The following is a 57,671-nucleotide window of genomic DNA, read 5'->3' on the forward strand; positions in this document are numbered from 1 at the left end:
ATTCGTCACGAACCTTCCAACCTTACTGACGAACGCCAAGCCATTCATCACAAATCTCGTCATCTTCTCAGCAAAAACACTCCCCTACCTGTATTGATACTGCCGAAATAACTCGTATCCTCCCCGCATCAACCGTTTCGGATACCCCCCACTTTCCTCAATCAATCGCTCAATCTCCTCCGACGTAAACTGAATCGGCAATCCCCGCAACTTTCTCGCCAAAAATTCCCCCATCTCCCTATCTCCCCATTTCCCCACTCTCTCCTCCAAACAAATTCCCGCCAACGGCGAAGTCATCCCATCCTGCCCATCTGAAAACAACCGATCCAGCGAACGCCCTGCCGCTAAAACCAACCGCAACGGCGCATCCGCTCCCTCCGCTAATCCCCGCAACTGCGATCGCAGTCCATGCGTAAAGCCCTGCCACGTCATCTTCTCCACCTCATCTAGCAGCAAGACCAGCCGCTTAGCAGAAAGCGATCGCTTCAACCGCGCCCCCTGACAAGTCGCCACCCCTGCTTGATGACACAACTCCTCATAAAAATCCTCATCACTCTCGATCGAATTCAAATCTAGATAAATCGGCACGCGCCCCAACCGTGTCTGACAATCGCGATAAACCGCCCGCAGCAAAGACGATTTGCCAATTTCTCGATCGCCAATCACCGCCACACTATTGCGACTTTCCAACAATTCAAAAATTCGCTGCAATTCACGATCGCGTCCGAAAAACTGCATCGGATCATCGACCCTGCCACTCAACGGCTCAAACGGATTTTTCAGCGATCGCACTGCTTTTCGTGCCTGAATCTGCTGAACAACTGCCCGAATTCCAGTCACGACATTCAAAAACGCCTCATCCTGATTGTCCCAGGTCGTCACAGGCTTAAAATTCTTCGGCAATCCTTGAATCTCAGCAAACGGTAGTCCTGTACAATCCGCAGGACGAAGCGCAATCGGAATCACGATCGCTTCCTTTGCCTTATGCCGCTCGATCGCCCGCTTCATTTCCAACTCAAAACAATAGTCCGACGCAATAAAGTCAGAGCTAATCAGCAACAGAATAATTTCTGCCGACTCCAAATTTTCATCAATCTTTCCCGCCCATTGCTCACCCGGCAAAATCTTACGATCGTGCCACTGCTGAATCAAATTCTGTCGCTTCAGCGTTGCAAGATGCGTTTCAAGTCGATCGCGCAAATCCTCATCCTGATGAGAATAGGAATAAAACAATGAAAGAGGTGAAGTCATCGGGGCAGTTCATCGTCTGGGGCAAACGTCGAGTGGAATCCACCTGCTTATTATCCACGAGAAATTTAGCGATCGTGTCAAATTGCACTCATCGTTATCAATACTAAAATTAGTATTCTGGCGAACGTGCGATCAGGCATTCTCTCCGAAGCTGCCGACAAAGAAAATACTAAAATAGCTATAGAAAATTACCAAAAATAGTATGTCTGCTTTCGCAGGAGATCATCATGAATCAGGTTATGAAGCAGCCCTCGTCCTGGCTATTCGATGGAATTAAATTGAATCCGAGCGATCGCTTCCGTCCTTTCTATTTCACTGATGAACTTCAGGCACGGTTAGAGTTTTTGCTTGAAGGACGGAAACAGCGAACGCTTTCAGAAGAAGAAGAAGCCGAAATGATGGGATTATTAGAACTCAATCGCATTTTTAGCTTTGTGAATACCAAACTGGCTTCCGAATTGTGGCAATCAACGACTTCACTCGACAATCTGTCCGGCGACGAGCCAAATTCCTCTGCGAATATTGCCACTCCCTAGAACGCACCAGCGCGACCCCATTCACGATCGATCATTTAATTCCTCAGTCTCTAGGCGGTTCTGATGCGATCGAGAACCTCGCCTATGCCTGTCAACGCTGTAACTTCCATCGCTACAACTTCATCACGGGCATTGATCCAGAAACCAATCAAGAAGTGCCTCTGTTTAATCCCAGAACTCAGGATTGGGAGAAGCATTTTATTTGGACTGCCGATGGGTTGAGAATCTTAGGAGTCACTCCAATAGGTCGAGCAACCTGTAAAAGGCTTGATCTAAATGATGATGACCACAATCAGGGCTTTATTCAAAATTCTCGACAATCTTGGGTAGAAGTTGGATGGCATCCACCGAAAGACGATCCAAAGTTATTGTCTTGAATTCCTCTTTCGTCTAGGGTTTAGAGTCTGCAACTCTGGGAACACTAACGGCGTTGTTTGCTAGCCCCGTTATGACTCAGCCCTTTATCTCGGTTGTCATTCCCACGTATGGGCGTGAAGAACCTCTGCGCGACACAATCATTGATGTTCTAAAACAAGATTATCCTCATTACGAAGTGCTAGTCGTCGATCAAACTCCTGTACATGAACCCGATGTGCAAAAGTTCCTCGAAGACCTAGCAGAAGTGGGGAAAATCCAGTGGTTTAAGCTTGATTGGGCAAGCTTACCAGGGGCGAGAAACTATGCAGTACGGCGATCGCAAGGTGAGATCCTTCTCTTCATTGATGACGATGTGCAGTTAGAACCGGGATATCTAGCCGCACACGCGAAGAACTATCAGCGCTCAGAGATTGGCGCAGTGGCAGGCAGAGTCTTCGATCGTATGAAACTCGCTGATTTTGCACCAGGGCTAGAGATTCAAGACTTGCCACCCGAAGCACACGATCCTGGAATCGCTTGGTATCACTTAAATCTAGTCCATACTGTGAAACCGCAGCAGGTTTTGAGCGCGCGCGGGTGCAATATGTCTTATCGCCGCGAAGTATTTGAGAAACATAATATTTGGTTTGATGAGCGGTTTCGGGGAAGTGCAGTTCGGGAAGAGTCTGACTTCTGTTTGAAATTGCGGAAGACGGGCTTGATGATTTGGTATGACCCAGAAGCTTCATTAGTGCATTTGGGTGAGGAAACGGGCGGCTGTCACGATATCAGTACGAAGTCGCTGAAATATCAGATGACGTTCTATCACAACCATTTTTTGATGGGATTGAACAATCTCACAGTCTCGCAAGCCGCACGTTTCTTTTTCCGATTGTTTGACTGCCATGTGTTGGGTCGTCCGCCTTGTCACAAAAGTGGTTCACCGCTCAAAATCATCACGAGATTTTGCTTTTATTCATTGGGATTTCTTAGCGCGATCGTGACACTCATTCGATCGCTCTGGGATGACGGACAAATTTATAGCCGACGAGATGAGGTGAAACGATGAAAATTCTAGTTGCGAGTCATTCTTATATCGTCGATCTCAATTGTGAAAAGCTCCGAGCTTTAGCGAATTTAGAACCTAGTATTGAAGTCACGATCGTCGTTCCCAAACGTTGGAAACCGGGTGGCGTGATGAAAGATACAATCGAAACTCGCTATCGCGAAGAAGGATCGTTTCGAGTTGTTCCTATTTCTAATTTCAGTCAAAATAATCAGGGCTTACTCACATTTGGAGCCGATTTAATTTCGCTACTGAAGTCGTTTCGACCCGATATTATTCAAGTTGAGCAAGGGTCTAAGTCTTTTGCATATGCACAGTTTATTACTGCGAATCGACTCTTAAATTTGAAAGCCAAGAATCTCTTTTTTACCTGGTGGAATTTGCCTTATACGTTGCAGTTTCCGGTGTCATTACTTGAGACATACAATCTCAAAAATACAGACGGAATCGTGGTTGGAAATCAGGACGGAGCTAAGATTTTACGCGATCGCGGTTACACAAAAAAAATGAGCATCATGCCGCAGCTTGGTGTTGATGAATCTCTCTTTTGCCCTCAGTCTCAGCCGGAACTTTCTGCACAATTCGGGATTCAGCCGGACGACTTTGTCGTGGGATTTGTTGGGCGATTTGTGCCTGAGAAAGGGATTTTGACGTTAGTGAAAGCATTGGAGAATCTTCGCGATCGCAATTGGAAACTTCTTCTACTCGGACGAGGTGAACTCAAAGCAGAAATCCAACAACAAGCTGAAAAATTCGGATTTAGCGACCGCTTGATTTGGATTGAAAGTGTTCCTCATGCCGAGGTTTATCGCTATATCAATTTGATGAATACCTTAGTCTTACCTTCTGAAACCACATATCAGTTTAAAACATTAACTTCAGTCGGTTGGAAGGAACAATTCGGACATGTTTTGATCGAAGCAATGGCTTGTCAGGTTCCAGTGATTGGCTCGGATTCAGGCGAGATTCCGAATGTCATTGCAGATTCAGGCTTGGTGTTTCCAGAGGGAAATGTCGAGGAATTGAGCGATCGACTAGCACGATTAATGGACGATCGTGATTTTGCTACGGATTTGGGACAGCGAGGATATCAAAGAGCGATCGCAAAATATACGAATCGGGCGTTAGCGAAGGAGTTGTTGGAGTTTTATCGATCGCTTTGAAAAATAGGATCGGTAGAATGAATCCCATAGATGACCAAGTTTGAGCATATGAAGAACTTAGAAGAAATCGAACTGGCTGTGCGTCAATTGTCTGCCGAAGAACTCGCTGCTTTTCGGATCTGGTTTGCTGAATTTGATGCAGAACTGTGGGATCGGCAATTTGAAGAAGATGTAGCAGCCGGAAAGCTCAATCACTTAGCTGAACGAGCGCGACAACATTTACGAGAAGAGAACTGTACTGACCTGTGAGATATCGCGCGACCCCTGATTTCTGGTACTACTATCGACAACTGCCCGAAGAAATTCAGGAACTTGCCGATCGCTGTTACGAATTACTCAAGCAGGATTCTCGCTATCCATTATTGCACTTCAAAAAAGTCGGGCAATTCTGGTCAGTCAGAATCGGGCTACACTATCGCGCACTAGCACTTGAAGAAGGTGACGACATTGCATGGTTTTGGATTGGAACCCATGCGGAATATGACCAACTCCTGCGGGGTTAAAAATCACATGAAAATCTTACAAATCGTTCCATCAATCTCTTTAGTTTATGGCGGGCCTAGTCAAATGGTGCTGGGGCTTTCAAGCGCATTGGCAAAAGCTGGTGTCGAGATTACAATCGCGACAACCAACTCTAACGGCGATGTCGGACAAGCCCCACTGGATGTCCCTTTAGGTGTTCCCGTTGCTCAAAACGGCTATGAAATTTACTACTTTCGATGCTCCCCATTTCGACGGTATAAATTCTCGATCGAGCTTCTCCAATGGCTTCACAAAAACTCCAAAGCTTACGATCTTGCACACATTCACGCACTCTTCTCTCCTGTGAGTTCGTGCTCGGCCGCCATTGCGCGATCGCAGCAGCTACCTTACATTCTTCGACCTCTCGGAACCCTCGATCCGGCTGACTTACAGAAAAAACGCCAGCTCAAGCGTCTTTATGCAGCAGTGCTAGAACGTCCCAACTTAGCCGGAGCCGCAGCAATTCATTTCACCAGCGAGCAAGAAGCGAAAACTTCAGAGCGATTCAATACAGTGACTCGCGATGTCGTGTTGCCATTAGGAGTCAGCTTGCCGCCTTCTGCATCGAGTTCAATTCATGAAAAATATGGAATCCCCAAGAACAAGCCAATTCTGCTTTTCATGTCTCGAATCGATCCCAAAAAAGGATTAGATCTCTTACTCCCTGTGCTGGAAAATCTCGGCTCAGACTTTCACTTTGTCCTAGCTGGCGGCAACCCTCAAGATCCAAGCTACGAAGCAACGATCCGCGATCGCATTCAATACTCTCAACTCAAAGACAAAACCTCGATCGTCGGCTTCGTCACAGGCGGTGAGAAAACGGCACTGCTCGAAGCAGCAGATTTGTTTGTCTTACCGTCTTACTACGAAAATTTTGGAATCGCAGTCGCAGAAGCAATGAGTGTTGGAACGCCTGTTGTGATTTCAGATCAGGTTCATATCTGGCAAGACATTGAGCGATCGCGCTCTGGTTGGATCGCTCAATGCAATGTGGAGAGCCTAACGCAAGCTTTAAAAGAAGCACTAGCAAATCGCGTAGAACAAATCCAACGCGGTAAAAACGCCCAAATTTTTGCACAACAAAATTACAGTTGGGATGCGATCGCCCAACAAGTGATCAAAACCTACCAAGACTTGATATGAATTCGCGCGGTCAAAGGCGCGAATTATCTTGCAAACAGCAAATCCGCAAACCCGTACAAGCTCACTCCTAACAGCAAAGTCGCCATTACCTGCGTTGGACGCGGACGTACTGCTGGAATCAACGCCTCGCGCACCAAAATCGACGCACAAGCTCCCACCGTAAACACTAATCCCAACAACAAATACGCCAATTCTGAATTAAAAATCCAGACACTAAACAGCAGCATCGATAACGCCAACATCAACGTTTCAACTAATTGAGGCGGATTATCCTGACTCATAAACTCGATCGTGTGCCAAAAACTGCGCCACTGCCGCATCTGTCTCCCTCGCGTCAAAGAGTTAGTCATCACTAACTTTTATCAGCTTTGCAAAGTTCTTTTCAAGTCCGCGATCGCACTTTCCATCTCCACCTGCGGAAACGATCGATAAAATCGACTCACACTTAAAAACGGTTCCGGGGTTGCCAGTACTAAAACGCGATCGCAAATCCCTTCAAGTTGGCGGATCATCACTTGCGGCGCAACTGGCGCACAGATCCAAATCTCTTTTGGCTCTTGTTTTCGTAGCGATTTCGCTGCGACTGAAATCGTCATTCCTGTCGCAATCCCGTCATCGACGAGCAGCGCAATTTTTCCCGTTGCCGTGACATTCGGACGATCGCGAAATTGCTCAAACTGACCTTTTGCTTTCGCCAAAGCGCGATTTAACGCATCCTCCCACCCTGGAATTCTTGAATGAACCGACCTTAAGACTTGTCCATCGGCGGTCACTGCCCCGATCGCTAATTCTGGATTTTCAGGTCGCGTAATCTTCTTCGCCACCAAAATATCCAGTGGACAATGTAAAACCTGCGCGATCGCTGCTCCAATTTCCACCCCGCCCCGTGGCAAAGCATAGACGATAAATGACCCCTCGACCGACTGTGCTTGTTCTAACACTAACTGTGCCAGTCGTTCCCCTGCATCTTTGCGATCGTCAAATAAAACTGTATCCGAAGACAATTGAGAAGAAAACATGCGTTCCTCCTGCCTGAAGGATATCTTCAGCATAGATCTAGAATTTCAACTCTGTCTTCTTTCTTTCGATTGCCGCAATCCGATCGCAATTCCCTTTAGAATTTATGGGTTAATAAATTTCTGCGCGATCCGATTCATGGCGAACGACGAACAAATTAGCCTGTTTGATATCCCTGCGGCTGAACCCTCTGCTCCACCCAGTTTTGACCCGGAGTTGATTCCGACGAGTGCCAAGATTCCGATTCCAACAGGGACGTATCAAACGATGGAAGCGATGGGCGCACATTGTAATCGCTGTCATCGCTGCGACTTGGGTGCGTCTCGAACTCATGCAGTGATTGGACGCGGCAATTTGAAAGCGCCGATTATGATTGTTGGGGAAGGGCCTGGACAGACTGAGGATGAGACGGGAATGCCCTTTGTCGGAAAATCGGGGCAGTTGCTCGATCGCATTCTGGCTTCAGTGAATCTCACGACCGAAGAAGATGTCTTTATCTGTAACGTCGTCAAATGTCGTCCCCCTGAAAATCGCACGCCAACGACGGATGAGGCAGCGGCTTGCAGTGGCTACTTGGCCGAACAAATTCGCATGGTCGATCCGAAAATTATTCTCTTAACTGGGGCAACAGCGATGAAAGCCCTAGTCGGAATCAAACAGGGAATCACTAAAGTTCGGGGACAGTGGATCGAAAAAGACGATCGCTTTTACATGCCAATCTTCCACCCGGCTTATCTGCTCAGAAACCAATCTCGCGAGAAAGGTCAACCGAAATGGCTGATGTGGCAAGATATTCAGGCAGTGCGAGCAAAACTTGATGAACTCAGAAGCGCAGATTAGTTTCGTCTCAATCTCCGCGCTTCATCGTCGAGCCGACTTCGAGTTTCTAAATTTGCCAGACCCGTAACTCTCAATCCGTAACGGGCTTGGAATTGTCGGATCGCGGCTTGGGTGGCTGAATCGTAATATTGTGCGATCGCAAAATCACTCCGCAAAATCGTTTTCAAATTATTCCGCAGATTTCGCATCACGCTCGAAAGCTTTTCTTCAGTGGCACGATTGACCAATCCCGTTTCAGAAAGCCCATAAATTTGCTGAAGCTCTCGAATAGCTCGCCGAGTTGGGGCATCAGTTAACGGAGCTTTCTGATTGATGTCATAGCCAAACCCCGCCAGGATGGCTTTAATTTGTGCATCAGTATAAATGCTCAGCGCTGGAGATTGGAGTGCAGGTTGAGAAGGTGGCGAGTTTTGGGATTCTGTTCTTGGAACTGCATCATTGAGCAGGTCATTCAATCGCCGTCGAGTTTCAAGATTGGCAATTCCAGTCGCAGGTAAGCGATTTTGCTGCTGAAACTTTTTCACCGCTTCTTCGGTTTGCTTACCGTAAAACTGGCTCCCCGGAAGCTCGGGATTGGGACGAACTGTCCGATTTAAGCCAAGTTGTAGCGTGCGCACAATATCTGCTGCTTTGTCTTGAGTGGGAATGTTCAACGTTTCATCAACTGGGAGTTGAAACTGAAACTGAAACTCACGAATGCCTTGCCGAACTCTCGGATCGTCGATTGGCGCATTCAGTGGAACCGCATACCCTAATCCATTGAGAACTGAGAGAAATTGTGCCACGGTGTAGTCTTGCGATCGCGCAGCATTGACTGCGGGACATAGAATCATTCCTGACACCAAGCTCCCCATCACCCATCCAGAAATCCGTCTCACGTTTTACATTCCCTTACGTTTTATCTGAAGAAATTATCGCTTGTTCTGCTAGTGTCTCATTGTATTTACCGTCAGGGATTAATGAAGAAATTGTGATATTTCGCGGTTCATGACGTATTCAATTCGGATTGCTGACCTACCAGAGAGTGAACGCCCTCGCGAACGCCTGATCGCTCAAGGTGCAAAAACACTTGCAACGGCTGAACTTCTAGCAATTTTGCTGAGTACAGGGTCAGGGAAACTGTCCGCTGTGGGGCTAGGGCAATATATTTTGCAAACCCTGAGTCAGCATCAGCGCGATCCGTTGAGTGCATTGCGAGAAGTGACAATTTCAGAACTGACGAAAGTTCCCGGCGTTGGAACTGCGAAAGCGACAACGATTTTAGCTGCGATCGAACTTGGCAAACGAGTCTATCAATCTCGACCTCCCGAAAAAACAGTCATTGATGATCCGAATGTAGCTGCTGCTGCTTTGAGTCATGAATTGATGTGGCAGGCTCAAGAGCGATTTGCCGTGCTGATTCTCGATGTGAAGCATCGCTTAATTGCAACTCAAGTGATTACGATCGGGACTGCAACCGAGACGTTAGCACATCCGCGTGAGATTTTTCGAGAAATTATTCGACAAGGCGGAACCCGAGCCATCATTGCTCATAACCACCCATCAGGAAATGTCGAACCGAGTGCAGAAGATATCAATTTGACGCGCCAATTGCTCGAAGGTGCTCGATTTTTGGGAATTCCATTGCTCGATCATCTCATTCTCGGAAATGGCAATCATCTGAGTTTGAGACAGACCACATCGTTGTGGGATGAAGTCGCACAAGAGGTTTGATTTTTGATGTGAATGATTGTCTTTCTTCACGCCATTGGCTCGATTTGGCGCAACTATCTACAATCTTTGTTTGAAACGGAAAGGCTCACTCTAAGGGGAGATTTGTAAAGAAGCGCACCTCGGATTTAATAAAGTACGCCGTTTACGCCTACGGATGACTCTTTATGAAGCGCGATGCTACCGGTAAGTTTGTTCAAAATTGGGATGCAGAAACCAAACAACGCATTAGCATTTCTCTTACCCGTACAGCTTGGCGATCGCTCGATAAAGAAGCACAAAAACGGGGAATGTCTCGCTCTGAAGTCATTGAACACTTTGCTCGCAGTCTAGAAGCAGAGCATTCTAACGAATCTACCTATGCAAACGCTCCAACGGCGTTGCTTCCAGCTCAAATTTTTGAGCAACAGCAGGAAATTGCTGCTCTGAAATGTCAGAAGCAGGAGTTAGAGGCACGCTTAGAAGGCTTGCTCAATACAAGTGCCCAAACCAATGAACGCAAGGTAGAAACCATTCTAGAAAGTATTGCCGATGCTTTCGTTGCCTTCGATCGAGACTGGCGCTACACCTATGTCAATCGGGCAGCGGCTCGAATTCTGCACCGATTACCCGAAGAATTGCTGGGTAAACATGTTTGGAATGAAGTTTTTCCTGAACTCATTGGCGGAATCGCCTATCGAGCAATGCATCAAGCCGTAGCAGAACAAGTCGCACTGACCTGGGAAGAGTTTGGCGAACCCGTTCAATCCTGGCTAGAAGTCAATGCTTATCCCTCGCAAGAAGGACTCGCCGTTTATTTTCGGGATGTGACAGAACGCAAGCAAGCAGAGGCAGAACGGGAACGATTACTCCAAGCGTTGGAAACGGAAAGGGCGCAATTTGAAGCAGTTCTGCACCAGATGCCTGCGGGAGTTTTCATCGCGGATGCTGCTACTGGTAAGTTGGTGCTTGCAAACGAACAAGCCAAACAAATTGTCAAATATGACTTTGAACAGTCCCATGAGCTAGAGGACTATGTTCCCGTGACTCCATTTGCAGCATTTCGCCCGAATGGACAAATTTATGCACCAGATGAGTATCCTTTGGTGCGATCGCTCAAAACCGGGGAAGTCATTACGCAAGAGAAAATGGAGCTACGCCAGGAAGATGGTAGCTATAGCATTATTTCAGTCAGTTCCAGTCCAATCTTAGATAAGCAGCAACGAATCCTGGCAGCCGTTGCGGTCTTTCAAGATGTCACTCACCTCAAACAGGTTGAAGCAAACCTGCGGCAGACAGAAGAACGCTTACAGCTTGCCCTCGTATCCGCTGCCATGATTGCTTGGGATATCGATTTGGAGACCAATCAAGTGGTGTGTTCTCCAAATGCGCTGGAGATTTTTGGGATGCATGTGGGCACCGCAGAAGCATTTCGTGCGGTAATTCATCCCGACGATCGACAACTTGTCAGGCAAACGATGGAACAGGCGATCGCGAGTGACCACTCCTTTTCTCAGGAATACCGAGTGATCAGTCCCGATGGTGCAATTCGCTGGCTCAAAAGTCAGGGGCGCGTCTATCTCAATGATGCGGGACATGCGATTCGGATGCTAGGGGTCTCGCTCAACATTACCGAACGCAAGCAAATCGAAGCTGAACGCGATCGACTTCTCAAACAAGAGCAGGCTAGCCGTCGATTAGCTGAAAATGAACGTCAGCGACTGCGAGACATTCTGATGCAAGTGCCTGCTATGTTTGCCGTGTTGTCGGGTTCTGATCACGTCTTTGAACTGGCAAACTCTAAGTTTCTGGCTGTCTCCGGACGTTCCGAAGACATTTTGGGGAAGAGAGCACACGAAGTATTTCCTGAAATGGCAGCTCAGGGATATTCTGAGATTTACGATCGGGTCTATCAGACTGGGGAAATTATTCAAGGAGATGAGTCTCTGTCCCGCTGGGAGCCGAATGGGGACGGCAATGTCGTCGAAGGATTTTTCAATTTCGTGTTTCTGCCGCTAAGAGACATTGATGGTTGTATCGATAGTATCTTGATTCATGGAATCGAAGTTACGGCTCAAGTACAAGCCCGTCAGCAGGCAGAAGCCTTACTGGTAGAACTTCAGCGCAAAGAAAGACAACAGCAGTTCTTGATCGAATTGAATGATGCAATTCGTGCCCTGCAAGACTCTGAAGAAATTATGTGGCAGGTGGTTAGCTCCACTGGGCATCATTTCAATGTCACTCGCTGTACTTATGGTGAAATTGATCCAACCCAGGAATATGTTCTTGTCGATCGCGACTACTGCAATGAAGTCAGGAGCGTCGTTGGTAGACTGCCGATGAGTTTGTTTGGGTCTGAGATTATTGCTGAATTGCAGCAAGGCAAAACGATTGTGATTGATGATGTCGATCGCGATTTTCGAACTGCTGGAGCAAGAGCCGCTGCTTTTGCTGAAATACAAACCAAATCGTTGCTGTGCGTCCCCTTCGTGAAGGCAGGACGGTTCCTCGCATTGTTGATGTTGCACCATGCTACTCCTCGGCAGTGGACATCAGAAGACGGGAAATTACTGGAACGTATCGCTGAAAAAACCTGGCTAGCTGTAGAGCGATCGCGAGCAGAAGCAGAATTGCGAGAGCGTGAAGCTCACCTACAACTTGCGCTGAAAGTGGGACGGATGGGCACTTGGCACTGGGATTTGCAAGCAGATACGCTCCTCTGGTCATCAGGACATTTCACGATTCTGGGGCTACAGCCTGATGAGGATAAGCCTAGCTACGAACTTTGGGCAAGTCGCGTGCATCCGGATGACTTGGGAGAAACAGAGACAAAGTGGCAGCAAGCGATCGCGGAACGAACAGAGTACCATCACGAATATCGCCTGCGCTTGCCAGACGGCTTGATTCACTGGGTCGATGTGAGAGGACAGTTCTCCTATGATGCGCAAGGACAACCGAAGCACTCGATTGGCGTTGTGATTGACATTACAGAGCGCAAGCAAGCGGAAGAGACCTTGCATCAAACGCTACAAAAGCTCAATTTCCACGTCGAAAATACGCCGATGGCAGTTGTGGAATGGGACGATAACTTTCGAGTCCTTCGGTGGTCTGCTGGTGCAGAACGCATTTTGGGCTGGAAAGCTGAGGAAATACTGGGTAAACATTTAATGGAGATTCCGTTTGTCTTTGAAGAAGACCTGGAATCGGTTGCTGATGTCTGTCAGCGATTAGTTTATGGTGAGGAACCGCATATTCTCTCGTACAACCGCAATTACACGAAAGATCGCAACGTGGTGCATTGCGAGTGGTATAACTCCAGCCTCAGAGATAAATCGGGACGGATGCTGTCGGTATTGTCGCTGGTGTTGGATGTCACGCAGCGCAAGCAAGCCGAGCAGGAACGGGAACAACTGTTAGAGCGCGAACGCCTTGCTCGCGCCCAATCCGAAGCGGCACAGCAGCAATTGGCGACTATCTTTGAAACCTCTCCGATTGGCTTAGCTTTACTGGATGCCGAGCAACGATATGTTGCCATCAATGAATCCTTAGCTGAAATTAACGGATTAACCCGTGAGCAACATTTAGGCAATTCAATTTCGACGCTGTTTGGTCAAACCGACCCCAGATTAGTGGAAATCTTTGAGCGAATTTACACGACGGGAGATCCCTTCATTTCACCCAACTTTGCCGTAAATCCTCCGGGGCGCAACGATCGTCGTCCCGGTTACTACAACGTTTACTATCTACCGACTGTCAACGCGAGTCACCAGGTGGAAAGCGTCTTGATCTATGTGGTCGATGTCACGGAACGCGTTAGGTTAGAACGTGCCCAACAGTTTCTCTCCGAAACTAGTGCAGTGCTAGCGTCTTCCCTAGATTATCAAACGACGTTGGAGCGAGTCGCACAGCTAACCGTCCCGGAATTAGCCGACTGGTGTACGGTTCACATCGTTGAGGAGGATGGCACCATTGACCAGATTGCCGTTGCTCACATCAATCCTACCAAACTGGAATGGGCACATCAGCTGCAAGAAAAGTATCCACTCGACCCGAATGCGGCTCGTGGTGCAGCCTTAACCCTGCGAACTGGAGAGCCTGATTTTGTGCCAGAGATCCTAGATGAAATGCTCGTTCAGGCTGCTCGTAATCCAGAGCATTTAGAGATTCTACGGCAGGTCGGGTTTAGTTCTGTGATGGCTGTGCCGCTCCGAACTCAGGCGAGAATTATTGGGGTCATCTCTTTTATCTCGGCTGAGTCTGGACGACGCTACACGATGACAGATTTGCAATTAGCTGAGGAATTGGCGCGTCGTGCCTCGCTCGCGATCGACAATGCCCAACTCTATCAAGCTGCCCAACGCGATCGCACCAAAGCAGAATCGGCGAACCGGATCAAGGATGAATTCCTTGCGGTGTTGTCGCATGAATTGCGATCGCCCCTCAATCCCATTCTCGGTTGGACAAAAATGCTGCGGTGCAAACGGTTAGATGCCACGAAAACGAACCAAGCTTTGGAAACGATCGAACGCAATGCGAAACTGCAAGCGCAATTAATCGAAGACTTGCTCGATGTCTCCCGCATTTTGCAAGGAAAAATGACGTTAAACATTGCGCCTGTCAATCTGGCGACGACGATTGAGGCGGCTTTAGAAACCGTCCACCTAGCGGCTGAAGCGAAACAGATTCACATTCAAACCCTGATCAATCCGATTTCAGGAGCCGTTTTAGGCGACACAAACCGTCTCCAACAGATCGTTTGGAATCTCTTGTCGAATGCTGTGAAGTTCACGCCATCAGGCGGGCAAGTCGAGGTGCGCTTAGAGCAGGTTGGCGCTCATGTGCACATTCAAGTTCAAGATACGGGCAGAGGCATTCATCCAGAGTTTCTCCCTTATGTATTTGATTACTTCCGCCAAGAAGATGGCAGCACGACTCGAAAATTTGGGGGATTGGGGTTGGGGCTGGCGATCGTGCGTCAGCTGGTTGAATTGCATGGTGGAAGCGTTTGGGCAGAGAGTCCCGGATCTAATCTAGGCGCGACTTTCGTTGTTCGTCTGCCGCTCAACCACATCGAGCACACCCCTTCTGAGATCGAGAATGTAGAAGCTGCGGCAGATTTAACCGGGATTTGCATCTTGGTGGTAGATGATGATGCAGACATGCGAGAGTTGGCATCATTTGTCTTGATCCAAGCAGGCGCAAAAGTGACAGTCGCAGCTTCGGCAGCAGAGGCACTGTGTTTCATGAGCCAATCGATTCCTGATCTCTTGTTATGCGATATTGGGATGCCAGAAATGAATGGCTATTCTCTGATTCAGCAAATTAGAAAGCAGTCACCAGAGCAAGGAGGGACGATTAAAGCGATCGCGCTAACGGCTTACGCTGGCGAGGTCAATCAGCAGCAAGCCTTAGCCGTAGGGTTTCAAATGCACCTCTCAAAGCCAACGGAACCGGATGTATTGGTCAAAGCCGTCTCATCCCTGATCGCGGCTCCTGCGGCTTGAGAGGAAAACTAGCGCCTTTAGCAAGCTTGGGCAACCAAAGTCCGATGGCGCGGAGTGTTGCAGGTCAAAGTCGGTTTAGAGAAACCTGCTTCAACGATTTCTTTCTCCAAATCCAACCCAAAATACTGATCCAAATAGGGTTCTGTACTCTTGAGTAATGTCAAAATGTAAGGCGGCATCTTGGCATAAATTTCAGAGTTGGGATTCATATCCATGATGGCAAGATGTCCACCCGGACGAAGTAATCTTCTGGCTTCTTTGAGAATGTCGATCGCTGCGCTTTTCGGCAACTCATGAAACAACAAGCAAGCCGAAACTAAGTCATACGAGCCAGAGGGTAAACCTGTTGCTGCGGCATCGGCATGTACCCAGTTAATGTTTTCCCGTTCTCCGACTCGATGCTTCGCAACGGCTAAGAAATAAGGGGAAAGATCAACTCCGGTGAGCGTTGCACCTGGGAAAGCGTCTTGTAGCGCAACGGTGCTCATTCCCACGCTGCATCCGAGATCCACGATCGCTTTTGGAGATTCAGAAATTTCAGCTTGCAAAACGTTGTGATAGCTCTGACGCAATCGGGGATCGCCATCTTTTCCCGAATCACTCCAAATCCTTGCATGAACCGCATAGGCAGCCACTTCTACTTCAGTAGCAGGCTCCCACCCTAAATTCCCTTCTTCGTAGGCGTGAAAAGAACGCACATAATACTCTGGATATTTCAAATCAGGATTATTGACTTGATTAAATTCCGTTGACCAATCGCGAGCTTGCAAATCAGCCACAATCTTCGTCCAGGGAACCCCGATCGATTCTGCCCGTTTGATCATCATCGTTCGAGCACGATATCTCGCCAAATCAAACACAGGTTTGATCGATAAAATTCCATTCACAAGCCGAGAAGCGAGTCTGAGCTTGGGTTCACTGGTTACGGTCATATCAAAAACTAAGTTTATGAACAGTCTTAATTTTACCGTTAGCGATCGCTCGACGAATCAATCTATGAAATCTCTGTCGCATCAGTGGGGAGTGGGGAATTGTTTCCTAATTAGCTCCCTACTCCCTACTCCCCACTCTTTTGAACATTCACCACTCAGACCCGATCGCAATTAACCTCTAAGTTTGCGAGTGTTCTCTACTAAACTCTGAGCAAATGCATCAAACCGCTGCGAAAGGTCTTCATCGAGTAACTTGCCATCTTCCCCAAATGCCTGCCAAGCTTGCCCGATTGCAATCTGCTCGGGAATTGTCCAGGCATGAATTGCCCGCAAAATCACTCGCAAATCATTGAGCGAATTACTATTCGACTGCCCGCCCAAGACACTAATCGCACCCGTTACCTTGCCCGTAAACTCGACAAACCCCATCAGATCCAGCGCATTCTTGAGCACGCCACTAATACTGCCGTGGTATTCAGGGGTCGCTAAAATAATCGCATCCGCTTCGCTGACGACCTGCTTCATTTTTGCCACATCAGGATAGTCCGAATAGTCCTTCCCACCATCACAGAACGGTAAATTCAGCGATCGTAAATCCAAAATTTCTACCTCTGCTCCCAAAGCGGCAACCCGTTGAATCGCAACTTTCAGAGCGAGTTGACTGTAAGAACCCGGTCTTAAACTTCCAGCAATGCCAACAACTTTGACCATCAGATGAAATTCCTTGAATAACCTCCCTATCATAACCAAGTTGAATTCATTATGACTACGCTTTAAGAGAGGTATCTCTGTGAAATGTTTAAAAGCATTATGAAAAAGCCAAGAATTCGAGCTATCCGTGGGATAATTCCCGAAATAGTCCACTGGTAAAGGGTTCTACCCTAGGTGAGGAGTTTAATACGATGAAATTAAATCTTTGGCAGCATTCGGTTTCCGCCCTAACAATTGCTGGACTGACAGCCCCTTTCATCATGCCTGCTGCTCAAGCACAACTCGTCGGTCAAGTTCGGTGTGCAAAGCAGTCTACTGCTATTTTCGCAGAGCGTTCTGCTGCTAGTCCTGTTGTTCGCGCTGTCCCTGAAAACCAAAGAATGACGATCGCGGAAAATACAGCTGAAAATGGTTTCCTGGCTGTGAGCGCTCCCTCTAAAGGCTTTGTGCAAACGGTAACGCTGAGACTCTGCCCTGGTGGTAATCCAAATCCGAACCCGAATCCGAATCCTTCCCCATCGACCTGCCGCCGTGTCACACAAACGCAAGGTTTAATCGTGCGTCAAGGACCCGATGTGTCAACTGCGGTTGTAGGGAGTGTTGCGTTCAATTCTCAAGTCAATGTCTCAACCACGCCAACGACATCCAAGACAGATGCAAGTGGACGGGTATGGGTGCAGATTGCAAAACCCGTTTCAGGTTGGGTTTCTAACGGATTTGTGAATGTTCCTGGCAGTAATCTTCTGAATTGTCAGTAAACGTCCGGTCATTTCTCGAATGTTTCAAATCTGCGGCTTGAGCGAGTGATTAGACTCGTTCAAGCCATTTTTATCTGAGCTAATTCAAACTCTAATCTCTGGCTCAAGTCCCTTCATGAAACTTAGGGAGTTGCCGTCTCAGAATGCAAATCTCGCCAAAGCCAAATTCCATCCGTTCCCGCTGCCACGATCGCTTGTCCCTTCAAGGCAAACTCCACAAACAAACTACTAAAGGACGTTGCATACAACGATCCCAACGATTGTTCTGTAAATAGATGCCACAGATGCACCGATCCCCCCGATGAAGTTGCTAAAGTCTGTCCATCCGGGCTGAGTACCATATCCGAAGCTCCCGCATCAAACTCATGCAGCAGGTTGCCATTCCGCAAATCCCAGAGTTTGAGCTTACTACTTCCTGTAATCAATGTTTGTCCATCTTGGCAGAAGACCAGCCCTGTCACCTCGCCTGAATTCAGAGTTTGCAGTCGTTCGCCATCTCGAACCTGCCAGAGTTCTGTTTTCATCCGATCTCCTGCCGCTAACAGATGCCCATCTGGACTAAACGCGATCGCGCGGACTGGCTGAGTCCCCAAACCATACACCCGTTGCCGCGACGCAATGTCCCACATCTGCACCCCCAGTGGACTAAATACCCCATCTGCCCAACGATGCACTCCACTCGAACTCGCTAACATGCGCCCATCCGGGCTAAACGCTAAATTAGAAGCCCGTCCCGCATTCAGGGTCGAAACTAAACGATGATGGGGTAAATCCCAGAGCTTGATCGTTCCATCTAAACTACTGCTTGCCAAAATTTTCTCATCTGGGCTAATCGCGATCGCGCTGACTAAATCTGTGTGATCCTGTAACCTGGGTAGGGCTTTGCCAGTCTTGAGATCCCATAGCTCGATCTCTCTTTCATAACCTGCTGCTAAAATTCCACCCAAAGGACTGACTGTGATCGTCGTCGGCTTATGTGAAGTCATCAATTGTCGCTGTCCGTAACACATCACATCTGCCGCATAGATTGGCATGCAGACCTTGGCGACTCCACGAGAACTTGTCGCCTGCCATAGTAGCAAAAACATTGCAGCTAGAAACGCAATCAATGCAACGCCAGCAATGCTCAACTTCTGTACCCAGCGATTTTGTGTCACGTTTGTCTGACTCCTAAGCTCACAATTCTAAAACGCGATGCCACCAAATTCGTGAAGTAGTATATTAAGGAGAATTTACTCGATCTTAAAATTCCGTGAATAAAACTAGAATACTAACGGCGATCGCGTTAATCCTTACAACCTTTTTAAGTGTTGTTCTTTTATCCCTAGGAATTGATAAATTCTATTACGTTCTGGCGGGTGGGCGAAAATTCGCAACGTTTCCAGACCTCAAAACGCAACTCGCGATCGGCGGTAGTTATCTGGCACTTTCGATTATTTATCTGATCTGGCTGGCAAATCTTCTCAGTACCTCGTGGATACATTCCACTTGGAGCTTTCGCCAAATCTTAATTCGGACTTCTGCCTTCTGGATGCTTGCCTTCATTGCCTATCCGCTCGGCAATGATACTTATCTCTATTTGCATTCGGGATTGATGAATCTCAATGGAGCCAATCCCTATTTGATCCGAGCCGGGGCATACGTTACCGAACTGTCGCCTTATGTCGATTGGGCACAAACTTCGACGTATGGACTGATTTCTCAAGCTGTTTTCACTTTCTCAGCTGTCTTTGTCACGATGAGTCCGATCGTGGCACTTTATATTTTTAAGCTAATTTGCTTACTGCTGCATCTCTTGAATAGCTATTTAATTTGGCGTTGGTTGCCGATTCCAGAGCGTGGCAGGATTACGATCGCCTATCTACTCCACCCCTTGCTGTTGATGGAACAGGTGAGTTCGGCGCATGTTGATATTTTTGTCTCGACGAGCATCGTGCTGTTTGCGGTTTCCTATGCAAGACAGCAATACTGGATGGCGTTTGTCGCCCTTTGGGGTGGCTTTTTAAGTAAAACGCTACCAATAATTTGGACTCCCTGGGTGGCTGTAACCTTACTGCGTCAAGGACATTGGCGATGGCTGCTCGGCATGATTGTGGCATCTGGTGCAATTGTCACGGGGCTGGTGTTCACGGTCATGCCGAATCTAGCGGCTTGGCAAAGTATCCTCAATCCGGGTGTGTCGGGGCAGTATCAGTCTTCGCTGATGGCGATCGCGAAATTTTTCCTCGATCTCGTTCGCATTTTTCATCCAGATCGCTTAGATCTTACTCAGCAGCGCGTGATTCTCGCCCTGTTGTCCAATCTGACGCTGGCGGGATTTTTTGGCTTTTATGGTTGGCAGCTCCATCGCAGTGACAAACGCTGGAACAATACGCCACAGATGTTGTTAGAAGATATGGGCTGGACAACTTTAGTCCTCATGCTTCTTGCGACCTCGTGGTTAATGCCTTGGTATTGTTCGATTTTGATTACATTTGCTGCCTTGATCCCGAAAGCGCGACTGTTTGGACTAACAACTCTGGCGTTTGGGTTGGCAAGTAGCGCTCAATATTTACTGGGGATGAATAGTAGCTTGAAGAGTGTGGTGTCGATCGGCATACCCATTTTGACGCTAATCATTGGGGCTATTGTTCTACGATCGCAGTCTTTGCCTCCAACTGAGCCGCCGACGATCGCGCTCAAACCTCTGCAAGGGCAAGATGTACAAACTGAGCTTAATTAAAGCGAAGCGAGAATTTCTGAGCCTTGTCTACAACGCACTTCGTGTAATAAAGCGTTGCAGACCTGACTGAATCAATCATTTCTAGTGATAATTACAATATCCGTTTTGGATACGACAGTCTGTCAAAGTTATGCAACGCTTTTGTGCATACAGACCCCTATGGCGTTAAAATTTCTCTACTCAGCGTTTAGCTGTTTAACGGCTACGGTCTGCCCTTGATGTCTGACGCTCCGATTTTTGCACCCCAAGTCCATCCCTTAATCCAGCGCTTTTTAGTTTAGTTAACATCAATGATTTCTTCCCAGGTTGAACCGATCCCAATGCATCTCAAATGCCTGCTTGCCCCGCACGGAATTGGCTATCGTATCAAACTACTATCGCAACTCGCAAATCGCAAGTTTCAGGAGCGTCTTGACCCCTTTAAGCTTACGCCGTTTCATTGGATTGTTCTGTGCTGCCTCTGGCAAGAAGACGGGCAAGCGACTTCGAGTATTGGCGATCGCTTACAGCAAGTTGGCGGCACACTGACCGGAGTTCTGGATCGCATGAGTGAGCGAGGGCTAATTCGGCGAGAGCGTGATGCTCAGGATCGGCGCATTTGGCGCATTTGGCTCACCGATGCTGGACGAAAATTTGAAGAAATTCTGCCGCCTCTTGCAACTGAGCTTCGCGATGCGGCGCTGCAAGGGATTTCGATACCAAATCGCGAACAGTTGTCAACGATTGTCGATCGCATGATTGCAAATCTCGGAGAGTCACCGATCATCCATCCGGCTGAAGGGTGGGAAGCGATTTTTGCGCCGAATAATTTGGGATATCGGATGAAGCTCATTGCTCAATTGGGCACTCGTCGGTTTCAAGATCTTCTTGAACCCTTTGGTCTGACTCCATTTCATTGGGTCGTGCTGTGCTGTCTGTGGCAAGAGGATGGACAAGCGACCTCCAGCATTGGCGAGAATTTGCAACAAGTCGGTGGCACACTCACCGGGGTACTCGATCGCATGAGCGAGCGGGGGCTAATCCGGCGAGAGCGTGACGCTCAGGATCGTCGCATTTGGCGCATTTGGCTCACTGATGCTGGGCTAGAACTCAGACAAACTTTGCCGATGGCTGCCTTGGAATTATTACAGATGATGATGCAGGATATCTCAGAAGACGAGCAAACGTTGTTGTCAAAATGCGTGGATCGTTTGATCGCAAACCTGGCTGAGGTGTAAGAAAGAGGCGTAAAAAAACTGGGTAATGTCTTACCCAGCTTGAAAATCACAGCGATCAAAGCTTATTTGTTCGGTTGTGGAGTCATTCTCAGATAAGGCTTCACTTCAGTGACACCTTTCGGGAATTTCTCACGAGCCTGATCGGTTGGGATCGAAGGCACGACCACACAGTCATTGCCATCTACCCAGTTTGCAGGCGTAGCTACACTGTAGTTATCAGTCAATTGCAGCGAATCAATCACCCGCAGCAATTCGTCAAAGTTCCGTCCGGTGCTTGCCGGATAGGTGAAGGTCAGACGCAACTTCTTGTTGTTGTCGATGATGAAAACAGAGCGAACCGTCAGCGTCGAACCCGTGCTGGAGTTCGGGTGAATCATGTCGTACAGTTCGGAAACTTTCTTGTCGCCATCTGCCAAAATGGGATAGTTGACGCTGCAGGCTTGCGTTTCATTGATGTCACTAATCCAGCCTTTGTGGGATTCTGCATCATCGACGCTGAGGGCAATCACTTTGACGTTGCGCTTGTCAAACTCAGGCTTGATTTTTGCAACTTGACCGAGTTCGGTGGTGCAAACCGGGGTGTAATCAGCGGGGTGCGAGAAGAGGACAACCCAGCTATCCCCTGCCCAGTCGTAAAAATTGATCGTTCCCTCAGACGAGTCTTGGGTAAAGTTGGGAACTGTGTCGCCTAAACGGAGAGCCATAATCTTTTATATTTCCTGTCGATCGCAGATAGGTACTGATTGATCATGCCACAAAACCCGGTTTTCCGGTCGGACTTTAGATCTTTTTATGATTTTACCGCGATCGTGATTGTGATGAAGAATGGACACGTGAAATTTTGCCGATGTAGGGTTCCCTACTCTGCGTATTTTTTAAAAGTTTCATGGATTGGGGCAGGGAATTAGTTGAAATTGCGGACTCTAGATGAACAAAGTTTTAGTTTAATCGCAATGGTTTGCGGTAAATCGCTGAGATTTTACGGACTTGCGGCAAAATTTCAGTAGATTTAGGCACGTTACCATCGATTTGGATATTGCATCAGCACGGATTACCTTATGGAAAATAACGCATTTCTGACGATCGATGAGCAGTCTCTCAGCCTCCGAGAGTGCCTTCGCTATTTACAAACCTCCGGTAAGCTGCAAGGCTTTATTGGTGATATCCTCCGGCAATATGTCTTGGAAACCGAGGTAAAAAATCGAGATGATCTGGAGATCAATCCAGCCGTGATCGAGCAAGCTGTGGTCGATTTTCGCCTCCAACAGAAACTGACCGATCCGAACGTTTTTCAAGAATGGCTCAGTCGCAACGGGTTGGATTACACCACGTTCCATCAGCAAATTGCGACCAATTTCAAGAATGAAAAGCTGAAGATCGTGGCAACCGAGCCCAGACTGCAAGAGTATTTTATTGAGCGCAAAGTGTTTCTCGATCGCGTCGTGCTGTCTCGGATTATTGTCGAAAGCAAAGAAATTGCAGAAGAGTTAAAGCTGCAAATTAGCGAGGGAGAAAACTTTGAAGCGTTAGCGCGCGAGCATTCAATTGCCGATGATCGTATTGCAAATGGCATGATGGGTCCGGTCAGTCGTGGGACAATGCCGGATACAGTCAGGGCTGTGATCGATTCATCTGAAAAAGGTGATTTAGTCGGCCCGATTGAATTAGAGGGACGCTGGGCTTTGTTTCGGGTTGAAGATATTCTCCCGGCAACGCTCGACAATCCTCAACTCAAGCAAATGCTGACGACGGAATTATTCGATCGTTGGATTGCAGAAAAAATTCAAAAAATGACGGTGAAACTTCAGGTTAGCGACTAGACTGACTTGAATAAATAAACGGCTCTTTTCGGATAGATTAGAGTGCCTTGCCGACGGTTTCAGCCCCTAAAATTCATTTGCGCTCATGCTGACGAACGATATTGCTGCCAATCTGCCCTGGGAATCTCCACCCTTATGTTTTCTCAATCCTGAACAACAGGTGCAATTTAAATCAAGAGCCGAAGTCCGTCACTACAAGTTAGGAGACGTGCTTTGGTCGAGTGAGGATGCGGGCATTCAATTGCTAATCCTGGCTGGAAAAGTGCGCCTAGTTGGAGAAGACAACAGTTCACGAGTCTTAAATCCGGGTGAATGGATTGGGGATTTGTTGGATTTGTCAGGCTGGAAAGCTCGTGCTGCTAGCAGTGAGGTGCAGGCGGTGTTGTGGAGCGCTCAGATGTGGGAGGGGTTACAAACTCCTGATATCGATCGCTTTTGGGCAATTCAACGTGCGCGCTACGTGCCCCAAACGGATCTTTCTCCGCAGACGATAACGGGTTTCCCGTTTGTGCCTGGGATGAATAGTGCGGCGGCTTGTCTGACGATGGTGGCAAACCATTTGCAGAATCCAGTTCAGATGGAGTGGGTGCAGCGACAGTTGCGGGGGCAGCGTCCGACAAATGTGGTCGATGCGGCGGAGAAACTCGGGCTGCAATTGCGCCGGATTCAGTCGAGTTGGCAAGATGCGCGCTTGTTGGATTTTCCGGCACTGATATTGTGGGGGGATACTGAGGAGCCGCATTGGGTTGTGGTGTATGGCGTGCGGGGCGATCGCTTTGTGATCTCTGATCCGCATGATCCGATCATGTCACCGCAAGCGATTCATCGATCGACCGTGGAGCAGTTCTGGGACGGGCAACTCTGGCAGGTCGAGACGGTTCAGAAGCAAGAGCGCTTTAATCTCGCTTGGTTTTTGCCTGCGGTTTGGAAGTATAAGGTGCTGCTTGGCGAGGTGTTGTTTGCTTCGTTTACGTTGCAGCTATTGGGCTTGGCGACTCCGCTAATTACGCAGGTCGTCATTGATAAGGTGATGGTGCAGGGCAGCATTCCTACCCTTGATGTGATGGCGATGGCGCTGCTGGCGGTGGCGTTGTTTGAAGCAGTTCTTGGTATTCTGCGGCTATTTATTTTTACGCACACGGCTCGACGATTAGATTTAAGTCTGTCGGCTCAGTTGTTCCGTCACTTGATGCGGTTGCCTTTGGCATACTTTGAGTCGCGACGGGTCGGAGATACCGTTGCGCGGGTTCAGGAACTTGAGAACATTCGGCAATTTTTGACGGGGACAGCTTTAACGGTTGTGCTTGATTCGATTTTTGCTGTGGTGTATTTAGCTTTAATGTTTTTCTACAGCATTCCGTTAACTGGGGTGGCTTTAGCGGTGTTGCCGTTGTATGCAGCGTTGACGTTAACGACGACTCCAATTTTGCGGAATTGGTTGAATGAGACGTTTAACCGCAATGCGGATAGTCAGTCGTTTCTCGTGGAGACGGTGACGGGGATTCACTCAGTGAAAGCGCATAGTGCCGAGAAGCCTTCGCGCGATCGCTGGGAGGGGTTATTTGCCCGCTATATTCGCACGAGCTTCAAAGCGTCTACGACCTCGAACATTAGTAATAATTTGGGAGATTTTCTCACGAATTTCTCGTATTTACTGATTCTCTGGGTGGGGGCGCATTTAGTTATTAAGCAAGAACTCACGGTCGGTCAGTTGGTGGCGTTTCAGATGTTGTCTGGACGGGTGACAGGTCCATTGTTGCGATTAGTTCAGCTTTGGCAGAATTTGCAGCAGGTGTTGCTCTCAGTCGATCGTATTGGCGACATTCTTAATGTTGCTCCGGAAGCAGAACCGGGTTCGGGATTGGTGTTACCGACGTTGCAAGGGCAAGTTTCATTTGATCAAGTCTTTTTCCGCTATAACCCAAATCAAGAGCCTGTGCTGAAAGGAATTTCCTTTGATGTTCAGCCGGGAATGCTGGTTGGTGTTGTAGGACGAAGTGGTTCTGGTAAGAGTACGCTGTCAAAGCTTTTGCAGCGGTTGTATTTACCGGAGTCAGGACGGATTCTCGTCGATGGCTTTGATATCAAGAGTGCCGATCTGCACTCGCTGCGGAGTCAGATGGGAGTTGTGTTGCAGGAAGATTTTCTTTTCAATGGCAACATTATCGACAACATTAGTTTGGGTCGTCCTGATATTACGGCTGAACAGGTTGTAGCTGCGGCACGAATGGCAGCGGCGCATGATTTTGTGAGTGAGTTGCCGCAGGGCTATGAGACGAATGTAGGAGAGCGGGGAACTGCACTGTCGGGGGGACAACGGCAGCGGATTGCTTTGGCGCGATTGTTCTTATCGAATAGCCCGATCTTGGTACTCGATGAAGCGACCAGTGCTTTAGATAGTGAAACCGAGCAACAGGTTTTACAGAGTTTGCAGTCGATTTCGGACAATCGAACGGTCTTCTTAATTGCTCACCGATTTGCGCCTTTGAAGAAAGCAGATTTAATTTTGGTGATGGAGAAGGGCGTAATTGCTGAGAAAGGCACGCACGAAGAATTACTGCGCAAGAAAGGTTTGTATTGGTCGTTGTATCAGCGACAGCAAGCTTCGGTGTAGTTAGGTTGGATTGAGTAAAGGTTAGCGATCGCTCCACGAATGAAGCGATCGCTTTTTTATTGATTTGCTAAGAGTATGTTTGAGAAGTATCAATCGTTTCCTTGCTCCGTTCTATCTCGCCCCGGACTGGAAGTCCGGGGCTAACGGTGCGAAGTCCTTTGAAAAGGGCTGAAGACCTGAGTTTGATGGGCTTTTAGTCCCTTTAGTGGACTTCGTTCAACTAGCCCCGACTTCCAGTCCGGGGGTGGGTGAGTGCAATGAACGATATCTTTTCAAACATTCTCTAAGACACGAAAGGCTCACGATCGCCCAGATACACTGCTACTTGAACGATTCTCATTCGCAGATTGCTCAGCATAAGCTTTGAACTCGATCGCATCATGGCTGCAAAAGAGTTTGGCATCGTTACTCAGAGCGAGCTGACGCAGGCGATCTTGATTAAGCAATCTCGCTTTTCGATCGACTTCCATCATCCATTGATAAGCCTTTAAACCAGGTGTGCAGTGATACTCTGGCTTCATTTCATCGCGATAAAAGTAAGCATCGCCTGCATGTAACAGCCAACCTTCAGAAGTCTCGATCGCGACTCCAGCATGACCTCGCGTATGTCCTGTTAAGGGGATGAATAGAATTTCTGGTGGCAATCCTTCTAAATCTCTGACTGCTTCAAATCCAAACCAAGGTTCGCCGTTCGCTGCATAGAATTTCCAGGATTTTACTTCATCCCATTGATCGGGGCGATAGCGACGATGAGCAATAAAACCTTCGCGATCGCGAGTTGCTTCGATCTCAGTTTGCATCACATGCACCGTTGCATTGGGAAAATCTTCTAAGCCGCCTGCATGATCAAAATCAAGATGCGTGAGAATAATGTGCCGAACATCTTCTGGCGAAAATCCTAGACGTTCGATTTGGTCGATCGCGCTGTATTGACGATCGAATTGAATGTTATTGAACGCGATAAAAAATGGGCTGAGCCGACTGCGAGGTGCTTGAATATCGCGAAGTCCGAAGCCAGTATCCACCAAAACCAATCCCTGATTCGTTTCAATCAACAAACAGTGACAGACAAGATGTGACGTTAAACCCCGACTGAAGCCATCAAACAACGCTCCACCGATAGGACACATACAGCCACAGTTAAGATGATGAATTCGCATAGGTCGTTGGGTGCGATCGACGATTTCAAGCCTAGAAAATCTGCGATCGCACACCGTCTTCCTAACGAGAGAGTTGAAGTCCTGAAAGTCTTTTGACAATCTGTAGTGCTAAAGATTTTGAGCGCTTAAAGGGATAATTCCACCCGGATTGAGCGGGAATAAATTGCCGTAGTAGTCTCGCTTGACAGATTCTAAGTCACAGGTTTCTGCTACGCCTGGAAGCTGATAGAAATCATTCAGATAGATACTTAAATGATCATAATCCTGAATACGGCGAATACTACATTTGAAAAGGCTATAGTAAACGACATCGAAACGAAACAGAGTAGTGAAGAGGCGAACATCTGCAAGGGTTAAAGTATCACCGCAGAGATATCGACGAGTAGAAAGCGTTTCATCGATCGTATCTAACATCGAAAATAATTCTCGACACGCAGTTTCATAAGCTGCTTGAGTTTGAGCAAATCCGCAACGATACACGCCATTGTTGACTGCGTGATAGATTTTCTCATTCCAGCTATCGATTTCTGGCTGTAAGGCTTCTGGATATAGATCAAGTTCTGGATGCTTTGCAAATTCGTTAAAGGCTGAGTTGAGGATGACGATAATTTCAGAACTTTCGTTATTGACGATCGTATTCGTCTCACAGTCCCATAAAACCGGAACCGTCGATCGACCTTGATAGCCTGGTTTTGCGCGTCGATAGAGGTCTGCCAACGTAGTACAGCCTAGCTCAGGCTTTTCTAAAATCCAGCCTCCATTTTCTGGAGAAGGAATCACGATCGAGACTGAAATAACGCCTTCTAACCCTTTCAAGGCGCGAGTCACTAAAGTTCGATGTGCCCAAGGACAACCCAGACCTACGAATAATCGATAGCGTCCTGGCGCGGCGATCAGGCTTTGGCTCCGAAATTCACTCTCAGGACGAATATAAGCACCTGATGCGTCTCTTGGCGCAAGCTTGGACATCATGATTCGCCATAGAGTTGTCCAGCCAAAACGAACCAGTTGAATGAGCAATTTTGGAGGCATGATTTTACTGAAGCTTTTTCTGAATTTTAGCGATGATTCGCTGAAGAGCGAGTTTCGCTAAGCGCGATCGCGTTAATGGTTCGATCGTAGCGGGATGCGTCTGTTTGTGATCAAAAAACTCGTTCACTTCGCGCAAAATGACTGCTAAGCGATCGAGAATATTTTGACCGCGATATTCTGCCAAAAAGCTTTCAGGAATCACAGGCGCAGGTCGCTCGATCGCGCTTAAAATTCGCTGCACATCAAACTCAGTCGAATAAGCCGCGATTTTATAGCAGTTAAATCCTGGATCGAGATAGTCTGATAAACCACCGTTGACACTGGAAAATACTTGGCAACCACATGCGATCGCTTCCATCGGTTGCAGTCCAAAGCCTTCGCTGACTCTCTGCTGCGCCCAATACTCTGCCGAATCGTATAAGTAAACTTTAGTGCGATTGAAAACGGCTGCAAGACTATCCACGTGAGTATTAATTATTTCCACTTTGCAGCGTTTTTGAAGAGTAGGAATGAGCTGGTTTAAGAGATACTCTGATGATTTTCGAGTATGAATTAGAACATCAATATCTCGATTCAAGTTCTGATTGCTAAACTCATCAGAGATCTGATTTGGTAAATAGTAAATTAGTGAATGTGGCGCACGTTGTCCCCAGTAGCCTAGCGTATTGCGGCTGACAGTTACGATCGGGACATTGGATGGAACTGTAAAACCATATCCTGCACTATGTGCGTGATAGATAGCATTGTGTTTTTTCAAGCGTTTTGCGAGTTTCGCAACATCAAATCCCCAACTCATCACAAAGATGACATCCTTGAGATCTTCTTGAAGGACATCATCTAAAAAACGTGTATTTTGCTCACGCTGGCGGTATGTGACGATTTCAGCCGGGCAAATCTGCTTGGCAAGCTCAAACGCCTTTAACTCCGCCCACAGACCCCCGCAGGCAAAACGTTTTCCGGTTCCAGGAAGGAGAAAATAAAGCGATCGCATGACAGCCGCCAAGAGTTGAAGGTAAGATGTGAGCCATCATATCAGCCGAAAGTTCATTCTGATCTGAATCATCCGCTCTGCCGACTGAGCGATCGCGCAAATTGATATTGATAAAGCTGTTGCAGTGTTGCTAATACTTCTTCTGCATAGGAAGGATCAGAAGAGTAGTAAAAGCTCAACTGCTGAATTCGCGGGGCACTGCCACGGATGATAAAGCGGAATCGGGGAGTCACAACGTCTTGGCTGAATGGCTCTAAACTGGCATAAGCTTTCAACAATTGAATATGAGCACGTACTCCGGTGCGAGCATTCGGAAAGGCTGCACTTTCCCAAGGACTGCCAACTTCTCGCAAAGTGGCAAAGTTATTTTGAGTCGGCTGAAGGGTTTTCCCAAAACGAAAAAAATCGGTTTCGATGAGGGCTTGTGTAAACGCAATATCAGAGTTGACATCCTCGATCGCAGCTTCTTCTAAATACAATTCGGCAATGTTAGGGAAGGTTTGGAGAGCTTGAGGATTGTGCTGCTGTAAAAAGGCTTCTAACGTATTTTTTGAAAGATAACCCTGTCCCATAATGCTGCTGATTTTATTTGGATTCAAAGGCAGCATGTTTCGCAAAATCACTCCTCGATCGCTGGAATTCCAGCCGACAAAAACGCCGACTTTTCGGAGATCGATCGCTCTAATGTAGGTTTGGTTGTTGTAAATAATCAAACGAGCATTTTGAGGACGTTTGACTCGAATGGCAAGCTGATCTAACAGATTAATAGGAATGTATGAGTTTCCTTCCACAATCACACCTTGCTGATCAGAAGCTTGCCCATTCAAATTGATACTCATCGGGACGATCGTTTGATTCCAGAGTGCTAACCCTTGGGCAATGCCTTGTGCGATCGCTTGAGAGCGATTCAGAATAATGGCTCGATCTTCTGGGCTAGAAGTAAACCCGACCGTTAATACGATCGCAGGAATCTTCATTTGGCGAATAAAATCAAGGCTCCCCAATGCTGTTTCAGTATCCGGCTTTGTGCCCCGATTCATCCAAGCGGGAACATTGACCAGAATTTGATCCAGCAGTTGTTGTGCTTTCTGTCGGCGGTTCTCATCTCCTGCACGATAAAAAGCAGTCACGCCTCTCGTATTCGGGTTCAAGAAAGCATCCGTTCGGATAGATAGGGCAATATCCCCCGGTTTAGCACGGCGATTGATCCAAGCGATCGCTTCAGCGGGTTCTAAATTGGCTGGCACAATTACAACCGGAAAGCCTTGCGTTTTTAGCTCTGTGGCTGCTTGATTGCGAATCTTAACCAATGCCGCTGAGATCGGTTGATTGGCAAATTGAATTGGATTTGCGACCAGAAAAACTTGCTTGACTTGTTGCGTGTCTTGTCGAATCGTTTCTAAGCGATCAGATAAAACCGTGGTCAGGCGTTCTGGCGCGATACTACGACGATCGTTGAGTTGAGTTTTAGATTGAGCAAGCAATTTTTTGCAGGGTTTGATTTCTACACCCCCGCAATCCGGGCAGCAATTCGATGCGAAGATCATGGTCTAACTTTTATGATGCAGGCATAATTTTTTCACCTCGGTAGATACGCAAGTCATCATATCAAACGAAACCGCGTTAACACATACACCCTGACTGGCTCGGACAGCACGATTTACACCTAGCAATGCGCTAGGTGCTGGAATATCTTGCCAATCTTTTACTCGATCGATAATTCAGCCTTTGCTAGAATACATCGTCGTCTGAACACGATAGGAAAACGGATTAAAAGACCTGGGTTCTATGACTTCAGTGATTGCCACTTGTTCCAGTCAGAAAATTGAGTACAGCTTGATTGAACCGGGCTGGATGCTCCAAATGCGGATAGTGTCCACACCGATCGAGCAATAATGGTTGTTCTGCATTGGGCAGTCGCTTCGCTGCAACATGGGCATGAGCGACCGGAAGAATGCGATCCTGTTTTCCCCAGATAATCAGTGCAGGCGCAATGATGTTTTTCAGATTTTCAACGATCGGCTGATAGACAGTTTCTCTAACCCCTCGCAAACATAGATTGGTTCGCGCCATTTGGATCAAGGGTTCCTTGCGTCCTGGAAGCGCGAAAATTGGATAGCGCAAATCAATCCACTCTTGTGGAATCGTATCGACATCAAAGACATTCTGCTTCAACATCGGACGCATGACCTTCGGACTTGGCTGGAGCGATCTCACGGCAAAAGGTAAGGTTGCTAATCGGGCTGAAAGCGTCACTTCTTGCCCTAATCCAAAACTGCCAACGAGCACTAATTTCTCAACCCGCTTAGGAGCCATGAATGCAAGCTGTAAAGCCGCTCCACCGGACATCGAATGTCCCACTAAAACTGCCGATGAAATCGACATCGCATCCATGAAACCCAAAATAAATTCTGCCTGGTAAGTCAGCGAATACGAAGCGGAGGGTTTATCAGAGCGCCCTGATCCGACCATATCGATCGCGATCACACGATGCTGTCGAGCTAAACCCGGAAGATTGTAATACCAGAACTCCGCAGATCCTCCTGCCCCATGTAACAGCAGAATCGTATGTTTTCCTTCTCCCGCCTGCCAAAATCGAGTTCTAACAGAACCAACCTGCACATATTGATCCGAAAGAGTCTGGGTTAGAAGCATGAATTCACCGTCTCAAGACACACCGCGATCGCATGTAAAGCAATTTCTACACGATCGTTACAAACTGAAAATGAGTATAGCTGCGGTTTTAAATTTCGCTCAGGAAGTTGTTCGGCTGATTTTATTTTGAGAGTTGGGTTTGAAATTCCGGATCAAACTCTGCGCTCTGCCAATTTCTTGCTTCTTTGATTTGATCGACAGTTAGCCCGATCGCACCTCGAAAGTCAGCATTCTCTAAATCCGCCCCAATCAGTCTGGTCTGCTGTAGGTTCGCCTGATATAGAGAAGCTTCGACTAGAACTGCATAGCTCAGATTTGCACCCCTAAAATCAACTTGGGTTAAATAGGCTCCGCTGAGATTGGAGTTTAACAGTAAAGCTCTGCTCAGATTTGCCCCACTTAATTCAGCCTTGCACAAGTGCGTTTCAATTAAATTCAAGCGAGTTGCAGAGCTAGAAGGATTGTAAGGCGGATCGAACTCGATGCGACGACGAGCGATGACTGATAGGCAAGCTTGAATGTCTCTTGCAATTTTCGAGGAAGCTGAATTTATGGGCGATCGCGCTTGAATATAAGACGTTAGCACTTGCATAATCGTCCAATGTTCCTGTGGCGATTCTTGAGCGATTCTTTCAAGCACATGAATTCCGCCAAATCGAGTTTCTAAGCTTGAACTACCGAGGTGATTGATCGCTTGGCTGTATCGCTCTGCGACTTGCTTGTCTGCCGCGATCGCAACATTCTTTTGAGTCGCTTTGAGATTCTTCCAAGAAATGAATGCAGTTAAAAATAGTAAAAAACCCCCGCCAGTCTGAACGATGCTACTATGAATCGCATTTTCTAAAACAATGCGGTCTTTTTCGAGTGCTAGTAAGTCTTTCTGGAGGGTTGGATTCGCTTGTGTCGTCTTTCTCAATCCGTTGATTTGGTCTTGAAGTTGATGCAGATTTGCCCGTTGTTGTTGCCAGTAAAACCCAGTCCCTAGAACAATTGCTGCACCCATCAACGCACCGACTATCAATTCCGATCGACGAAAAGATTGAGATAAACGATGCTGCATAAGTTAACTCAACTTAGATTTAGTCATAAAAATAAACAAGCGAAAGCTAAGGGGTGAGAAGAAGATAAGGTCTAGCACCTGCGTAAGCGCAACGATCAATTTCGTTCATCTAATCTAGGATTTCCCTACAGTAAACCAAAATAGGGTGTTATGGTTTTACTCAAATCCCTAGAAAATACAGAGGAGACATATTTTTTTGCACTTTAACAATTGGAATTGAATCTTTTTTTAACAATCACACAATTTAGTCCTTTTAAATCATGCTTCTGAGAGATGCCGAGTAAGAAATATTTAGCAAGCGATTCTGATCAAAGTTGTTTTGCACCTCAGTTTTACTGTGATTACCCTCGACAACCGACGTTCCCTGAACGCGATCTGCAATATCCAACAGAGGAGAGAAGAGATTTCCCATTGATTGCGAGTGGCTGTAATACATTCGATCTTGCTTATGCCAATCTAGCAGGAGCGAATCTGGCTGGGGTGAATCTAGCAGGAGCCAATTTGGTTGGGGCGAATCTAGCAGGAGCGAATCTCGCTGAGGCAAACTTGCGAGGTGCAGTGATGCGCAGTGCTAACCTTCAGAAAGCGATTTTACGTCGAGCGAATCTCCCACGTACCGATCTTGTCAGAGCCGATCTGAGCGATGCAGACTTAGAAGAAGCTGATTTAGGAGGAGCAAGGCTAGTAGAAGGCATTTTGTGTGGGGCAATCCTTAAAGGTACCTGTCTGCGAAGAACCAACCTAAGTAAAGCAAATTTAAGCCATGCCTGTTTATCCGAAGCAGACTTAACAGGCTCGAAGCTCTCTGAAGCTCATTTTGAAAACACAGATCTGAGCCATGCCATCTTAGAACGGGTTGATCTCTGCAATGCTCAGATGCAACATACGATCGAGCTATTCAAAGCCGATCTGAAAAATGCAGTGTTAAGGAAGGCAGATCTGAGTCACGCTAATCTGACGGAAGCCGATCTCAGTGGCAGCGATCTCACCGATGCAATTCTCCATCAGGCAAAGTTAAATCGCACCGTTCTCAATGGCGCTTCGCTCAAATACGCAAAGATGCAAGGTGCAGAGTTTAAGAATGCTTCGCTATTTGGAGCAGATTTAACCGGGGCGAATTTGCAACATGCATTTTTGAAAAAAGCAATTTTACGGCGATCGCAGTTAAGCCAAGCTGATCTCAGTTATGCAAATCTAGAACAAGTTCAACTCAATTCTGCTGTGATTCGTCGTGCTAAGCTCGTCTCTGCTAATCTCTACAAAGCGAGGCTCGATGGTGCAAGTTTACGCGGCTCGGATCTGAGCAATGCTAATCTAGAGCAGGCTTCTCTGAGTCGCTCGAACTTCTCCTTTGCCAATCTGTCCCGCGCTATACTGACCGATGCCAATCTTAGAAATGCTGAATTAAACGGCGCAAATCTGACGCAGGCAACTTTAATTCGAGCTAGGCTCAGCAGTGCGCGAGTCATGATGGCAACTTTAACGGATGCTAATTTAACTGGAGCAACTTTAACTCGTGCCTCATTTCGAGATTCCGACTTGCGACATTGTACGCTCACAGGCGCAACGCTCAATCGAGCTTACTGCTGTGCAGTCGATCTGACAGCAGCGCAGGTATCATTTGCTGAAATGAGCGGTGTGAATCTGCTGCGAGCTTGCTTACAGCAAACCAATCTCCATACTGCTTTACTGCGGCGAGCTTACATGAGTAATGCCATTCTGACTGAAACGGATTTGACGAGGGCTGAGCTAGCAGGTGCAGATTTATCGAGTGTTAATTTGAGCAGTGCGATCGTAGACCATGCGAGATTTGAGCACAACTTGGGATTGAGCGCGGATCAGATTCCTGAATTACAAGAAAAGTTTGCGATCGTGCTTCGTCAAGCTGGAGGAGAACGAGACGGACTTGCAGATGGGCAGCAACGCATGGAGGAAATTCGAGGAGACTTAGAATTTCGATTTTCCGATTTGGAAGAAACTCTGCGATTGTTTCAAGAAGCGATCGACATTTTCAAAGATGGCTTAGATGAGCAGCAAGAAATCGGTCGAACCTCTGGCTCGCCTAATTTTTATCAACTGCATTTAGTCCTTGAGCGCAAGGCAGAACAGTTTACTAAAAACATTCAAGCCTATCGTGAAGACATGTTTCAGTCTTTGGAAAATATGACGGCACAACAGCGGGATCTCTGGATTCAAGAAGAATTTCACGCTGTTCTAGACCATATCCAAGAACAAATTCTAAACCTTCTCAAACATGCAAAGTTGATTCATAGAATTTGGTTTACGTTGGATGATGATGCCTGAGGAGGACACGAAGTGCTCTGAATCCGAGCCGTTGCATAGCCAAGCCAGAACATGAGCACCATGGCACAGATATAGAGCAGCACAAATCTTTTAGGGAGCGCAAATCTTTTAGGGGTAGAGATTCTGCGGCGTGGAGGCGGTTCGACGATCTCGTCAATGTCTTGAATTTTCAGGCTACCTTTGCCAATGTTATGTTCACGTTCTAACCAGCGATCGAGAGAGAGGGGCGTTTTGTCATCTTCATTGTTCAAGCCCTGCTGTTGACCCATTGTTGCCCCTCCTGCAATCGTCAAAAATTAGGATGTTGTAATCTCTTGAATCACTTTTTCTTGATGGACAATTCCAAGCGTCAAGCCTGTTTTATTCGCTTTTTGTGCAACGCTGTACAGTGCTAATCCCATCCGCAGCACCTCAGCCATGTTCTTCCCTGATTCTGCTGATAAGGTTTGCAAGAGGGCATAAGCCTCCTGGCTCAAATCCAAGTTCAACTGTTTTCGATAACGACTGTCTATCTCGTCATCGGCTTCATTACTTTGTTCTGACCTAAACATATAAAAATCTCCTGAATTACAACTCCGATGCTTTGAGAGTGCCGATGTTGAAATCTACAACTCTCAGAGTAGCTTCTAAATCTATACTATCATTTCCACAAATTATACATATTTTTTATACAAAATCCTCGATTTTTCGCTCTGCCCCTCATTCTTCGCGCGGTGTTATGATGTAGGAAAGTTAACTTATGTAAACGAGCGTGACTGCGACCTTTCGATCCTCCGATAGCGCAACGTTGCCAACGACCTGGCACTGTCTTGACCCCATCTGGGAGGCAAGCGAACTTGAGATTCAGCAAGGACTACCGCACAGCCAGCTTTCTCCAGCTTGGCAAATGATGTTACTAGGAGATGGGTCTCCGACGCGGCATTTACAGCTTTTAACGGGCGAGCCGACTGAGGTAGATGTCATCGATATGTCGTCGATCGGGTTTTCGTTAGATCATGCACCGAGCGCGATCGAGCAAATTCCAGGCAGTCGGTTGCGGCGACAGATTTGGTTAAGAACAGCTTCAGGTCAGCGGTTAGGCTATGCGGCTTCGTGGTGGGAGTCGAGCCATATCGATGAGTATTTGCAGAATCGATCGCAGCCCATCTGGTCGAATTTATCGCGATCGCGCATGGAGCTATACCGCGAGATTAAAGGATTGCATTACGGACGGTCAGCGGCATTAGAGGCAGCATTTGGGGTTTCTGCTCCACTGTGGGGACGGCATTATTTGTTCTGGCATCATGGCAAACCGTTTACGCTGATTTATGAGGTATTTTCGCCTTATTTGGAGCGATATTTGGGTAAGGCGCGTTGACGCTCAACGAAGACGCTGACTTCTAAAAGTCCGCCTCAAAGCCTGAATATTTCCGAATTCGATTCGCCAGGATATTCATGCAGACAGTCTGTTCAATCTAGTCAATCTTCCGACAATGCAAAGAAGAATGGTTCGAGTAGAGGAAATTAAATCCGGTTTTGCCCTAAAATAGCGGATTATGTCAACAGATCCAGCGAGGAATTCTTCGGATAAAGGCAGCTCCGTCTGGCATGAAGCTGCAGCCCATGTAGTGGATTTATTAATTCACTACGGTTTTGATTTGGGCGAAGAACGGGTGCGGCAACTCGTCGATCGTTGGCAAACTACCTATTCTGTCAGTTGGGTGCGTTGGGCGGTGATCGAAGCCCTTTACCAGGGACGCTACAAAGTGGTCTCCGTCGAGCAGATTTTGCAACTCTGGCAGCGTCGGCAGCAACCTTGCTATCACTTCAACTACGAATTTGAACGCCTAGTCTGCAATAAATTCCCTCGCGATCTGTCCCAACCGAACCGACCTCAAGAGCCTGTGGATGTTGCTGCGCTTCCAGCTTTGCCAGCCCCCAGTCGATCGCCTGTCCCCGTCAGCGAAGATCCTCCCGCTTGGGCAGAACTTGCTGAGCAGATTCAAAAAGAACCCGAAGTCGCTGAGCCTGGGATTCCACCCTTAGAACTCGATCACTTAGCTCCTCCTGAAATGCTGCTGAATCGAGTGGCTCGTCTGCAAGCAGGTGTAGATGCTTTAATCGAACAAGCGACCTCCAGCCTGAATGCATCCCATGAAGCGATGAGAATCAAATGGCAGGATGACACACAGCCAACTGAACAATCGATTGAAAATGGGCAAGCTGCACCCGAATCTGTTTTAGAACTTCCAGAAGAAGTGCATCCTCCCATTCATCAATTTATGCCAACGGCGGTGGGCACTGAGTTTCATAGCAAGTTAAAAGCGGTTGCAGAACAAGAAGAACCCGCAGCTAGCGAGTGATCTCGGCAAGCGTGCTAATTGACCCAAAATCTAAAGATATTCCGCAGGGCAGGCGATTTACTGCCAGATTGCGGGGATACTCGAAGATATCCAATCTCCTGGAGGCGGCTTGAATGTCGTACCAAAGTAATCGTGAACTACCGGATAGTGTTCGCGATCGCCTTTCTGAACCGGCTCAACACTTTTATCGAGTAGCATTTAACTCTGCACTTCAATGGTATGGAGAAGAGTCTAAAGCTCATCAAATTGCTTGGAGCGCGATTAGAAGCCAAGCATTCAGCCCAAATAGTGAAATTGCTGAAGTCCTGTAATTAAGCTCAACTGAATCCGAAGCCTTCGCTTGTGCAAACAGGTGAGGGCTTTTTGCATTGATTTAGTTTTGTTCACAAAATTTAAAAATATTTCGCTTTATATCGAATAACACCTTCGTCCGTATTTTTTAGATTCATTGCGTAACTCTATCAATGGAGAGATGAAGGTAGACATTTTGCGAGTTAATCACTCCTAGAATCGATAGCCGCATAACCGACTCGTGATCTGTTCGATCGCTCCATCTACCCCAAACGTGCGATTTATTGTCCTGCAAGTTCAAAGGTCTTCGGTTATGCCTACGGTTTCAATGTCGCAATTGAATACAGCTCAGTTTGATCACGTCACTTCAGATACAGAGAGTTGGAACATTCTCGAAACAGCGCTCAATCCTGAAAAACTTCATGCTCAGGAAACAGTCTTTACGATCGGGAATGGATATTTAGGAACACGGGGGAGCTTTGAAGAAGGATTTCCTGGCGATCAGTCCGCAACTTTAATTCACGGGATGTTTGATAATGCTCCGATCGTGCAAACGGAATTAGTCAACTGTCCAAATTGGTTGCCTTTGGTCATCAAGTTAGACGGTGAAAAGTTTCAACTTGATCATGGAGCAATTCTCAACTACGAGCGACGCTTGAATTTGAAAGCAGGCTTGCTGACGCGTACGGTGCAATGGCGTAGTCCAAGCGGTCATCACTTTGCATTTCGATTTGAGCGGTTTTGTAGTCTGTCTGATCGACATGTCATGGCAATGCGGGTGCAGGTTACCTCGATCGACTTTTCCGGTTCAGTAGAAATCGAGGCTGGATTTGAAGCGCATCCGACGACGGTGACCATTCCGCATTGGATGACCCTGAAAACGGGCAGTCTGAACAATTTAATGTGGTTATCGACCCAGACGTTGCATACTGGGCTGCAATTAGGACTAGCCGCAAAACTAACCGTCACGAAAGCTGATGAAACGATTCCAGTTCGTGATTGCGCGAACACATTAATGGCTGCAACGACGATCGCACCGAATCAAACTGTGATTGCTGAGAAAATCGTTTCGATCTATACCTCGCGTGATATAGAATTTCCGCTGACGGTAGCACTTCGACGACTAGCAAAGTCGCCCAGTTATCAAACGCTATTTGCAGCACATCTGCTGGCTTGGGGAATCACTTGGCAGAACAGTGATGTGGTCATTGAAGGCGATTTAACAGCGCAGATTAGTATTCGCTACAATCTTTTTCAACTCATGATTGCAGCTCCGCGTCACGATAATCGTGTGAGCATTCCTGCAAAAACGCTGTCGGGCTTTGCATACCGAGGGCACGTTTTTTGGGACACAGAGATTTTTATCGTGCCGTTTTTTGCCTTGACGCAGCCCGCGATCGCAGAAAATCTTCTCACCTATCGCTATAACACGTTAGCAGGAGCACGCCGGAAAGCGAGAGAAGCAGGCTATCAAGGTGCAATGTATGCGTGGGAGAGCGCAGCAACAGGCGATGAAGTAACCCCGCGATGGGTTCCGGGTGCGAAAGGAGAATTGATTCGGATTTGGTGTGGTGACATTGAACATCACATTACTGCAGATGTTGCTTATGCGGTTTGGCAATACTGGCAGATCACAGGCGATCACGATTGGATGAGGAACTGTGGAGCAGAGATTCTCATTGAAACGGCAAAGTTCTGGGCAAGTGCTGTCAAATGGACGGGGAGACGCTATGAGCTTTTAGATGTGATTGGTCCTGATGAAAATCATGAGCATTGCAACAATAATGCGTTTACGAATGCAATGGCGCAATTTAATTTACGCTCTGCGCGAATGGTGTGGGATTGGCTCGCGAAATCGTATCCGGAAACAGCATTGCGATTGCGTCAGAAGTTAAATTTGACTCTAGAGGAGCTTAAAACTTGGGGTACGATCGCGCAATCTCTAACAATTTATCCTGACCCTGAAACCAAGCTGATCGAGCAGTTTGACGGGTTCTTCGATTTGATCGATGTGAATCTTCAAGAGTACGAACCGCGATCGCAATCGATGCAAGCATTATTAGGCATTGAACCGACCAATCAGCGTCAGATTCTCAAGCAGCCTGATGTGTTGATGATGTTGTATCTCTTGCGGCAGCAGTTTGATCATGAGACGTTGCAGGCAAACTGGAATTACTATGTGCCGCGTACTGACCATACCTATGGTTCATCTCTGGGACCAGCCGTCCATGCGATTTTAGCGTGTGGTTTGTCTTACGTGGATGAAGCGTATCAGCATTTTATGCGAGCAGCATTAGTGGATCTCGAAGATGTGCGAGGCAATGCTTCTGAAGGAGTTCATGCAGCTTCAGCAGGTGGGCTTTGGCAAGCGATCGTGTTTGGATTTGCAGGAATTCGCTTAACAGACCTAGGCCCTGTCGCTTGTCCGAGTTTGCCTGCTCATTGGACAAGATTGAAGTTCCGCCTCTGTTGGCAAGACCAATGGTATGAATTCGATTTGTCGCAGACAGGTGTGCTGTGTGAAGCGGTTGAGCAATCGATGCAGAGCCATTTTGCTTCTACGTAACGACCAAGTTGAGCGGCGCTAGACAACACTTAAACGAAGTAACAAATCTTCATCCGCCGCTCCAACGACTTGCCATACAGCGTTTTGGCAAGAGTTTAATCTCTTGATTAAAGAACTTCTTCGGCCAAAAGTTGCCCTTTGACTCGTTCATATTCATCCTCAAGAAGCCACTCTTGGGCTGCTTGATAACTGGAGTGAGTGACTACAAGTTTATAGTCAGATGTAGGATTAAAAATACGACAAGTGCCATCTTGATCACCCACTAGCATGAGAATTTTAGGTGGAAAAAGAACTGGATCAACCCAGAGTTCCAGAAATTTCCAGGTTTTAGCTTGTTCTGCGAGGACTGGTGCGTGGGATTGCATGATACTCACCTGTTGTTTTCACAATTTTGATCTCGCCGTAGTAAAGCGGAGTTTGGCTTCCATCTACTCTAATTATGTAGCCGATTGGCTCGGAAAAGTAGAGTCCATACCGTTCATAATCATCGTCTTCATCCTCTACTCCAGTTCGCTCTCCACCTGAGATGATAGCCTGAGTGACTTGTTTTAGGGTTTCGAGGTCGTTGAATACATGCGCTCTACCTTCTCTGCGGAGCAGCCGCTGGACTTGAGGAGTATTTGGTAAATGGCGATCGATCAGGCTTGGTCGGGGGTCAGGGGTAATATCTCGGTCAATTCCGCTCATGAGTTAGGCGATCGCATCTGTCTCAGAATTGCCCATTGTAAGCGATTATGCCAATTAGAAGTGGTAAGCTTTCTTCTGGTTCAATCCTTGGGCTGTGTCTTGCGAATCTCTGCAATTGATGTGTTCTTCAAATCCTTGAAGCAAGCTTCAAGCTATGAAAGTACAGCAACAGCACAAATGCTAAAGCCAAAGTAGAACCAAGAATCTGGGGCTGACCGAATAATTGCTAAACCCACACCCAACATTAGAAGCGTAGCCCACTTGATTCCGTCATTCATCTGAGCCTACCTCACCCTAGTACAACCTACCTCACCCTAGTACAACAAGTCCAAGCCGCATAACGGTTCGGGTCAGCGGTTGCCGAAATCTTTGCATCCCACCCAAGCAGCTTCGATCAATCCGCTGCACCCGAGTTGTTAGCCCGTGCTTATAACAAAACAAGTTCGCTATGCCACTATGCTTAGCGAACCTGAAGCAGGAAATTACACCATGAGCTAATACCGCGAGCAACTATCAATGCTAAGAACAATAAAGTGCAGACGGTATATCAAGAATAGAAATCCCTGCGCGTACTCTAAAAGAAACCGCTTCTACGGGCTCAATCGTATGTCCATCCGAAGTTTGATGCCCATCCCATAGGTATAACTTGTCCATGACCATTTTCACAGGTTACATGATGAACCGCTCCTGTTCCTACTAATACTTTCTCCTGAAGTGCCTGAATCAATCGCTCTGACGAATGCGATCCCCCAGATATGCCTACCCTCACTTGATCAAAGAAAGTAATCTCTGCACCACACTCATGACAGAAAAACGGTGGAACTTCCTCTAATGTGTTAGAGAATCCAAATTTTAGATCTGGAGCCTCTAGAAGGTTGCGTATCTTGGCTTTTGTTTCGTCACTTAAAGGCCACACAAAATAAGTTTTTCCGTCTCTCTCCAAAACTTGACACGAACCAAATTGCACTGTTGGCAGACTACTCATTTCATTTCCTCTATACGAAAGTGAACGGAAATCAGCGTTATGAATCAGTCAACTGCTGCATTAGAACTCAAGGGGAAATGAGACTGAAACTAAGATGCAACCCCGATCGTCCTTCAAAATTCAACAGTAATCGCAGTTTACTTCACTACTCAACGACAATTGAGTTTTCACCAAAAAAATTAATTTTCTAGGTGATTTTGCATAGTCATAACCTTTGAAATCACATTTTTCAGAGCACTAACTCATTCTGACTTCAATACCAAACTCAAAATAGTCACAACCTTCATCACTGGAAAGTAAGCAGGCTAACTATTATTTGGACTGAAAGATTCTGGCTAAGATCCCAATTTGGGCTACTTAGCCAGAATCTTTCTGCCTAAGTCCGGATTGAGCCACTTAGCCCGACACGATTTCCGCATAATACCCCTCGACAGGGATCTTAGGCGGAAACTTTCCGTATTTCTTCCAAAAGAGAACCTGTTCCTGTCTGCCTAAGATCCTGAATAACAGAATTATGGAGTTAGGATTTGCCCTGATGGAGCCACGCCCCAGAAAACTGCTCGAACAAGTCTCTGACCTGTTGCGGGTGAAGCATTATTCATATCGCACTGAACAAACTTACATTCAATGGATTCGGCGCTACATCCTATTTCATAACAAGACTCATCCCAAAGATATGGGAAGTCCAGAAATTGAAGCATTTTTAACGCATCTTGCAGTACAGGAACAGGTAGCAGCTTCTACTCAAAATCAAGCTCTCAGCGCCATTTTGTTTCTCTACCGCGAGGTGTTACGCCAAGAATTAGATGCTTCCATTGATGCCGTTCGAGCTAAGCAACCGCGTTACTTGCCGACCGTGCTGACCAAGGAGGAAGTCAGGGCTGTGATTAGCAATTTGTCTGGCGTGTATCAGCTTGTGGTGCAGGTTCTCTATGGCAGTGGGGTGCGGTTAAATGAAGGGTTAAACATCCGGATCAAAGATCTCGACTTCGCCCAACAGCAAATTATCGTTCGCACTCCAAAAGGTGTTGAGAGCCGAGTCACGATGTTGCCCGCTAGCTTGAATGAACCCCTGAGAGAGCATCTACAACGGGTACGTCGATTGCACCAGCAAGACATAGCACAAGGTTATGGGGCTGTGCATTTACCCTATGCGTTAGCCCGGAAGTATCCCAATGCGGAACGATCGTGGGTGTGGCAGTTTGTTTTTCCATCAGATCGTCGCTGTCGTGATCCTCGAACCTCGCAAATCAATCGCTACCATCTGCATGAAAGCGGAGTGCAAAAAGCCCTCAAGCAAGCAGTGTTTGCTGCAAGAATTCAGAAACGAGTCGGCTGTCATACCTTTCGCCATAGTTTTGCAACTCATTTACTGGAAGCGGGATACGATATCCGCACGGTGCAAGAATTACTAGGGCACAAGGATGTGAAGACGACGATGATTTACACTCACGTTCTTAATCGGGGTGGAAAAGGGGTGCGAAGTCCACTTGATTCTTAGCGCGATCGCACTCCTCTAGCTTTCTCAAAAGATAAAAGATTTTGAGCAACATCCTGGGCAGTTTGATTACGCTGTCTAAAGAACACGTAGAACACTAGCGACTTTTTCGATCTCCTTCATCTCCTCAATCTCTTTCAGCGCATTGCGGAAATTTCCTTCTTGAACTTCATGCGTTACAACTACAATTTCGGCGGCTCCATCTCGGAAGCCTGCTTGCACCACAGATTCCAGGCTGACTTCGTGATCGCCGAAGCAAGTGCCAATCTTTCCAATTACCCCTGGATAATCCCGAGTTAGAAAACGAGCATAAAAGCGCGTATAAAGATCTGACATGGGTGCGATCGCACAGTAATGCTGATGCGCACAAGCGATTAAAGGATCAAGAATGGGAGGCTGACCTGCTAGCTCTGATAGATCAGTCTTCAACAAGGCAGCAATGTTCAAGACATCTGCAACCACAGCACTTGCTGTCGGTCCTGCGCCCGCACCCCGCCCGAAAAACATCACCTGTCCAACCGGATCGCCTTCGATCAAGATTGCGTTATATACATCATTTACACTTGCCAAGGGGTGAGCTTTTGGAACTAACGTTGGATGAACTCTCACCTCAAGCTCTTCTTCACTCGCTTTCCGTTTCGCGATCGCCAACAGTTTAATCACAAACCCTAACTTCTCGGCATACCCAATCTCGATCGCGCTCACATGGCGAATCCCTTCACAATAGACCTCTGGCAATTTGATCCGTCCGCCAAACGCCAAAGATGCCAAAATCGCAATCTTATCCGCTGCATCTAATCCATCGACATCGGCAGTTGGATCAGCCTCAGCATATCCAAGCTTTTGGGCATCCGCGAGAATTTCAGCAAAATCGCCGCCCTCAAGCTGCATCCGCGTCAGAATATAGTTCGTGGTTCCATTGATGATGCCTGTGACCGTGCGAATCCGATTCGAGCAAAGCGACTGTTTAATCGGAGCAATCACAGGAATTCCGCCCCCCACTGCGGCTTCTAGTAAGACATGCACTCCCGCTTCGGTCGCTGCTGTAAAAATCTCATCGCCGAATTTTGCGATCGCGGCTTTGTTTGCCGTCACAACATGCTTTTTATGCTGAATCGCTTTCAGCATTAACGATCGAGCAGGCTCCAACCCACCCATCACTTCGATCACAATATCAATGTCTGGATCGGTCACGATCGACTCTAAATCCGTTGTGAGAATTTCTTTAGGAATCCGAGGATCACGAGGCTTATCGAGCGATCGCACGCCCACTTTATGAATGACTAATTCTTGTACTAAAGGGTGACGCTGAGCCGGATCGCCCAGAATTTCGACTGTTCCAAGTCCGACTGTTCCCAATCCTAATAAACCGACTTTAAACGCCACAGCTTTTTTCCCACTACAACAGATCTTCCATTTTATGGGAAGGGAAGACCCTGAAGAAACCGCGATCGCGCTTTAGGCGATCGCGCTATTTTCATCAACTGGGCTAAAAACGAATTAATCAGGTAAGTCTACTCGATTGCCGCTGTTATCTTCGTAATAGATCGGTGGCTCAACTGCGAAATTGTTGATTTGACCCGATTCAGTAATCACATAGCCGTCTGTCGTTTTCAAATCAGTCTCCGCCTCAGCTTCGACTGCTGCCTCAAGATCATGCACATTCCGCTCTACATCTACTCCAGACGGAATCCGCTCATCGGGTGGATTGACATCGGTCGGCTGTGCAGTCTGAACTGCCCAATGGTCGTTTCCTGCTGCCCCTTTTCCTGGTTCTGCTGCTTTTGGATCGGTTGCCATATCGATTCGCCCCAAAAATGTTATCTGTTTCTGACAGTAGCTCGATCAAGGTTGGCAAAATTCCCTCGATCGAGGTAGCCCGACGGTACCTTAAGGTAGAAAAGCACGAGCAATCTACGGCATGATGAGAGCAGTTTGTCTACGATCGCTCATGGCAAGAAAATTTTTCACAACCGGTTGTGCTTTATCCCTAAGTTTGCTAGTTCTCTGGATTGCACCTGCTTGTGCTCAAACTATTTCTGCTGAGGTTTCCGTTAGTACCCCAACTCAATCACAGCTTGATCCTCAAACCGTGATCCAGCAACTCGCCAAGTCGAGAGTGATATATCTAGGCGAAACTCATGACAGCAAGGAAGATCACCAAGCTCAAATAGAATTGCTGAAAGCTTTACATCAGCAGAATCCCAAGTTAGCGATCGGTCTCGAAATGTTTCAACGCCCATTTCAATCGGGTTTAGATCGCTATCTTGCAGGAGCGATAACCGAGGAAGCGCTGCGAGAATCCACCGAATACGATCAGCGATGGGGGTTCCCCTGGGAGTTTTATGCGCCGATCGTTGCCTTCGCCAAAGAAAACCAGCTCCCGATCGTAGCTTTGAATGCACCGACTGAAGTGACTCGTAAAGTTTCACGTCAAGGGCTAAACAGTCTGACACCTAAAGATCAGCGCTACATTGCCCCCATTGCTGAAATTCGCCTTGAGCCAACTCGATATCGCGATCGCCTCCGCACAATATTCGATAGCTTTCACAGCCGAAAAGGCAACAATCGCGGATTTGAACGATTTTTTGAAGCTCAAGTTTTATGGGACGAAACGATGGCAGACGCGATCGCGCAATTTTTGAAAAAAAATCCCGATCGACAAATGGTCATCCTCGCGGGTCAAGGGCATGTTGTTTATGGCGATGGAATTCCTAGTCGAGTGGCACGTCGTCTGCCCAGAATCAAGCAATCTACGATCTTGCTCAATCCTCCGGTCGAATTTTTGCAAGAAAAAGAGATCGCAGATTATTTCTGGAAGAATCGCACTAAGTAGTCTTCGGAGGAAATAAATAGATCGCACCTGAGATCCAGGTCAACGCAACCGAAACCCAAAACAGACTTACGGATAAGAGTTGCCATTGCTGCGGTAATGGGGCGATCAGCAGCGCGATCGCAGCAATCTGACTCACCGTTTTGAGCTTGCCCCAGAAATTTGCTCCTTGCACCGATTTTTGCAGATTCGGATCAACGCGCCATCCTGCGATCGTCAATTCCCGCGCCAAAATCATAAACACTCCCCAAGCTGGAATCTGCTGCAATTCTACCAACGAGAGTAAAGGAGCCAGCACCAAGAGTTTATCCACCAATGGATCAAGAAATTTACCTAAATCCGTCACTTGATTGAGCTTTCGCGCCAGATAGCCATCGACCCAATCGGTTCCAGCAGCAATGAGAAAAACCCCGACCATTATCCAGCGAGTCTCGATCGTCGGAGACTGCAAGCCATAGAGCAAAATCGGCACACCGAGCAGGCGCGACACTGTAATCCAAGTTGGCAGATTCATAAAACGATTGACATAAAAAAATTGGAAGAATCCAAACAGGACTCTCCCAATTATCAAGCTAAAGGAGTTACCGAACGCTGGCAAGCCTTAACAAGCACCATCCTTCTTGAGGACAACTGCAACCGTCTTGAAAATTAATTGCAAATCGTAGAGTACTGACCATTTGCGCTGATATTCCAAATCCATTTCGACGATGCTTTCAAAATCGCTGACATTAGAGCGCCCGTTTGCCTGCCATTCTCCCGTAATGCCGGGTTTCACTCTCAAGCGTTTCCAGTGATGTGCTTCATAGGCTTTCACTTCGTCAACGGTCGGCGGACGGGTTCCAACCAGACTCATTTCACCTCGCAACACATTCCAGAATTGCGGAAACTCATCTAAGCTAGTGCGACGTAAAAACTTACCTACTCGAGTAATTCTCGGATCGTCTTTGCTCTTGAAGATATTGCCCTTCGCTTCATTCTGAACCAGATGCTTCAAATTCTCGGCATTCGTCACCATCGAGCGAAACTTCCAGATACGGAACGGACGACCATTTACACCGCAACGAATTTGGCTGTAGAAGACTTTGCCCGGATTATCAATTTGGATCGCGATCGCAATCGGAATCAAAATCAAGCCTGTGATCAATAAGCCAACCGCAGCGCCTAAGATGTCGATCGTACGCTTGAGTTTACTCTGCACTGAAGCATGAGGTAGACGGACTTCAGGACTTAGGCGGAGGGCATGGCGCGCTGAGGCACCTTCTTGAGAATTGAGACGAGAAGCAGGAAAGTGGGAGGGAGGAAGTTCAGTAAACGTCATCACGGAGATAGCCAGGTAGTAGGATTCGGAGAACTCATCTGTCACTATATTCATGCCTACTGATCCCGAACCTGACATCCCGTAAGGGTTTGTCTAAACTTTGAACTGCCGCTCAATTGTATGAAGTTTGAATGTTGATAAGGGAAAATCCGCCTTTTCAGTGATGAAACGCTTCCAACTCAGCCATTAGGCGGATTTTTCGATTCCTCAAGAAATAAATTTTCGATGCCCTCCAAGGTGAAAATAATGGGTTCCTCAGCACTCGGAGTGCTCTGAGACGAGTGAGGGACAGACGGATTTAACTGTTCTAACGTGGTTTCTTGGCTCAACTCGGAATAAGCCATTGCATCGATCGTCGGTTCAACCTTGGGTGAACCCGCCTGAAACAGACTTTTGAGGTCAGATGGGATGTCCCGACCACTGCTGATCCCGTTTTGAGGCGGAGCCGCTGGAATCGACAGTGGAAATTCATCGACTTCTACTTCTAATTGATCAATGAGTTGAGTCAATACAGTAATGGTTTCAAGCGAGGACGATCGTCCCGACTCGATCTGAGTCGGGACGAATTCAGTCCCGGCATAAGGCATCCTGAAAGCCTCTGGTGAAATGGACGGGTCAGAGGCTTGTAGAAAGGTCGAGGCATCTCTCCCCATCTGGGCTGCCAATCGCCCGACAATTCCAGAAAACATCGCTTCACTCTGCTGTCCCAGACTATGCAGTTTATCGATACCTTGGGACAGAGAATCCTGATACGCCTGAATGTCTTTTTGCAGAGATTCAAAGACGACATGCAGAGTTGTATCTAAAGTCGTCAGCGCTTGATCAGCTTGATTCACATCAGGTAGACCAGGTTGCGAAACTGCTTCAGTCGGCGCGGGTTGCTCTAGCATTTGGCGATGTGCTTCGAGTTGACGAATTTCTTTGGTGAGCGCGTTTCGCTGCTGCATTAAGGTTGCAACTTCAGCGTGCAGTGGATGTAGCAGGGTCGATCGCAAAGCATTCATTTCTTGGATCACAGATTGCATGACATCCTGAGCTTGAGCCTCAGTTTTCGTCGTCTGATCGGCTTGATTGAGGTGCGATAATACGGCTTCTAAATAAGCTCGAACTTGTTTGAGAACTTGGCGCTGCCGGGCAATTTGTGCCGCAGATCCCCAAGGCAATCGAGGACTCCGCTGAGCGAGAACATCTTGCACTTCCGTCAGCAAACGCTGAATTTGATCTTGATTAGCAGTCACAACAAAAAACCCTTGAGTAAAAATTCGGCAAGACCGGACTTGGCTTGACTCTCAACTTATCTTTAAGGTTGCCCGAACTGCGTCATCTGTTGCCAGTGTTACAGGGAATTACACGATCGTTCTATTTCACGAAACAAAGCTTTACGCCAAAATCAGGAGAATTTTCAGGTTGAATTTTAGATTTTGCGGTTTGGCGGGTGACGAATTTGGCTAAATTCATGCCAAATTCTACAAACCATCTAAAATATGTCTAAATTGCTGAGGAGCGCGGCTGTGCAATCGTTGAGGTGAATGGGCATTCTAGCCTCGTCCCTCATTATGTCATTTGGGTCATCTCGCGCTCATTTTCATGCCGCACTCTGGTTATACCCTCAATGGAAGACCGATTCACAACTCTCCGCGACACGACGATTAACGCTTCGATCCGCTCAGCCCCGTTCTTTGAGGGGTTGCCTGAAAGTGCGATCGAAAAAGCGATCGCCCATGTCGTCATGCGAAACCATCCTGCGAATCAAGTGATCCTGCTAGAGAATGATTGGGGTAGCTCGGTCTACTTCATTCTCAGCGGTTGGGTGAAGATTCGCACCTATAACCTAGATGGCAAAGAAGTCACCCTGAATATTTTGGGCAAAGGTGAGCTATTTGGCGAAATGGCTCCGCTCGATGAAGTTCCGCGATCGACCGATGTGATTACGCTGGCTCCCACCGTGATTGGCAATATGCCCGCTCAAGATTTTGTGCAATTGTTAGGGTCTGAGCCAGAAGCCGGAATTCGGTTGGCGCAATTAATGGCGCGACGGTTGCGCCAAGTGAATCGACGCTTGAGATTGCGCGAGTCGGATAGTACATCGCGGGTCGCGGACATTCTGTTGTTCTTAGCGGACGGTCAAGGGAAGCGCAGTCCATCTGGAACAGAGATTCCAAACTTACCGCATCGAGAACTCAGTAGTTTGAGTGGATTAGCACGCGAGACAGTAACGCGAGTGTTGAGCAAGTTAGAGAAAAAAGGACTGATCGTGCGAGATCGAGATGTGCTGTGCATTCCCGATGCTCATGCTCTAGAACGGCTCATGATTTAGCATCATGCGTCAAGATTTTAAGGCTCCAAGATTTGAGAAATCTTGGAGCCTTTTTTATAGCTGAATGCCGCGAATTGAATAATCTAACAATTGCATCGGATGCAGCACCGGAACTGCTTTGCCCTGCAGTTTCAAATGTCGAGAAATTTGCACATAACAGCCAATATTTGCCGATGCGATGACACTCGCACCTGTATTCGTTAAATTCTCAACCTTTTGCTGCCCTAACTCATTCGCCACTTCTGGCTGAAGAATATTGTAGATGCCAGCACTTCCACAGCAGAGTGCAGCATCGATGGGTTCACGCAATTGTACGCCCGGAATCTTTCTGAGCAGTTGTCGAGGTTGAACGCTGATCTTTTGACCGTGCAGCATATGGCAAGCATCCTGGTAAACCAGAGTTAGCGGCTGTTCTTGTAGGGGAGAAAGCTTTGCCGTTAAGCCGACTTCGGCAAGAAATTCTTGCACATCTTTCACCTTTTTAACAAAGGCCTTTGCTGGCTCTGCATAATTCGGATCGTCTTGCAGAATGTGACCATATTCTTTCAGCGTATGACCGCACCCGGAGGCATTGACCAAAACGGCATCAACTCCCGTATTGGCAAAGGTATCAATCATCTGGCGGGCAAAGTGTTTCGCCTGTTCTTCTTGCCCTTGGTGATGAGACAGCGCGCCACAACAGCCTTGAGTTTGGGGCACAAGGACTTCACAGCCGTTTGCGGTTAAAACCCGCACAGTCGCATCGTTGACCTCTGGATTAAATAATCTCTGCACACAGCCGAGCAGCATTCCGACTCGATAGCGTTTTTCGCCTTGGGCAGGAATGAGAGCCGGAATGGTATCGGTAAACGCTTTCGCTGGAATATCTGGCAGAATTGCTTCCATCGCAGACAGTTGAGGCGCGATCGCGCTCAAAAATCCCATCGATCTGACGATTTTTTGTAATCCCGACTTCTGATAAATGCCCAACGGTCGCAACAACGCCCGCATCCGATTCGGATAAGGAAAGACCGAGAAAATAAATTGGCGTAACAGCTTTTGCGGCAGCGATCGCGCATCTTGTCGCTCCACCTGCGGGCGAGTCGCGGCAATGAGCTGGTCATATTGCACCCCCGACGGACAAGTCGTGACGCAAGCCAAACAGCCCAAACAAGAATCAAAATGCTGAATCGTTGCGGGGTTCAGTGGAATCTCACCTTCGTTGATCCCATCCATCAAATAAATTCGTCCTCTGGGCGAATCCATTTCTTTACCGATGACCCGGTAACTGGGGCAGGTTGATAGACAAAAGCCACAATGCACACAAGAATCGATCAGCTTCGGATCAGGAGGATTTTGGGCATCGAAGCCGCCAGAATTTTTCGCTGGATTAGAAGTTTGCATTCTTAAATTCCGCCGACAAAACGATGAGGACTAAACAGGGTTTGCGGATCAAATTGAGCTTTGACGCGCTGCATCACGTTCAGAGCATTGCCAGAATAACCCCAAACATCAAGCTGTTGCTTAAACGCGATCGAGCCTTGCAACACAGATAGATATCCTCCACTCGCGGCACAAATCGATCGGGCTTCGAGAATTTGCGTGGAGCGCGCATCAGGGACACTCAACTGCCCGATGCCGCTTCCGGCATGAATCACCACTTTCGCAGCAGGCAAAATGGATGCGAGTTGATCCAAAACTGTCACTGCGCTCGACGGTCTAACTCCTATTTTGCAAACAATTGTGTTCCTTTGGTCAGAGACATCCATACGATCCTGGAATGTCTGCCATAGATCGGCATCTGAAACGGATAAGCCTAGGGCAGTTGCGACTTCTGTGAGCCGCTGAATCTGTAAATTCACGCTTTCAGGAATGCTCTGAAACCGAACGAGTAAGCCCACCGTAGATTTCTCCGTGAGCGAGTTTGAGAGCAGATCAACACTGGTCGGAGTCAACGCTGAACTTAACAGCGTTTGAGCCGCTTGTGCTAGTGAATCCGAATTGCCATAAACCAGAATTGATTGGGTATTTGCTGGGATGGGATAAACTCGCAGCGTCGCCTGCGCCAGAACTCCGAGCGTGCCATACGATCCGGTGAGTAGCTTCATCAGATCGTAACCTGCCACATTTTTCACGACTCGTCCGCCTGCTTTGACAATTTCGCCATCGTAGCGAACAAATGTAATGCCCAGTAGCATGTCGCGCACGCTGTTGTAGCGATGTCTGAGCGATCCAGTATCTGCGGTTGCAATAATTCCGCCGAGCGTTGCCCGATCGCGAAATTGCGGATCGATCGCACAAAATTGACCGACTTTTCCCACGATCGCTTGCAATTGCGCAAACGAAATTCCAACTTCAGTCGTCACCGTCAGGTCGCCTTCTGCATGTTCGACTAAGCGATCGAGCTTTTCGGTACTTACAACCAGGGTCACTTCATCGATCACTCCACCCCAATGCAACTTGGTCGCATGACCACAGGGTAAAATTCGCCATTGATGTTGATAGGCACAGGCGACAATCGCGCCCAATTCCTCGATCGTCGCGGGAGAAACCCAATAAATCCGATCTGGATGAACCAGCGATCGCGAGAGTTGTGTCTGCTGACATTCGGTCAAATCTTGCCAAGACCGAATTTCTGAAATAGAGCCGAGTGTTTGAAGAACTGCTTGCATCCGATAATTTACGTAAGTGCCCGTACGGGAAAATAGTGAGAGCTTTATGAGAAAAATTCGGTTCAGATCCCATTATCTAGGGAATAATGCGCTTATGTTCAAGGCAAAAGGCAAACATGAGAAAACTCGTCTGAATTTCATGTGAATTCTGAAATTCTTGGTTTGCCTTTTTTTATTCTTTGGAACGATCGATGCACCAGATTGATGCGCCGCCAACCCTGACTCAACTTCGCGACCTTTTGAACCGCTCAGATACTAATCTCGCGGAACCCTCTACGATCGAGCTTCTCCACTCGACTTTTACCCAACTCGAATCGACCATAGTTGCCCTTCAGCAAGAACTCCGACAAGAGAGAGCCGCTCGGCAGCAAGCTGAAGCAGCCCTCCAAAATGCAACCCAACGTAATGACTCTACTGGGTTAAAACACTCTCTAGAATTGACGCAAGCAGTCCTTGAATCGATTACCGATGGACTTTTAGCGATCGACTGTGACGGTAAAATCCTCAGCCTCAATCAAAAATTTCGCCAACAATGGGGGCTTTTAGACCATCCCATGCAGAACGATAGGGATTCTGTCAAAGCATCCTGTGAACTGCTGGTCAATCCAGAGGCGTTAGATCAGCAAATTGAGGCTGAGTACGCAGATTTTGAAATCGAAAATCGTGCGGTAATCCAGTTCAAGGATGGGCGATTTTTGGAGCGATTCTCGAAGCCGTTACGCCTGAATCAAATCACGATTGGACGAGTCATTAGTACGCGGGACATTACAGAACAATACTGCGCTCAACTCGCGCTCACTGAAAGTGAACGGTTATTACGTACCGTTGTCACCAATACGCCAACGATTCTCTATGCGATCGATCAACACGGCGTTTACACATTGGCTGAAGGCAAAGGGTTAGACGCGATCAATCTAAAATCTAGCGATCTCGTTGGCAAATCGATTTACGAGTTCTATCGAGAGTTTCCCAACATTATTCAGGATATCGATCGCGTATTGAGCGGCGAAGAACACCGTTCTGTCTTAGACTTCGGAGGCGTAACGTTTGATAACCGCGCGACTCCCCTCTACAATGCCCAACACCAGGTCGTCGGCATGATCGGAGTGGCAACAGATGTCACGGCTCAGCGCCAAGCTGAACGAGCCTTATATCGAGCCAAACAAGATTTAGAAGTGCGCGTGGCAGCCCGTACCGCCGAACTTCAAGCCTCCAATATCAATTTGCAAAGAGAAATTAATCAGCGAAGACGCATCGAGCAAAGCCTGCTCGAGAAGCAAAATTGTCTGGAATTGTTGAATCGCCTCTCACAAGGAACGACAGCTGGATTGTCGGTAGAAGCATTGATCAAGTTAGCGATCGACGAAACCGCACAACTCTTTCCAGAGGTGCGCGTGCTCTATGGCGTGATCGAATCGCGGCAGATCAAGGTGCTTCATTCTGCACAGCGCGATGAGATGCCCGCTCTAACTGGAATCTTAGAAGGACTTTATCTCACACCTCAATACTTAGCACTGGTTGCCGAACGGAATCCGGTGCTGATCGAAGATGTACTGCAAGAGCCTGCCCTTGCATCTATGTCCACTGAGATGCTCAAGCGCAGAACACGCGCGATCGCTATGATTGCAGTGCAGCATACCGCCGATCAGATTGCCATTTTGTCACTCAATGCTGCCTATCCAAAACAATGGTCTTTCTGTGAAGCACAGACGCTGACAGAAGTATCGAATTATTTGTCGATCGTGCTGCAAAAAATCCGCGCCCAGGAAGAACGCCAAAAAGCTGAAGAGCGCTTGAAGTTATTTAAGTCGGTTGTGATCAATGGCAATGATGCCGTCATTATTACAAATGCCGACGTTGATGAACCCAAGATTAGCTATGTCAACGAAGCGTTTATCGAATCAACCGGCTACACCCCCGAAGAAGTGATTGGAAAAACGCCACATATTCTGCAAGGAGAGCGAACAGATCGGGCGCAATTGGCACGAATTCGCGAAGCAATGCACGAAGGTAGAGCAATTCAAGTCGAGATCATGAACTATCGCAAAGATGGTTCAGAATACTGGGCAGATTTAAACATTGTGCCGATTTCAGATGCGCGCGGGACTCTGACTCACTTTGTCGCGCTACAGCGAGATATTACCGATCGCAAATGGTCAGAAAGAGCATTACTCGCGACTCAAGCAAGATTAAAGTATCTACTGTCTTCAAGTCCTTCTGTGATCTATACCTGCCAGCCGAAACGGAATCGAGCTTGTACCTTCGTAAGTGAGAATATCACGCGGCAATTGGGGTATGAGATCTGGCAATATCTCAAAGATCCGCATTTTTGGATTGATCATATTCATCCTGAAGACTTGCCTAACGTTTTAGAACATCTCGATCGACTCACAGAAACGGGTGGAGCCACGTGCGAGTATCGTTTCTTGCATCAAGATGGGTCTTATCGCTGGCTCCGAGACGATATGAAATTACTCAGTGATCAATCGGTCGAAGTGATTGGGTCGGTCGTGGATATTAGCGATCGCAAACGGGCAGAAGAACAAATTCGGGCATCGCTGCAAGAAAAAGAAGTGATGCTGAAAGAAATTCATCATCGAGTCAAAAATAACCTGCAAGTTGTGTCAAGTTTACTCAAGTTACAAGCAGGCTACATTGACGATAAACGCATTGTCGAAGTATTTAAGGAAAGCCAAAATCGTGTGAGCGCAATGGCGCTGATTCACGAAAAACTTTATCAATCTGAAGATCTAGCGAAAACTAATTTTTCAGAGTATATTCAAAGTCTGGTGACGGCTCTATTTCGGTCTTATTCCGCACATTCGCGTGCCATTCAACTCCGGTTAGATGTCCAGGATGTCAGGCTAAGTATCGATACCGCGATTCCTTGCGGTCTGATTATCAATGAGCTGGTTTCCAATGCTCTGAAATATGCATTCCCAGTTGGTGAGCCTGGCGAGATCTATATCAAACTTCAGGCGCAAGAAGTTGATGCCCACGAATCACTCCGATATCAACTTATCGTCGGTGACAATGGTCGAGGATTTCCTTCAGACCTCGATTTCCGTAATACAAAATCGCTTGGTTTGCAGCTTGTCTGCTCTCTCATTCGACAGCTTCGAGGGGAGATAGACCTCACAAGCAATTCGGGCGTTCAGTATACGATGTGCTTTATGGAACAGAAGATCAGGGTTTAGATATGTCTACTGCTAGGGTGTTAATTGTAGAAGATGAGAGTATTATTGCGCTGGATATTCAAACGAGTTTGCAATCAGCAGGGTATCAAGTGGTGTCGATCGCGGCGACTTCAGAAGAGGCTCTAGATGATACGGCAAATTTTCAACCCGATCTTGTGCTGATGGATATTCGCTTACATGGCGAAATGGATGGGGTTGAAACGGCTGAACAAATTCGCCAAAAGTGGCGGCTCCCTGTCGTGTTTTTAACCGCTCATGCAGACGAAAATACGCTATCTCGCGCGAAACAGTCTCAACCCTTTGGTTATATCTTGAAGCCGTTTGAAGATCGAGAGTTAGTCACCACGATCGAGATTGCGCTCTCGCGACATAAAGCTGAAACAGCGGTTCGAGCCGCCCTGGAAAAGGAGCGAGAAATGAGCGAACTCAAGTCTCGATTTGTTTCAGTGGTTTCCCATGAATTTCGCAATCCGTTAAATACGATTTTGTTTTCAACCGAGTTACTTCAACGCTACGGAACTCAACTCAGCGACCAAAAGAAAGAGACTTACCTCGAACGCATTCAAGGGTCGGTCAAACGCATGAATCAGCTTTTATCGAATGTGCTGACTGTCGGCGAAACCGAATCTGGAAAGCTGCAATTCTCTCCGCAACCGATCAATTTAGTTCAGTTTTGCCAGGAATTAGTAGACGAGTTTCATATCGAGGAAAAGCGATCGATTCAGTTCTCACACCGTTCCTCTGAGCCGAGCGATTCGTTATTTTGTGTAGATGATCGCTTACTGCGCCACATTTTGACCAATTTGCTCTCGAACGCGGTGAAATATTCTCCAAAAGGAGAAATTGTTGAATTTAAACTGAGCTTGAACCATCAAACGGCAATTTTCTGGGTTCAGGATTATGGAATTGGCATTCCCAGTGGGGATCAAGCTGACTTGTTTCAGTCATTTTATCGGGCGAGCAATGCGCGATCGATTCCAGGAACGGGCTTAGGATTGTCGATCGTCAAACAGTGCGTCGATCTACACGGTGGAACGATTACTGTAGAAAGCGAAGAGAATCAGGGAACTCTGTTTACAGTCACGCTACCGTTAAACAGACAGTCCAAGCATGAAAACAATCCTCGTTATTGAAGACGAACAGACGGTTCGGGAATCGATTTTAGATTTGCTGGAAGCCGAAGGATTTCATGGGATTGGGGGAGAAAACGGTAACGTCGGGGTGCAACTGGCTCAAGAACATCATCCAGATTTGATTTTGTGTGATGTGACGATGCCCGATCTCGATGGTTTCTCAGTTCTCTCACAACTCCGCAAGTCACCGAATACGGCAGGGATTCCGTTCATTTTTCTGACCGCTCGCGGAACAAAAGCCGATCAGCGTCAAGGGATGGAGCTAGGCGCGGATGATTATTTGACAAAGCCTTGTACAGCAACAGATTTGCTTGGTGCTGTGACGGGGCGCTTGGCGAAGTATGCGGCTTTGGCAGAGCGATATCGCCAGGTCTCTGAAGTCTCGCAACCTCAGAAGGCTGACGCGACTTTAGAACCTGTGGATCAGGCAGTTCCTGATTCGGCGAGTGACACAGGGGCGCGTGACGGATTGCTCAATCATTTCTACCAAGAACTTCGGAATCCACTCTCGAATATCAACATGGCGCTGCATTTGTTGAGAACGGAACGGATTGGCTACGAATCGACGATCGCAACGGTTCAACGAGAATACGCGCGGGAGTTGGCAGTGCTGCAAGAGGTTTATAAGTTGCAGGACTATTTGATACCGGAAAGCGCGGAGTTGTTGCGGTGTTGTAATTTGGCTAGTTTGGTTGAGGCTGCCTAGTCGTTGAGCGAATTTGTTGTAGGGAGTGGGGAGAACCCAGACAGCAACTGTTCCCTATCTTCCTATCAGTCCTAAAAAAAAGC

Annotated in this window: 53 protein-coding genes (1 of these 53 only partly in view); 26 read left to right on the forward strand and 27 right to left on the reverse strand. The window is 47.4% G+C overall.

What is annotated here, in order from left to right:
- Together OU814_RS03530 and OU814_RS03535 are read right to left on the reverse strand one after the other, a co-directional pair.
- Nucleotides 1-63 carry the start of a hypothetical protein gene (locus OU814_RS03530; protein WP_268180511.1) on the reverse strand. Its footprint begins 390 nt before the window's first position, so the window shows 63 of its 453 coding nt (coding positions 1-63); it begins with the start codon at nt 61-63; the stop codon falls past the left edge of the window.
- A gap of 21 nt (nt 64-84) precedes the next feature.
- Complete coding sequence (locus tag OU814_RS03535) at nt 85-1,251, reverse strand: TIR domain-containing protein (RefSeq protein WP_268180513.1); 1,167 nt, start codon at nt 1,249-1,251, stop codon at nt 85-87.
- A 227-nt stretch (nt 1,252-1,478) separates the two neighbouring features.
- Between OU814_RS03535 and OU814_RS03540 the strand changes: the two genes are divergently transcribed.
- From OU814_RS03540 to hpsP, 7 genes are all read left to right on the forward strand, one after another.
- Nucleotides 1,479-1,787: a hypothetical protein gene (locus OU814_RS03540; protein WP_036044905.1), complete on the forward strand. Its 309-nt coding sequence runs from the start codon at nt 1,479-1,481 to the stop codon at nt 1,785-1,787.
- Entirely contained in the window at nt 1,712-2,164 is a 453-nt protein-coding gene (locus OU814_RS03545) for an HNH endonuclease (protein WP_268180517.1), read from the forward strand. The genes OU814_RS03540 and OU814_RS03545 overlap by 76 nt, the downstream gene beginning before the upstream one ends.
- Nucleotides 2,165-2,235: 71 nt before the next feature.
- On the forward strand, nt 2,236-3,213 hold the full coding sequence (gene hpsN, locus OU814_RS03550; protein WP_268180519.1) for a hormogonium polysaccharide biosynthesis glycosyltransferase HpsN: 978 nt from the start codon (nt 2,236-2,238) through the stop codon (nt 3,211-3,213).
- The gene (gene hpsO, locus OU814_RS03555; RefSeq protein WP_268180521.1) at nt 3,210-4,373 is read left to right on the forward strand and encodes a hormogonium polysaccharide biosynthesis glycosyltransferase HpsO; all 1,164 of its coding nucleotides are present in this window, start codon (nt 3,210-3,212) and stop codon (nt 4,371-4,373) included. Before hpsN ends, hpsO begins: the two co-directional genes overlap by 4 nt.
- A gap of 30 nt (nt 4,374-4,403) precedes the next feature.
- Nucleotides 4,404-4,622 (forward strand): hypothetical protein, encoded by a 219-nt coding sequence (locus OU814_RS03560; protein WP_017290453.1) that lies wholly within the window; start codon nt 4,404-4,406, stop codon nt 4,620-4,622.
- On the forward strand, nt 4,619-4,876 hold the full coding sequence (locus OU814_RS03565) for a ParE family toxin-like protein (RefSeq protein ID WP_268180524.1): 258 nt from the start codon (nt 4,619-4,621) through the stop codon (nt 4,874-4,876). The genes OU814_RS03560 and OU814_RS03565 overlap by 4 nt, the downstream gene beginning before the upstream one ends.
- A gap of 7 nt (nt 4,877-4,883) precedes the next feature.
- Nucleotides 4,884-6,038 (forward strand): hormogonium polysaccharide biosynthesis glycosyltransferase HpsP, encoded by a 1,155-nt coding sequence (hpsP, locus tag OU814_RS03570; protein ID WP_268180526.1) that lies wholly within the window; start codon nt 4,884-4,886, stop codon nt 6,036-6,038.
- A gap of 23 nt (nt 6,039-6,061) precedes the next feature.
- Here the strand turns inward: hpsP and OU814_RS03575 are convergent, their stop codons facing one another.
- Together OU814_RS03575 and OU814_RS03580 are read right to left on the reverse strand one after the other, a co-directional pair.
- Complete coding sequence (locus OU814_RS03575; RefSeq protein WP_197693235.1) at nt 6,062-6,388, reverse strand: hypothetical protein; 327 nt, start codon at nt 6,386-6,388, stop codon at nt 6,062-6,064.
- 12 nt (nt 6,389-6,400) lie between these two features.
- Nucleotides 6,401-7,057: a phosphoribosyltransferase gene (locus OU814_RS03580; protein ID WP_268180528.1), complete on the reverse strand. Its 657-nt coding sequence runs from the start codon at nt 7,055-7,057 to the stop codon at nt 6,401-6,403.
- Nucleotides 7,058-7,193: 136 nt separating this feature from the next.
- On the opposite strand from OU814_RS03580, the gene OU814_RS03585 reads away from it, so the two are divergent.
- The gene (locus OU814_RS03585; protein WP_268180530.1) at nt 7,194-7,895 is read left to right on the forward strand and encodes a uracil-DNA glycosylase; all 702 of its coding nucleotides are present in this window, start codon (nt 7,194-7,196) and stop codon (nt 7,893-7,895) included.
- Here the strand turns inward: OU814_RS03585 and OU814_RS03590 are convergent.
- Entirely contained in the window at nt 7,892-8,773 is an 882-nt protein-coding gene (locus tag OU814_RS03590) for a peptidoglycan-binding domain-containing protein (protein ID WP_268180531.1), read from the reverse strand. The two genes, OU814_RS03585 and OU814_RS03590, sit on opposite strands and share 4 nt — an antisense overlap.
- Before the next feature lie 109 nt (nt 8,774-8,882).
- Between OU814_RS03590 and radC the strand changes: the two genes are divergently transcribed.
- Both radC and OU814_RS03600 read left to right on the forward strand, forming a co-directional pair.
- Entirely contained in the window at nt 8,883-9,608 is a 726-nt protein-coding gene (gene radC / locus OU814_RS03595) for a RadC family protein (protein ID WP_268180533.1), read from the forward strand.
- Nucleotides 9,609-9,772: 164 nt separating this feature from the next.
- Nucleotides 9,773-15,088 carry a PAS domain S-box protein gene (locus tag OU814_RS03600; protein WP_268180534.1) on the forward strand — a complete coding sequence of 1,772 codons (5,316 nt, stop codon included), beginning with the start codon at nt 9,773-9,775 and terminating at the stop codon, nt 15,086-15,088.
- Between the two features lie 17 nt (nt 15,089-15,105).
- Here the strand turns inward: OU814_RS03600 and OU814_RS03605 are convergent, their stop codons facing one another.
- Both OU814_RS03605 and OU814_RS03610 read right to left on the reverse strand, forming a co-directional pair.
- Complete coding sequence (locus tag OU814_RS03605; protein WP_017290444.1) at nt 15,106-16,020, reverse strand: methyltransferase domain-containing protein; 915 nt, start codon at nt 16,018-16,020, stop codon at nt 15,106-15,108.
- A gap of 171 nt (nt 16,021-16,191) precedes the next feature.
- A complete protein-coding gene (locus OU814_RS03610) occupies nt 16,192-16,731 on the reverse strand; it encodes an NADPH-dependent FMN reductase (RefSeq protein WP_017290443.1) in 540 nt (179 codons plus the stop codon).
- A gap of 191 nt (nt 16,732-16,922) precedes the next feature.
- On the opposite strand from OU814_RS03610, the gene OU814_RS03615 reads away from it, so the two are divergent.
- Nucleotides 16,923-17,489, forward strand: a complete 567-nt coding sequence (locus tag OU814_RS03615; protein WP_017290442.1) for an SH3 domain-containing protein — start codon at nt 16,923-16,925, stop codon at nt 17,487-17,489.
- Nucleotides 17,490-17,611: 122 nt separating this feature from the next.
- Here OU814_RS03615 and OU814_RS03620 read toward each other — a convergent pair whose 3' ends face one another.
- A complete protein-coding gene (locus OU814_RS03620) occupies nt 17,612-18,646 on the reverse strand; it encodes a WD40 repeat domain-containing protein (protein ID WP_268180537.1) in 1,035 nt (344 codons plus the stop codon).
- 95 nt (nt 18,647-18,741) lie between these two features.
- On the opposite strand from OU814_RS03620, the gene OU814_RS03625 reads away from it, so the two are divergent.
- Nucleotides 18,742-20,211: a hypothetical protein gene (locus OU814_RS03625; RefSeq protein WP_268180539.1), complete on the forward strand. Its 1,470-nt coding sequence runs from the start codon at nt 18,742-18,744 to the stop codon at nt 20,209-20,211.
- Between the two features lie 290 nt (nt 20,212-20,501).
- Complete coding sequence (locus tag OU814_RS03630; protein WP_268180541.1) at nt 20,502-21,428, forward strand: MarR family winged helix-turn-helix transcriptional regulator; 927 nt, start codon at nt 20,502-20,504, stop codon at nt 21,426-21,428.
- Nucleotides 21,429-21,490: 62 nt separating this feature from the next.
- Here OU814_RS03630 and OU814_RS03635 read toward each other — a convergent pair whose 3' ends face one another.
- Nucleotides 21,491-22,132 (reverse strand): peroxiredoxin, encoded by a 642-nt coding sequence (locus tag OU814_RS03635; RefSeq protein WP_017290438.1) that lies wholly within the window; start codon nt 22,130-22,132, stop codon nt 21,491-21,493.
- 354 nt (nt 22,133-22,486) lie between these two features.
- On the opposite strand from OU814_RS03635, the gene OU814_RS03640 reads away from it, so the two are divergent.
- The gene (locus tag OU814_RS03640; RefSeq protein ID WP_017290437.1) at nt 22,487-23,248 is read left to right on the forward strand and encodes a peptidylprolyl isomerase; all 762 of its coding nucleotides are present in this window, start codon (nt 22,487-22,489) and stop codon (nt 23,246-23,248) included.
- Between the two features lie 85 nt (nt 23,249-23,333).
- The gene (locus OU814_RS03645) at nt 23,334-25,862 is read left to right on the forward strand and encodes a type I secretion system permease/ATPase (RefSeq protein ID WP_268180543.1); all 2,529 of its coding nucleotides are present in this window, start codon (nt 23,334-23,336) and stop codon (nt 25,860-25,862) included.
- A 299-nt stretch (nt 25,863-26,161) separates the two neighbouring features.
- Here the strand turns inward: OU814_RS03645 and OU814_RS03650 are convergent, their stop codons facing one another.
- The 6 genes from OU814_RS03650 to OU814_RS03675 form a co-directional block, all read right to left on the reverse strand.
- Nucleotides 26,162-27,022 (reverse strand): MBL fold metallo-hydrolase, encoded by an 861-nt coding sequence (locus tag OU814_RS03650; RefSeq protein WP_268180544.1) that lies wholly within the window; start codon nt 27,020-27,022, stop codon nt 26,162-26,164.
- Nucleotides 27,023-27,130: 108 nt separating this feature from the next.
- On the reverse strand, nt 27,131-28,054 hold the full coding sequence (locus OU814_RS03655) for a glutathione S-transferase family protein (protein ID WP_268180545.1): 924 nt from the start codon (nt 28,052-28,054) through the stop codon (nt 27,131-27,133).
- A 4-nt stretch (nt 28,055-28,058) separates the two neighbouring features.
- Nucleotides 28,059-29,045, reverse strand: coding sequence for a glycosyltransferase (locus tag OU814_RS03660; RefSeq protein ID WP_017290433.1), 987 nt, complete (start codon nt 29,043-29,045; stop codon nt 28,059-28,061).
- Nucleotides 29,046-29,113: 68 nt separating this feature from the next.
- The gene (locus OU814_RS03665; protein ID WP_268180550.1) at nt 29,114-30,592 is read right to left on the reverse strand and encodes an N-acetylmuramoyl-L-alanine amidase; all 1,479 of its coding nucleotides are present in this window, start codon (nt 30,590-30,592) and stop codon (nt 29,114-29,116) included.
- A gap of 247 nt (nt 30,593-30,839) precedes the next feature.
- The gene (locus OU814_RS03670; protein WP_268180552.1) at nt 30,840-31,700 is read right to left on the reverse strand and encodes an alpha/beta fold hydrolase; all 861 of its coding nucleotides are present in this window, start codon (nt 31,698-31,700) and stop codon (nt 30,840-30,842) included.
- 121 nt (nt 31,701-31,821) lie between these two features.
- On the reverse strand, nt 31,822-32,760 hold the full coding sequence (locus OU814_RS03675) for a pentapeptide repeat-containing protein (protein ID WP_268180554.1): 939 nt from the start codon (nt 32,758-32,760) through the stop codon (nt 31,822-31,824).
- 273 nt (nt 32,761-33,033) lie between these two features.
- Here OU814_RS03675 and OU814_RS03680 point away from each other — a divergent pair, with 273 nt between their 5' ends.
- Nucleotides 33,034-35,064, forward strand: coding sequence for a pentapeptide repeat-containing protein (locus OU814_RS03680; RefSeq protein WP_268180556.1), 2,031 nt, complete (start codon nt 33,034-33,036; stop codon nt 35,062-35,064).
- Here OU814_RS03680 and OU814_RS03685 read toward each other — a convergent pair.
- On the reverse strand, nt 35,028-35,333 hold the full coding sequence (locus tag OU814_RS03685) for a hypothetical protein (RefSeq protein WP_017290428.1): 306 nt from the start codon (nt 35,331-35,333) through the stop codon (nt 35,028-35,030). The two genes, OU814_RS03680 and OU814_RS03685, sit on opposite strands and share 37 nt — an antisense overlap.
- A gap of 27 nt (nt 35,334-35,360) precedes the next feature.
- Nucleotides 35,361-35,615, reverse strand: coding sequence for a hypothetical protein (locus OU814_RS03690; protein ID WP_268180558.1), 255 nt, complete (start codon nt 35,613-35,615; stop codon nt 35,361-35,363).
- 200 nt (nt 35,616-35,815) lie between these two features.
- Between OU814_RS03690 and OU814_RS03695 the strand changes: the two genes are divergently transcribed.
- The 4 genes from OU814_RS03695 to OU814_RS03710 all read left to right on the forward strand — a co-directional run bounded on the left by OU814_RS03695 (nt 35,816) and on the right by OU814_RS03710 (nt 40,263).
- Nucleotides 35,816-36,421: a chorismate lyase gene (locus OU814_RS03695; protein ID WP_017290426.1), complete on the forward strand. Its 606-nt coding sequence runs from the start codon at nt 35,816-35,818 to the stop codon at nt 36,419-36,421.
- A 178-nt stretch (nt 36,422-36,599) separates the two neighbouring features.
- Nucleotides 36,600-37,406, forward strand: a complete 807-nt coding sequence (locus OU814_RS03700; RefSeq protein WP_017290425.1) for a hypothetical protein — start codon at nt 36,600-36,602, stop codon at nt 37,404-37,406.
- 113 nt (nt 37,407-37,519) lie between these two features.
- Nucleotides 37,520-37,717, forward strand: a complete 198-nt coding sequence (locus OU814_RS03705) for a ChaB family protein (RefSeq protein WP_017290424.1) — start codon at nt 37,520-37,522, stop codon at nt 37,715-37,717.
- 293 nt (nt 37,718-38,010) lie between these two features.
- Complete coding sequence (locus OU814_RS03710; RefSeq protein ID WP_268180562.1) at nt 38,011-40,263, forward strand: glycoside hydrolase family 65 protein; 2,253 nt, start codon at nt 38,011-38,013, stop codon at nt 40,261-40,263.
- A gap of 107 nt (nt 40,264-40,370) precedes the next feature.
- Here OU814_RS03710 and OU814_RS03715 read toward each other — a convergent pair whose 3' ends face one another.
- The 3 genes from OU814_RS03715 to OU814_RS03725 all read right to left on the reverse strand — a co-directional run bounded on the left by OU814_RS03715 (nt 40,371) and on the right by OU814_RS03725 (nt 41,935).
- Nucleotides 40,371-40,628, reverse strand: a complete 258-nt coding sequence (locus OU814_RS03715) for a hypothetical protein (RefSeq protein ID WP_268180564.1) — start codon at nt 40,626-40,628, stop codon at nt 40,371-40,373.
- Nucleotides 40,591-40,950 (reverse strand): DUF6972 family protein, encoded by a 360-nt coding sequence (locus OU814_RS03720; RefSeq protein WP_268180566.1) that lies wholly within the window; start codon nt 40,948-40,950, stop codon nt 40,591-40,593. Before OU814_RS03720 ends, OU814_RS03715 begins: the two co-directional genes overlap by 38 nt.
- A 598-nt stretch (nt 40,951-41,548) precedes the next feature.
- Nucleotides 41,549-41,935: a hypothetical protein gene (locus tag OU814_RS03725; protein WP_268180568.1), complete on the reverse strand. Its 387-nt coding sequence runs from the start codon at nt 41,933-41,935 to the stop codon at nt 41,549-41,551.
- Nucleotides 41,936-42,449: 514 nt separating this feature from the next.
- Between OU814_RS03725 and OU814_RS03730 the strand changes: the two genes are divergently transcribed.
- The gene (locus OU814_RS03730) at nt 42,450-43,436 is read left to right on the forward strand and encodes an integron integrase (protein WP_017290421.1); all 987 of its coding nucleotides are present in this window, start codon (nt 42,450-42,452) and stop codon (nt 43,434-43,436) included.
- Nucleotides 43,437-43,511: 75 nt separating this feature from the next.
- Here the strand turns inward: OU814_RS03730 and OU814_RS03735 are convergent, their stop codons facing one another.
- Nucleotides 43,512-44,819, reverse strand: a complete 1,308-nt coding sequence (locus OU814_RS03735) for a homoserine dehydrogenase (RefSeq protein WP_017290420.1) — start codon at nt 44,817-44,819, stop codon at nt 43,512-43,514.
- A 114-nt stretch (nt 44,820-44,933) separates the two neighbouring features.
- On the reverse strand, nt 44,934-45,233 hold the full coding sequence (locus OU814_RS03740; RefSeq protein WP_017290419.1) for a hypothetical protein: 300 nt from the start codon (nt 45,231-45,233) through the stop codon (nt 44,934-44,936).
- 121 nt (nt 45,234-45,354) lie between these two features.
- On the opposite strand from OU814_RS03740, the gene OU814_RS03745 reads away from it, so the two are divergent.
- Complete coding sequence (locus tag OU814_RS03745; RefSeq protein ID WP_268180571.1) at nt 45,355-46,269, forward strand: ChaN family lipoprotein; 915 nt, start codon at nt 45,355-45,357, stop codon at nt 46,267-46,269.
- Here the strand turns inward: OU814_RS03745 and pgsA are convergent.
- The 3 genes from pgsA to OU814_RS03760 form a co-directional block, all read right to left on the reverse strand.
- Nucleotides 46,262-46,780 carry a CDP-diacylglycerol--glycerol-3-phosphate 3-phosphatidyltransferase gene (gene pgsA / locus OU814_RS03750; RefSeq protein WP_017290417.1) on the reverse strand — a complete coding sequence of 173 codons (519 nt, stop codon included), beginning with the start codon at nt 46,778-46,780 and terminating at the stop codon, nt 46,262-46,264. The genes OU814_RS03745 and pgsA overlap by 8 nt on opposite strands.
- Nucleotides 46,781-46,867: 87 nt before the next feature.
- Nucleotides 46,868-47,638: a sugar transferase gene (locus OU814_RS03755; protein WP_225885674.1), complete on the reverse strand. Its 771-nt coding sequence runs from the start codon at nt 47,636-47,638 to the stop codon at nt 46,868-46,870.
- A gap of 125 nt (nt 47,639-47,763) precedes the next feature.
- On the reverse strand, nt 47,764-48,822 hold the full coding sequence (locus OU814_RS03760) for a hypothetical protein (RefSeq protein WP_268180574.1): 1,059 nt from the start codon (nt 48,820-48,822) through the stop codon (nt 47,764-47,766).
- A 374-nt stretch (nt 48,823-49,196) separates the two neighbouring features.
- Here OU814_RS03760 and OU814_RS03765 point away from each other — a divergent pair, with 374 nt between their 5' ends.
- Complete coding sequence (locus tag OU814_RS03765) at nt 49,197-49,901, forward strand: Crp/Fnr family transcriptional regulator (RefSeq protein ID WP_017290414.1); 705 nt, start codon at nt 49,197-49,199, stop codon at nt 49,899-49,901.
- 54 nt (nt 49,902-49,955) lie between these two features.
- On the opposite strand, the gene glcF is transcribed toward OU814_RS03765, so the two are convergent.
- Entirely contained in the window at nt 49,956-51,284 is a 1,329-nt protein-coding gene (gene glcF, locus OU814_RS03770) for a glycolate oxidase subunit GlcF (RefSeq protein ID WP_268180576.1), read from the reverse strand.
- Between the two features lie 2 nt (nt 51,285-51,286).
- A complete protein-coding gene (locus tag OU814_RS03775) occupies nt 51,287-52,552 on the reverse strand; it encodes an FAD-binding oxidoreductase (RefSeq protein ID WP_268180578.1) in 1,266 nt (421 codons plus the stop codon).
- A 191-nt stretch (nt 52,553-52,743) separates the two neighbouring features.
- Between OU814_RS03775 and OU814_RS03780 the strand changes: the two genes are divergently transcribed.
- Genes OU814_RS03780 through OU814_RS03790 form a run of 3 tightly spaced genes read left to right on the forward strand, consistent with a single transcriptional unit; the run spans nt 52,744 to nt 57,588 of the window.
- The gene (locus OU814_RS03780; RefSeq protein ID WP_190653454.1) at nt 52,744-55,749 is read left to right on the forward strand and encodes a PAS domain S-box protein; all 3,006 of its coding nucleotides are present in this window, start codon (nt 52,744-52,746) and stop codon (nt 55,747-55,749) included.
- 2 nt (nt 55,750-55,751) lie between these two features.
- Nucleotides 55,752-56,882 (forward strand): hybrid sensor histidine kinase/response regulator, encoded by a 1,131-nt coding sequence (locus OU814_RS03785; RefSeq protein ID WP_026148917.1) that lies wholly within the window; start codon nt 55,752-55,754, stop codon nt 56,880-56,882.
- A complete protein-coding gene (locus OU814_RS03790) occupies nt 56,860-57,588 on the forward strand; it encodes a response regulator transcription factor (RefSeq protein ID WP_017290409.1) in 729 nt (242 codons plus the stop codon). The genes OU814_RS03785 and OU814_RS03790 overlap by 23 nt, the downstream gene beginning before the upstream one ends.
- Nucleotides 57,589-57,671: the final 83 nt, after the last annotated feature.

The organism is Leptolyngbya sp. GGD, from assembly GCF_026735145.1.
Classification (GTDB): Bacteria; Cyanobacteriota; Cyanobacteriia; order Leptolyngbyales; family Leptolyngbyaceae; genus Leptolyngbya; species Leptolyngbya boryana.

Coding starts and splice junctions, on each gene's coding strand:
- OU814_RS03645 (WP_268180543.1), top strand. CDS start 23,334: ATGCTGACGAACGATATTGCTGCCAATCTGCCCTGGGAATCTCCACCC.
- pgsA (WP_017290417.1), bottom strand. CDS start 46,780: ATGAATCTGCCAACTTGGATTACAGTGTCGCGCCTGCTCGGTGTGCCG.
- OU814_RS03745 (WP_268180571.1), top strand. CDS start 45,355: ATGATGAGAGCAGTTTGTCTACGATCGCTCATGGCAAGAAAATTTTTC.
- OU814_RS03670 (WP_268180552.1), bottom strand. CDS start 31,700: ATGCTTCTAACCCAGACTCTTTCGGATCAATATGTGCAGGTTGGTTCT.
- OU814_RS03575 (WP_197693235.1), bottom strand. CDS start 6,388: ATGACTAACTCTTTGACGCGAGGGAGACAGATGCGGCAGTGGCGCAGT.
- OU814_RS03615 (WP_017290442.1), top strand. CDS start 16,923: ATGAAATTAAATCTTTGGCAGCATTCGGTTTCCGCCCTAACAATTGCT.
- OU814_RS03690 (WP_268180558.1), bottom strand. CDS start 35,615: ATGTTTAGGTCAGAACAAAGTAATGAAGCCGATGACGAGATAGACAGT.
- OU814_RS03605 (WP_017290444.1), bottom strand. CDS start 16,020: ATGACCGTAACCAGTGAACCCAAGCTCAGACTCGCTTCTCGGCTTGTG.
- OU814_RS03790 (WP_017290409.1), top strand. CDS start 56,860: ATGAAAACAATCCTCGTTATTGAAGACGAACAGACGGTTCGGGAATCG.
- OU814_RS03560 (WP_017290453.1), top strand. CDS start 4,404: ATGACCAAGTTTGAGCATATGAAGAACTTAGAAGAAATCGAACTGGCT.
- OU814_RS03610 (WP_017290443.1), bottom strand. CDS start 16,731: ATGGTCAAAGTTGTTGGCATTGCTGGAAGTTTAAGACCGGGTTCTTAC.
- OU814_RS03740 (WP_017290419.1), bottom strand. CDS start 45,233: ATGGCAACCGATCCAAAAGCAGCAGAACCAGGAAAAGGGGCAGCAGGA.
- OU814_RS03540 (WP_036044905.1), top strand. CDS start 1,479: ATGAATCAGGTTATGAAGCAGCCCTCGTCCTGGCTATTCGATGGAATT.
- radC (WP_268180533.1), top strand. CDS start 8,883: ATGACGTATTCAATTCGGATTGCTGACCTACCAGAGAGTGAACGCCCT.
- OU814_RS03585 (WP_268180530.1), top strand. CDS start 7,194: ATGGCGAACGACGAACAAATTAGCCTGTTTGATATCCCTGCGGCTGAA.
- OU814_RS03720 (WP_268180566.1), bottom strand. CDS start 40,950: ATGAGCGGAATTGACCGAGATATTACCCCTGACCCCCGACCAAGCCTG.
- OU814_RS03700 (WP_017290425.1), top strand. CDS start 36,600: ATGTCAACAGATCCAGCGAGGAATTCTTCGGATAAAGGCAGCTCCGTC.
- OU814_RS03780 (WP_190653454.1), top strand. CDS start 52,744: ATGCACCAGATTGATGCGCCGCCAACCCTGACTCAACTTCGCGACCTT.
- OU814_RS03755 (WP_225885674.1), bottom strand. CDS start 47,638: ATGAATATAGTGACAGATGAGTTCTCCGAATCCTACTACCTGGCTATC.
- OU814_RS03715 (WP_268180564.1), bottom strand. CDS start 40,628: ATGCAATCCCACGCACCAGTCCTCGCAGAACAAGCTAAAACCTGGAAA.
- hpsN (WP_268180519.1), top strand. CDS start 2,236: ATGACTCAGCCCTTTATCTCGGTTGTCATTCCCACGTATGGGCGTGAA.
- hpsP (WP_268180526.1), top strand. CDS start 4,884: ATGAAAATCTTACAAATCGTTCCATCAATCTCTTTAGTTTATGGCGGG.
- OU814_RS03725 (WP_268180568.1), bottom strand. CDS start 41,935: ATGAGTAGTCTGCCAACAGTGCAATTTGGTTCGTGTCAAGTTTTGGAG.
- OU814_RS03765 (WP_017290414.1), top strand. CDS start 49,197: ATGGAAGACCGATTCACAACTCTCCGCGACACGACGATTAACGCTTCG.
- OU814_RS03710 (WP_268180562.1), top strand. CDS start 38,011: ATGCCTACGGTTTCAATGTCGCAATTGAATACAGCTCAGTTTGATCAC.
- OU814_RS03785 (WP_026148917.1), top strand. CDS start 55,752: ATGTCTACTGCTAGGGTGTTAATTGTAGAAGATGAGAGTATTATTGCG.
- OU814_RS03640 (WP_017290437.1), top strand. CDS start 22,487: ATGGAAAATAACGCATTTCTGACGATCGATGAGCAGTCTCTCAGCCTC.
- OU814_RS03580 (WP_268180528.1), bottom strand. CDS start 7,057: ATGTTTTCTTCTCAATTGTCTTCGGATACAGTTTTATTTGACGATCGC.
- OU814_RS03635 (WP_017290438.1), bottom strand. CDS start 22,132: ATGGCTCTCCGTTTAGGCGACACAGTTCCCAACTTTACCCAAGACTCG.
- glcF (WP_268180576.1), bottom strand. CDS start 51,284: ATGCAAACTTCTAATCCAGCGAAAAATTCTGGCGGCTTCGATGCCCAA.
- OU814_RS03680 (WP_268180556.1), top strand. CDS start 33,034: ATGCCGAGTAAGAAATATTTAGCAAGCGATTCTGATCAAAGTTGTTTT.
- OU814_RS03655 (WP_268180545.1), bottom strand. CDS start 28,054: ATGCCTCCAAAATTGCTCATTCAACTGGTTCGTTTTGGCTGGACAACT.
- OU814_RS03665 (WP_268180550.1), bottom strand. CDS start 30,592: ATGATCTTCGCATCGAATTGCTGCCCGGATTGCGGGGGTGTAGAAATC.
- OU814_RS03685 (WP_017290428.1), bottom strand. CDS start 35,333: ATGGGTCAACAGCAGGGCTTGAACAATGAAGATGACAAAACGCCCCTC.
- OU814_RS03535 (WP_268180513.1), bottom strand. CDS start 1,251: ATGACTTCACCTCTTTCATTGTTTTATTCCTATTCTCATCAGGATGAG.
- OU814_RS03675 (WP_268180554.1), bottom strand. CDS start 32,760: ATGCAGCATCGTTTATCTCAATCTTTTCGTCGATCGGAATTGATAGTC.
- OU814_RS03600 (WP_268180534.1), top strand. CDS start 9,773: ATGAAGCGCGATGCTACCGGTAAGTTTGTTCAAAATTGGGATGCAGAA.
- OU814_RS03630 (WP_268180541.1), top strand. CDS start 20,502: ATGATTTCTTCCCAGGTTGAACCGATCCCAATGCATCTCAAATGCCTG.
- OU814_RS03705 (WP_017290424.1), top strand. CDS start 37,520: ATGTCGTACCAAAGTAATCGTGAACTACCGGATAGTGTTCGCGATCGC.
- hpsO (WP_268180521.1), top strand. CDS start 3,210: ATGAAAATTCTAGTTGCGAGTCATTCTTATATCGTCGATCTCAATTGT.
- OU814_RS03660 (WP_017290433.1), bottom strand. CDS start 29,045: ATGCGATCGCTTTATTTTCTCCTTCCTGGAACCGGAAAACGTTTTGCC.
- OU814_RS03730 (WP_017290421.1), top strand. CDS start 42,450: ATGGAGTTAGGATTTGCCCTGATGGAGCCACGCCCCAGAAAACTGCTC.
- OU814_RS03775 (WP_268180578.1), bottom strand. CDS start 52,552: ATGCAAGCAGTTCTTCAAACACTCGGCTCTATTTCAGAAATTCGGTCT.
- OU814_RS03650 (WP_268180544.1), bottom strand. CDS start 27,022: ATGCGAATTCATCATCTTAACTGTGGCTGTATGTGTCCTATCGGTGGA.